The organism is Sphingomonas sp. PEI4 (assembly GCF_056679955.1).
On sequence record NZ_CM155258.1, the window covers coordinates 2,245,168 to 2,302,838 of the forward strand.

Below are 57,671 nucleotides of genomic sequence, written 5' to 3' on the forward strand. Positions count from 1 at the left end.
CAGAACTACGACAACTTCTGCATTTCCAAGCGCAATACCTCTTGCACGATCCCAATCTTCACCTGCAATCAGATCGTCCTTATCGAACCAACACTCGATGCCGACTGAGCGAACAAAGTTTTTTACCGCACGCGCCGTCTCCACGTGTTCCGAAGGATAGCTGAGGAAGACTTTCATTAAGCGGCGTCCAAATCGTTCGGCAACACGGTAGCGCCCGATGCCCGCCTTGTGAATTCAGCCCGCGGCAACGCTCTTGCCACCGGGTTTGCCAACTTCCAAAAATAGCAAACGTACGAGCCATAGGCCGTGCGGCATACTCCAACGCAGGACGATCGAGAATATGACCGAAACCGAACCTCCAGATTTGCAGGCAGTGATTGATGCTGGCGATTGGGGCTCCGAGCCAACGGAGCAGTACGTCGAGTCGCTTGACCTTCTCGACAACGTTGTTCGTGAATGTATCTGGGTATCGAGACGCTACGCCGGCATACCCTCACCTGAAGGGCGCCACTTTTATGCCTCTGTACTCTTCGTCGCGATGATCACGCGCGGAGTCAGCCTGCTTAATCTGGCCCCACACTCCTCTTGGACAGAGAAAAAGATCGAGCATTGGGATTATGCGTCGATGACGGGCATCGCGCGAACGATACTGGAGTTACGTGCAGCGTTCCATTACTTGTGCACGGACCCCTGCTCAAAGGGTGAATGGGACTGCCGCTGGAACCTGTTTAACCTGCACGATTGCGTCTCCCGGATACGACTTTTTGACGCCCAGGGAAATCAGGACGAGGTCGTGGGATTACAGGTTCAAGCCGAAGAACTACGAGAAAGGCTTAGACAAAACCCTTTCTTCCTTTCGCTCGATCTGAAGCGCCACAAAAAGCTACTACACGGCCAAACCGCGTACCTTTTCCCGCTGGAGACACTTCTAGAGCGTGCGGGTTTGCCAGCGGAGACGTTCCGATGGCTCTACATACTTTTTTCGACTCACGTTCACGCGCTTCCGATGTCGTTCTATCGCCTCGGCGGCGGGCATCCCGAACGCGGACGCGGACTGCCTAGCAGTGCGGAAGAAGGGTACTCCGCGCTGTGCCTCTCGCTCGCAGCTAGCTTGATCGTAGTGACCCGTGACGAGGTCCACGCGCTGTTTCAGGGACTGACGCCCGATGCTGCCGCCACCGTCCCGGATGATGAACAAGTTTCGCCGGACGAAGAAGCGAGAGACGCAGAACTCGAAGTGGGCGAGACGGCGAGCTCAAATCTGAATGAGGAGATTCGCCTATTGCGGAAGCGCATAGATGAGGACGAGATTGAGCTGTCCTATCTTCACCGTGCTACCGGCGAAACGATTTTCAGCGGCACTGTGTCGGCGGCGAAAGGGTTGCAGTTTGAGTATATTGATCCTTACTACTGGCAGATTAGTATCGACGGAGCGACTACCTCTCGGAGCGCCGTTGAGCGCATGGTCGAGAACGAGTTTCTTATGAGGGTAGACGTTGAAGAACGGTGCATCTTCTTCAAAACGCGAGAACCGCTCGCTGAACCTAACGAAGGACAACCTTGATCTTTCTGCGAGCGCCGGCAGCCAGTTCTCCACGGACAGTCTGACCGGCAGCGACGCCAGCGCCATGTTCCGCAGGTATAGCGCGGGTTGCGCCCGTTTCCTGCCCAAAGCGCCCCAAGCAGGCCCCAAACAGCTACCCACCGGAAAGACAGTTCAGCCTCAACCGCCGCCGCTCCCTTGTGGAAGTGCCAAAGTAGGCGCCGTCGCTTAAGGGTTTCAGTCCCGAACGCGTTGCAGCTTCGCAGACGCACTTCCGAGCTCAACCTCCAGCACATCCGCCTTCGCGTCCAACGCTTTTGCCTGAAAGTCGAACGGCTCAACGTCGCTCGGGTGGTAGGTGAACCGGTAGCTGTTCGGTCCGCCGGCTTTCATGACGAACGTCGCCAGCCCCTTGCTGTCGGCTTCTCGCTCGATGCTCACCTCCCCGGTGACCGGCCCCTCTTCCAGCCTAGTCTCGTTCTTGCCGTCGCTCATGTAGAACAACCCGGCGGCGTTGGGCCACGTCACCGCAAGGCCTTCAGCAGGCGAACCGTCCGGTAACTGCGCAACGACTCGCAAGGCGACACTTGGGTCACGCGTGGGCGCCCCCGCCAGCGCCAGCTTGACCGGTCCAGGCTTGTTGAAAATGTGAATCCTGTCGCCCCGCACGTCCCAGGTGCCCTCCGCGCGAATGCCCACGCTGCCTCCGACGCTGTAGACGGCGGTGCTGTCCGCGTTCAGGCTGACGTCGACCGCGATGCCTTCCTCTTCGAAGTGGTACTTGCCCACGAGAAGCTGCCGATCGGGCACGAGCACGGTTTGGGACGATGCGGGGGTCACAGCCAATAGTCCAGCCAACGCAGAGGCACAGATCAAGCGAAGCATAGCCACGACTTCCTACCCAAAGCGCCCCACGTAGGACCCAAACGAATAGCCTAGCTAGACCGCCTCCCGTAGGAAACATACTGCTGACCAACGTTATGTAACTTAAAGAAGGGTGGTGCCGCTTACAGGACTCGAACCTGTGACCCCCGCATTACGAATGCGATGCTCTACCAACTGAGCTAAAGCGGCTCGACGTTGGATGTATCCGGTCGAGGGGGCGGCGCTTAACAGGGCTTTTTTGCGCTGACAAGCGGTTTGCGTGTTTACCGGTCGTTCACCAAGGGGGTGTAGCGTATAACGGTGACTTTGGGGGCCAGTCGGCATGGATCGAGTTTGTGAGCTGGGCGACGGGCCGATGGGGCTCCGTAGTGATGGGCAGCACGGGGGAGTAGGCGCCAAGACGGCGTTCCTGCGTGATATGGCCGATGCCGGCGTCAATGACGTGATGTTCGATCTAGGTGGCGACGAGCGGCGGATGCACGTCCGCGCCTACAACCACTGGGTGTCGCTGTTGAACGGTCGCCCCTACCCGTCGATCGCGAACCTCGAACCCGAGACGATCACCGATTTCGGACCGCATAGCGTGCTGCTCGATTTCAGCCGCGGCATGGGCGACCCGAAGATCGCGTATCTCGGCCGCGCGCTGCGCGAGGAATGCGGGCTGGAAGGGCCGATCGCGACCATCGCCGACGTGCCAAGCCGCTCGCTTCTCTCTCGCCTCACCGACCATTACCTCCAGATCATCGCCAACCGCGCGCCAATCGGCTTCGAGGCGGAGTTCGTCAGCAGCCGCGGCCGAACGACGCTGTACCGCGGTATCCTGATGCCGTTCTCGTCGAGCGGCGACTCGATCGACTTCATCTACGGCGTCATCAACTGGAAAGAACTCGCGGACGCAGACATGCTGGAGGCGCTGTCGGCCGAACTCCATGCCTCCTTCAACGCGACCCCACCCGCGCCGTCCGACGTGGCGCAGATATGGGCCGATGGCCCGAGCGGCGGGTTCGACACCGAACCGTCCGCGCCGCCGGTGCAGACACCGTTCGTGCAGGCAATCCTATCGGACGAGCCGCTGCCCGCGAACGTCATCACCGGACCGCTCGGCGATCAGCTGGCGATGGCCCGCGAGAGCGCTGTGCAGGCCCGCGACGCCGAGACGCGAAGCCGCGCTGCGCTTCACCAGGCGCTGGGGCGGGCGCACGACCTTGCCGTGTCAGCCGAACACGAAGGCGACGCATATGCGGCCCTGTGGTCCGCGGCATGCCTTCCCGATGAGGCGGGCATGATGACACAGATCGTCACGCTCGTGTTCGGCCCGGCGTTCGGCGCGGTGCGACTGGCTGAGTTCGCCGCGGTCCTGCTGCATGCGCGGCGCCACCATGTGCCGACTGGAGGACTGCCGAGCTTTCTCGACGGGTTCGGCGGTGACCTTACCGTAATCGCGGACGCTGAACGTAGCGCGGTTTAGGTGCGTCGCAGCATATCCCTTCGCACCTGCCACAAGGGTTGAGATAGCCGAATAGCGGGCGCATAGGCCCTGACCTATGGCGAACCAATCGTTGAAGACGCTCACCGAGACCCTTGCGGGCCGGTTGACCGAACGGGCCCTTCCGGGCGAACTCAGGAACTTCGGTGAGAGCGAGGTCGCGCAGGCCGCGGCGTTCGTCGCCGCGACCGCCGCGCACCGCGACGACGGTGCGCCGGCGATCGCGATCGAGCCGATCAGCGCCGACGACACGCGACGGCGGATGCGCCTCGCGATCGTCAACGACGACATGCCGTTCCTGGTCGATTCGATCGCTGCGGCGATCGGCGCGCAGGACATCGCGGTCGATCGGATCATCCACCCCGTCGTCCGCACGACGCGCGCGCCCGACGGCACGCTGCACGCGATCGACGCCGATGGGCAAAGCGCGGGCCGCCCCGAATCGATGATCTATCTCGAGATGGAGCGCGCCGATGCGCGCGACCGTCGCGGACTGATCGAGGATCTGACCGCGGTGCTGGCTGATGTCCGCGCGGCGGTGACCGACTGGCGCGCCATGCAGGCCGCGCTCGACGACGATATCGCGACGCTGCCCGAGGGCGAGGGCGCGGCCCTGTTGCAGTGGTTCCTCAACGGGCATCTGACATTGCTCGGGCACCAGATCTGGCACCGCGACGGGAGCGGCCACGCCGCGCTCGGCATCGCGCGCAACGAACACCGCGTGCCTATCCTCGCCGCCGCCTCGCGTGCGCTGGCGATCGAGTGGTTCGAGGCGGGTAACGACGCGCCGCTGTTGCTGAAGTCGAATCTGATCTCGACCGTGCACCGCGCCGTGCCGCTCGACCTCGTCGTCGTGCCGGTGATGGAAGGCGCCACGGTCGCCGGGCTGTCGATCTACAGCGGCCTGTGGACCAGCGCCGCGCTGGCCGCGATGCCGCGCGACGTGCCGGTATTGCGTACGCGCCTGGCCGCGATGAAGGCGAAGTTCGGGTTCGATCCGCGCGGTCATGCGGGCAAGGCGCTGACGCATGCGTTCACCGCGCTTCCGCACGATCTGGTGATCGCGTTCGCGCCCGATGCGCTGGAGGACCTCGCGCTGACCGCGATGAGTCTCGCGGATCGGCCGCGGCCCGCGCTCGTACTGGTTCAATCGGCGCTGGGTCGTCACCTGTTCGGGTTCGTCTGGCTGCCGCGCGACGACGTCACCAACACCCGCCGGGTCGCGATCGGCGACATGCTGGCGGAGGCGGCGAACGCGAGCGTCCTCAACTGGTCGATCGCGCTGGAGGACGGCGAAGTCGCGATGATCCGCTACACGCTAGACCTGCGCGGCGAGGGGCGGATGCCCGACGTCGCGCCGCTTGCGCTGCGGTTGCAGCGGATGGTGCGCGGCTGGGTATCGGACGTCGAGGCGGCCTTGATCGAGACGTTGCCGCCAGCGCGCGCCGCACGGCTTGCGCTGAAATGGGCGGCCGCGTTCCCGCAGAATTACCGCAACCTGAGCACGCCTGCCGAGGCCGCCGAAGATATCCAGCGGATCGCAGCGCTGACCGACCCGGACGCGCGTGGTGTGCGTCTCGTGCCCAGCGAAGCCGGCGCCGATCCGCAGCTGAAGATCTACAAGCTCGGCGGCGCGTTGCCGCTGTCCGACGCCGTACCGGTGCTGGAGAATTTCGGTTTCCGCGTGATCGGCGAACTGCCGACGCGGTTGCGTGACGACAGCGTGCCGTTCGTGCATGACTTCGTGCTGGAGGCGAACGCCGCCGCGCAACAGAGCGACGCGAGCATCCTGGAAGGCGCGATCGCGGCGGTGCTGGAGGGCGCAGCCGAGAACGATGCATTCAACCGGCTGATCGTCGAACTCGGCATGCGTCCCGAGGCCATCGTGCTGTTCCGCGCGTGGTTCCGGTATCTCCGCCAGGCGGGGCTTCCGTACGGGCTGACCACCGTGGTCGATGCGTTGCGACGTGCACCGAAGGTCGCCGCGGCGTTGATCGCGCGCTTCACCGCGGTCCACCATCCGGAGCACCCGGGTAATGCGATCGAAGCGGATCAGGCGATCGAAGCCGGGCTCGACGCGGTCACCGCGATCGACGACGACCGTATCCTGCGCGCGTATCGCAACCTGATCGCGGCGACGCTGCGCACCAACGCGTTCACGCCGGCCGCGTCGGAAGCGCTCGCGTTCAAGCTCGACAGCCATCTGATACCGGGGCTTCCCGCACCGGTGCCGTGGCGCGAAGTGTGGGTTTACTCACCTCGCGTCGAAGGTATCCACCTTCGCGCCGGCCCGGTCGCACGCGGCGGCCTGCGCTGGTCTGACCGTCGCGACGATTTCCGCACCGAGATCCTCGGGCTGATGAAGGCGCAGCGCGTCAAGAACGCGGTCATCGTGCCGACCGGCGCGAAGGGCGGCTTCTATCCGAAGCAGCTCCCTACCCCGTCCAATCGCGATGCTTGGCTGGCCGAGGGCACCGAGAGCTACCGGATATTCATCCGCACCTTGCTGTCGATCACCGACAACATCGTCGAGGGCAAGGTCGTCCACCCGGACGGCGTGACGATCCTCGACGGAGAGGATCCGTATTTCGTCGTCGCGGCGGACAAGGGCACCGCGACGTTCAGCGACGTGGCGAACGCGCTGGCGCTCGAACGCGGATACTGGCTGGGCGACGCGTTCGCCTCCGGTGGCTCGGTCGGGTACGACCACAAGGCGATGGGGATCACCGCCAAGGGCGCGTGGCTGAGCGTCCAGAGACACTTCGCCGAGCGTGGCCTCGACGTGCAGAGCGAGAGCATCACCGTCGTCGGCTGCGGCGACATGTCGGGCGACGTGTTCGGCAACGGCATGTTGTTGTCGAAGACGCTGAAGGTCATCGCCGCATTCGATCACCGCCACATCTTCCTCGATCCCGATCCCGATCCGGCGGCCAGCTGGGACGAACGCAACCGCATGTTCGCGCTGCCGCGGTCGAGCTGGGCCGACTACGACGCCAGCCTGATCTCCAAGGGCGGCGGCGTGTTCGCGCGCACCGACAAGGTCGTGAAACTGTCGCCGCAGGTGCAGGCCGCGCTCGGCGTGACCGCGAGCGAGATGGAGCCCGGCGCGTTGATCTCGGCGATCCTCAAGGCGCCGGCCGACCTGCTCTGGTTCGGCGGCATCGGCACCTATGTGAAGGCCGCGTCCGAGGCGAACGTCACGGTCGGTGATCCTGCCAACGACCGGCTGCGCGTCAATGCCGAGGATCTGCGCGTGATTGCGATCGGCGAGGGTGCGAACCTGGGCGTCACGCAGGCGGCGCGTATCGCGTTCTCCGCGCGGGGCGGGCGGATCAATACCGACTTCATCGACAATTCGGCGGGCGTCGATTGCTCGGATAACGAGGTCAACATCAAGATCGCGCTCAACCGCGAGATGATCGAGGGGCGGCTGGAGTACGAGGACCGCAATACGCTGCTCGCGAGCATGACCGACGACGTTGCGCATCTGGTGCTGGAGGATAACCGCCTTCAAACGCTGGCGCTGTCGATCGCCGAGGCCGACGGGGCCGTGGCGATGCCGAGCTATGTCCGCGTGATCGAGATATTCGAGGGCGCAGGCCGGCTCGATCGTGCGGTCGAGGGGCTGGCGTCGAACGACATCCTGCTCCGTCGCGGACAGGATGGGCTGGGCCTCACGCGTCCTGAACTGGCGGTGCTGCTGGCGACTGCCAAGCTCGGGTTGCAGGATGCGATCGAGCAGGGCGACATAGCCAAGGACGACGCGCTGAAGCCCGACCTGCATGCCGCCTTCCCTGCGGCGATGCGCGAGCGTTTCGCGACGGCGATCGACGAGCACCGGCTGCGGCCTGAGATCGTCGCGACCAAGCTCGCCAACCGGATCGTCAACCGATTGGGCATCCTCTACCCGTTCGAACTGGCGGAAGAGGAAGGCGCGGCGATGGGTGATATCGCGGCGATGTTTGTCGTCGCCGAGCGCCTGTTCGACCTGCCGGACTTGTGGGCGGAGATCGAGACGGCGGTGATGCCCGAGGCGGCGCGGATCGCGTTGTTCGACGAGGTGGCGGTCGCGACGCGCTCGCAGATCGCCGATCTGTTGCGGGTTTCGGCACCGGGGACTGCACCGGGCGACGTGCTCGCGCGGCTGGCGAAGGGCATCACGCAGCTCGACAGCCAGACCGCGGCGTTGCTGCTCGAGGAAGCGAGTGCGCAGAGCAGCCGCATCGCGGGGCAGCTCGAAGCGGTCGGCGCGCCCGGCGATCTGGTGCGGAAGGTGGTTCGGCTGTTCGAGATGGACGGCGCGGTCGGGCTTGCCGATCTCGGCGAACGGATGGCGCTCGACGAGGCGGTCCTCACGCGCGCGTTCACGCATCTCGGGCAGGCGCTCGGGCTCGATTGGGCGCAGGCGAACGCGGCACGGATCAGCCCGACCGATCCGTGGGAGCGTTTGCTAATCGCCGGCCTCGCGCGCGACTTCCAGCAGTTGCGGCTGGAGTTCCTGGCGCGACGCGGTGCGCAGGATCCGCAGGGCGCGGTGGAGGCTTGGCTGACGGCGAACGCAACGCGGGTGGCGCAGTTCAAGGCGGTCATCGACCGCGCGCGTCATGCGGCTGTGCCGAATGCGGCGATGCTGGCGCAGATCGCCGGCCAAGCGCGCGTGTTACTGGGGCGGTAACTGCTGCCCCTCTCCCTTCGGGGAGAGGGAGGGGCCCGCGCGCATTTGCGTGTGGGAGGGTGAGGGGAATGATGCTCGGGCCGTTAACCCCAACCGCCCCTCACCCTTCCGTCGCGAGTGCTCCTCCTTCCCTCTCTTCGAAGGGGCGAGGGAAGCTTATGCCGCCCGCCGCGCCGCCAGGTCCGCCTTCCACCTCCGCGCGCGCCACCACATGATCACGCCGGTCACCGCCAGCGCGGCCGGCAGGATCCCGCCCATGAAAATGATCCCCTGCCACAGCGCACCCATGTCGCTACCATCGTGGATCCGCCGCATCCACCGCGCCACGCCACCCTGAGCCCGCGCGGGTGCCGCGGTCGCGCCGCCGGTATCGTCCGCGACCTTCACCCCGATCGGCGTGCCCCTGCCCTGAAACGTCACCGTCCAGTCCGCACTGAGGTCGGTCGGCCACGCAACACTCAGCAACGGTGCGTTGTCGACGATGCCCCGCCCCTTGCCGATCGCCACAGCCAGCGGTTGCGCGGGCGCCGCCAGCGGCCGTGCGCGCATCATCGCCCCGCGATCGGGACCGCCCCTCGGCCGCGAGGCCTCCCCCGTGAGCTTCCCGAAGAACTGCGGGAACGAGATCCAAGTGCCAGTCAACGACAATACGAACAACGGCAGCGCGATCCAGAAGCCGAACAGGTGGTGCAGGTTGGTCTCGACATCGCGGTGCCGCCGGAACCGCAACCCGCGCGTCCACTTGCCGATCGTCGGCCACCACAGCCACAGCCCGGTGAAACACGACACCATCATCGCCACGCCGATCCAGCCGACGATCGAGCGCCCGATGCCGGGCAGCTGCAGGCTCCCGTGCAGCACGTGAAGGAACCGCACGAGCCCACCGTTCGACGGCGACACCTCCAGCACGCGCGCGGTCGGTGGGTCGAGATAGACCATCGTTCGCTGCGGCGGACCGGGCCGGGTCGGCGCGCTGGCCGGGCTCGCCGCGACGACCACCGGGCCGCCGTCGTCGGGCATCGTCAGCGTCGCGATCCGCTCGCCATGCTTCAGCACCGCCCGCGCCGCCGCGACATAGCTGTCGGGCCCAACCACCGTCTTGCCGGTCACCGCGTAGCGCGCCGGATCGACGATCCGGTCGAGCGCGTCATGCCACACCAGCGCCGCGCCGCTCAGCGACAGCGGGATGATCAAGATCGCCAGGATCAGCCCGATCCACTTGTGGACCTGGAACCACGCCCTTCGCATCGCCAGCTTGCTCATTCGCCCATCACTCCGCCCTGTTGGCACGGGCGTCGCAGGCAGATCGCCGCGCGTCAATCGTGGGTCAGGCGTCCGCCCAGCGCCGCAGCAGGTTGTGATACACGCCGGTCAGCCGCACGGTTGCCGGATCGCCCTGCCCTTGCGCGGCTGCCACCGCCTGCACGCCCTGATCGAGATCGAACAAAATCCGTCGCGCGCCATCGTCACGCACCATCGACTGCAACCAGAAGAACGACGCGGTGCGTACCCCCCGCGTGACCGGCGTCACCCGGTGCAGGCTCGACGCCGGATACACCACCATGTGCCCCGCGGGCAGCTTGACGCTTTGCGGCCCGAACTGATCCTCGATCACCAGTTCGCCGCCGTCGTACGTCGCGGGATCGTCGAGGAAGAGCGTTGCGGAGAGATCGCTGCGGATACGAAAATCGGTACCGCGCTTCATTCGGATCGCATTGTCGACGTGCAGTCCGAAATCCTGGCCTCCGGCGTAGCGGTTGAACAGCGGCGGGAACACTTTCAGAGGGAGCGCCGCGGCGACGAACAAGGCCGATCGCCCGAGCGCGTCGAGCACGATCCCGCCCGCCTCGCGCGCGGCCGCCGAATCCTCGGGCAATTGTTCGTTGCGCTTGGCGAGCGCGCTTTGCGGCCCTGAGGTGGCATTACCGTCGATCCACTCGGCCTGGTCGATCAGCCTGCGGACATGCGCGACACCGGCCGCATCGAGGACATCGGGGATCGCGATCAACATGGCATCACTCTAGAATGCGGCGGCGATACCGGCAAACGCCCTGTACCGCCGCCGAGCCTCACAGGCTGTAGAACAGCGTGAACCGTACCGAGCGCGCCTCGCCCGGCGTCGCCCAGCCATTGTTGCGGATGCCGGTGTAGTATTTCTCGTTGGTGAAGTTCTGCACGTTGAGCTGCGCGGTCAGCCCGTTGCCCACCGTGTAGGACAGGAACGCGCGATGCGTCAGATAGTCCGCCGAGCGGAACACCGGCGTCACGACCGTCGTCGGTGCGAGAGGGGTGGCCAAGGCGCTCTGGTTCAACGGGAACGCGCCCTGATAGGTCAGGCCGTACCCGAGCTGCAGGCCAAACGGGAGCGTGTAGGTCGCGAACAGGCTGCCCGAATGCTTAGGCGTATTAGCGAGCGCCTGCCCCGCCTGCGTATCGAGGATCGCGGCCGAGTTGCCGCACGCGTTGGTCGTCGTCGTGACCGTACCGACGGTCGTACGGACCGGCCCTGGATTGGCGAGACAGAAGTTCGATACGCTCTGGATGATCTTTGCCTTCAGATACGTGTAGTTGGCGAAGATCGAGAAGGCGTGCGAGATGCTGCCGCTCGCGCCCAGCGCGATGCCGTCGACGCGCGAACGGCCGTCGTTGACGCCTAGCGTCGTGACGATCGGGTCGTTCGTGGCGACGCGGTAGTTGGTTCGCTCGTTACGGAACACGGCCGCGGTAAGTTGCAGCTTGCGCGAGAACAGGTCCGCCTTCGCGCCAAGTTCGTAGTTCACCGCCTTTTCCGGATTTACATCGCACGGGTCCACCTGGCCCGCGGGGGCATTGATTAGCGTCCCACAGCCGAGACGAACGGTCGCAGACGTCGGCGTGGTCGAATTGCCGTACGAGGCATAGAGGCTGACCGTCTCGATCGGCTTGAAGTTGATGCCGCCGCGGTATGAGAACAGCGTCTCGTCGCTCGTCTGATTCAGCCCGCGCGTGTAGGTGCCGAGCGTCGCGTCGGGCACGACCGAGAAGGTATCAGCGCGGAAGCGGCCCTTGGCATGTTCGTAGCGCAGGCCGAAATTGACCTCGATCTGCGGGATCACCTTGATCGTGTCGAACGCGTAGACGGCGGCGTTGCTGGTGGTGCCTTGCGAACGGCCGGCCTGGATGAAGTTGAATGCGCCGGTGTAGTCCGTGTTCGGGTTGGCGAGGTTGATCGGTGGCTGGGCGACCGTCGCACCGGTCGTGGTACGCAGCGTGTTGCCCGTGACGATGGTGTAATCCTCCTGCGACACCGACGCACCGAGCACCAGCGTGTGCTCAAGCCCGGCGGTATCGAAGACCGAGCGGAGATCGGTCTGGTTATAGAGGATCTGGTTTTCCTGGTTTCGGACGAAACCGCGCGGGCCGCTCGGATAATAGGAACCGGGTGTGGCCTGGCCAGCCGCACATGTGAGTGGCGTGGTCGCGACGTTGGTCAGCGGTAACGGCTGGAACCCGGTCGACAGGCAGAACACACCCTGCGGGGCGCTGGTCAACGAATCCTGCTGGACGCGCTGCCACCGGCTCAAATTGCGGATCGAGACCTTGTCGGAAAAGCTGTGGCTGACCGTCGCGGTTGCCTGATCGACGGTGATGTCCTGCTTGTCGAGGTTCCGGATGCCGTAATAGCCAGAATTGTCGGCGCCCGGCAGCGGGCCGTTGTTCACCGCGTTACGGAAATACGGCACGCCGTAGACCGGGACATTCTCGTCCTCCTGATGCAGATATTGCAGCGTCAGGCTGGTCGGCCCTTCGACGCCGACGATCAGCGAGGGTGCGACGGCCCAGCGCTTGTTATATTCGACATCGCGACCGGGAATGTCGTTCTTGTGCGCGACCGCATTGAGGCGGACCGCGACCAGATCGCTGACGCGGACGTTCGAGTCGAGCGTGGTGCGGTAATAATCGTCGGTGCCGACGCCGCCCGACACGACCGTAAGCGTCTCCGCCTGCGGGCGCTTCGTCACGAGGTTGATCGTGCCGCCGACCGATCCGCCGCCGCCGAACACGCTGTTCGCGCCGTTATAGACCTCGACCTGCTGCAGGTTGAACGTCTCGCTGCGGCTGTACTGCGCACTGTCGCGGACGCCGTCGATCGTGATGTCGTTGTTAGCGGAATAGCCGCGCAGGTTGATGCTGTCGCCGTAACCGCCGCCGCCTTCGCCCGCGCCAAAGGTGATACCGGGAATAGTCTGGAGCACGTCGCGCAAGGTGAGCAGGTTCTGCTTGCGGATCGTCTGGTCGCCGATGATCGTGACGGTCTGGGTCGTGTCGAGCAGGCTGCGGGTAGCCTTCGGGCTTTCCAGCGTCGTTGCTGGAACGCTCTTGCCGTTGACGACGATCTCGTCCCGCTCGAGCTGCTTATCCTGATCGTCCGTAGCGTGAACCGTGGCCGCCTCTGCCGGGCGATCGGCGGCATAGGCTGGCGCGCTGGCGATAAATCCTACGCACGAAAGCGCCAGAAATGCAGGCGCAGCGGATGAGCGCGACGAGAAACCGGACATGCGAAACCCCTTATTGTTTGGGGCTCGCTATTGAGAGTCGTTCGCACTGTCAACGCTAATGCGAGTAGTTCTCAATGATTGCCACTGAAGAGCCATGTTCTCAATGCGCTAGCAAGGTTGGGCGGATCGTCTGCGCCGATGCGGATCGCGTCGATCTCCGCAACGAGCGCGGACAGCGGTAGAGTAAGACGCGTCGCCGCCGCTTCGAGCGCTTGCCAGAAGACGGGCTCGAGACTGATCGAAGTCTGGTGACCAGCGATCGTGATCGAGCGCTTGACCGGCCCGTGAAAGCCGCCCGCAGGCGCCGTAATGCCGCCGCCCGCAGTCATGAGTAGATCACTCGGTGTCGAACAGCGAGGCCAGCTGTTCGATGATCGTGCCGCCGAGCTGTTCGACGTCCATGATCGTCACGGCGCGCGCGTAATAGCGGGTGACGTCGTGGCCGATGCCGATCGCAACGAGCTCAACCGGCGACTTGCTCTCGATCCAGCCGATCACCTGGCGCAGATGACGTTCCAGATACGAGCCCGAGTTCACGCTGAGCGTCGAATCGTCGACCGGCGCGCCGTCGCTGATCACCATCAGGATGCGGCGTTCCTCGGGCCGCGCGACCAGCCGCGCGTGTGCCCACATCAGCGCCTCGCCGTCGATATTCTCCTTCAGCAGCCCCTCGCGCATCATCAGTCCGAGTGAGTTGCGTGCGCGGCGCCACGGCTCGTCGGCGCGCTTGTAGACGATGTGGCGGATGTCGTTGAGCCGACCCGGCTGCGGCGGACGCCCGGCGGCCAGCCACGTCTCGCGGCTCTGCCCGCCCTTCCACGCACGGGTCGTGAAGCCGAGGATTTCGGTCTTCACGCCACACCGCTCCAGCGTGCGTGCGAGGATATCCGCGCTGATCGCCGCGATCGAAATCGGTCGCCCGCGCATCGATCCCGAATTGTCGATCAGCAACGTCACCACGGTGTCGCGAAAATCCGTCTCGCGCTCGGACTTGTAGCTGAGCGACAGCGTCGGGTTGACGATCACGCGCGCGAGCCGCGCTGCGTCGAGGATGCCCTCCTCCTGGTCGAAATCCCAAGACCGCGACTGCTGCGCCATCAACCGCCGCTGCAGCCGGTTGGCGAGCTTCGACACGGTCGATTGCAGGTGCACGAGTTGCTGGTCGAGATAGCCGCGCAGACGCGCCAGTTCGTCGGCGTCGCACAGTTCGGTGGCGGCGATGACCTCGTCGAACTGCGTGGTCCAAGGCTTGTAGTCGAACGCGCCGTTCATGTCCGCGAATTGACGGTTTGGGCGGACCGGCTGCATGCCTTCCTCGCCATCGTCGCCGGGCTCGCCGTCGATGTCGTCCATCGACTCGTCGCTCTGTTCGGAGCCGTCGCTTTCCTCGTTCTGCTGCTCGGACTGTTCGCCGCGCGCCTCGACTTCGCCTTGGCCATCCTCGCCCTGGTCGTCGCCTTCGTCGCCCTCGTCCTGCTGCTGCTCGTCGGTGCCCTCGTCCTCCGAGCCGCCCTCGTCGCTTTCCTCGGGGACCTGATCGCCCTCGACCAGTTCCAGCTCCTGCAGCATCTTCCGCGCAAGACCCTGGAACGCCTTCTGGTCGTCGAGCGCGTAGGCCAGCGCGTCGAGATCGGTCTTGCTCTCGATCCACTCGCGGACCAGCGCGAGGCCGGGCGCGGCGATGGCGGGGGATTCCTGCCCGGTCAGCCGCTCGCGCACCATCAGGGCGAGCGCGGTAGACAGGGGCACTTCCTCGCGGTTGCGCGCTCGGGTGATCGGGTCCGCCCGCAGGCGCACGTCGAGCGCGCGTTCGAGGTTTTCGGTGATGCCCGCATAGCCACGCGACCCGAGCGCCTCGACCCGCGCGGTCTCGACGGAATCGAACACCGCGCGCGCCACCGCCTCGGCTGGCGCCGCACGGTTATGCAGCGCGATATCGTGCAGCTTCAATCGCAGCGCGAAACCGTCCGCGAACCCGCGCGCCTCCGCGACCTGCTCGGCCGGCAGCGCGCGCGCAGGCATCGGCACCTTGATGTGCTTGCCGCTCTGCGTCGGCGCATCGGCGGTGAACGCGAGTTCGACCTCCGGCTCTTCCGCGATCGCGCGCGCCGTGCCGGCAAGAACCGCCTTGAAACGATCGAGGGGTGTTTCGTTGGCCAAAGGCTTACGCCTTACCCACCACGCTTTCGGGCAGGTCCTTGCCGAACACGCGCTGGTAATATTCCGCCACCAGCGAACGCTCCGCCTCGTCGCACTTGTTGAGGAAGCTCAACCGGAACGCGAAACCGACATCGCCGAAGATCAGCGCGTTCTGCGCCCAGGTGATCACCGTGCGCGGGCTCATCACGGTCGAGATGTCGCCGTTGACGAAGCCCTTGCGGGTCATGTCGGCGACGCGGACCATGTTCTCGACGACCTTCTTGCCGTCGGGCTTGTCGTATTCGCCGGACTTGGCGAGCACGATCTGCGCCTCGACCTTGGCAGGCAAATAGTTGAGCGTGACGACGATGTTCCAGCGGTCCATCTGGCCCTGGTTGATCTGCTGCGTGCCGTGATACAGACCGCTCGTATCGCCCAAGCCGACCGTGTTGGCGGTCGCGAACAAGCGGAACCACGGGTTCGGGCGGATCACGCGGTTCTGGTCGAGCAGCGTCAGCTTACCCTCCGTCTCCAGCACGCGCTGGATCACGAACATCACGTCCGGGCGCCCTGCGTCATATTCGTCGAACACGAGCGCGGTCGGCGTCTGCAATGCCCAGGGCAGCAGGCCTTCGCGGAACTCGGTGATCTGCTGGCCGTCCTTCAGCACGATCGCATCGCGACCGATCAGGTCGATACGGCTGATGTGCGCGTCGAGGTTGATCCGGATGCACGGCCATTTCAGCCGAGCCGCAACCTGCTCGATATGCGTCGACTTGCCGGTGCCGTGATAGCCCTGCACCATCACGCGGCGATTATGCGCAAAGCCCGCAAGGATGGCGATCGTGGTGTCCGCATCGAAGACGTATGCCGGATCGAGATCGGGCACGCGCTCGTCGGCTTCGGAGAAGGCCGGCACTTCCATGTCGGAATCGATCCCGAACATCTCGCGCACCTTCACCATCCGGTCGGGTGCGTCGAGGATCGTGGTCTCGCGGCTGTCAGGCTGGGTATTCGGGATATCGGTCATGTTGGCCTCGTGTTCCCGGTAGCTTTAGGCCAAGCGCGGGCTGTTACTCAACCGCCTGCGTGGATTGATCGGGCGATTGACCGGAAGAGTTAGACGAACTGCCGGGATAGCCGCGAGTTCCGGGACGCGCGTCGTGAAATATCGATCAGAGTAAGCATGCATCATATCACCCGACCGTCATCCCCGCGAAGGTTGGCATCCAGAGCCACGATCGATACCCTCCTTCGCCCTGATCCTGCGTCGAGCCCAGGATGACGGAGTGATGTCGGGCGACGGCGTGGTCAAGCGAACGCGGTGGCGCCCTTCAAATGCTGGTACGCCGCAATGACCTTCTGCAACTCCGCCTCATGCGCCCGATCGCCGCCGTTACGGTCGGGGTGATAACGGCGGACGAGTTCGCTGTAGCGCTTGCGTAGCGCCGCCCGGTCGGTATCCGTGCCGAGCCCTAGTACGCGCAACGATCGCCGTTCGCCATCCGAGAGCACCGGGCCATCCTTGCGCGCCGCCGCCGCCCGCTCGCCGAAGCGCGCGCCGATCGCATCGATCGGATCGGCGAAGTCCGCCCATTTCGGCGGTGTGTCGCCGCCGCCATGCGCGAACGCGCGCGTTTCGCGCTCCCAGCCTGCCATCGGTCGCTGCGCATGATGGATTTCGTCCGCAGTCATCCCGTCGAAAAAATTATACCCAGAGTTGAACGCACGGACATGCTCCAGGCAAAACCAGCGGAACTGCGGCGGTCCGCCGTCGCTAGGCCCTTCCAGCGGCGGCGCGCGGAATTCGCCGGGCTCCTCGCAGTCGCGCCACATGCAGACGCGTCCGGTCCCTTCCACGCGGCCGTGAAACCGTGGGCTGGGGCGTTCCTTGCGCTCTTTTCGATCCTCGTCCGCCACCGGCTCCCCGCGCTTTTCAAAACGGGCTATATAGGGTCGATGACAGACCTCGCCACCGGCTCCGTACAGGACCAGATCACCGCGCGCCTCACCACCGCGCTCGCCCCGACGCAGCTTACCGTCGTCAACGAGAGCGGGCTCCACGCCGGCCACATGGGCGACGACGGCACCGGCGAGACGCATTTTCGCGTCGACGTGGAAACGCCTGCATTCGAAGGACTTAATCGCGTCGCTCGCCAGCGGCTCGTGAACCAGGCGCTCGCCGAACTGTTGAGCACGAAGATTCACGCGCTCGCCATCAAGGCCCGGGCACCTGGGGAGATCTGATGGCGTACAAGCTCTGGTACTGGCCCTCGCTGCAGGGGCGCGGTGAGTTCGTCCGGCTCGCGCTCGAAGGCGCCGAGATCGCGTATGAGGATTGCGCGCGGACGGTCGGCGAGGAGGGCCTGATGGCCGATCTCAACGACCGCACCGGCCGTACGCCCTTCGCGCCGCCGTATCTGGAGTTCAACGGCCTGGTCATCGCGCAGGTCGCCAACATCCTGATGTACCTCGGCGAGCGCCACGGCCTCGCGCCGTCCAACATGGCGGACCGGCTGTGGCTCAACCAGTTGCAGCTGACGATCGCCGACCTCGTTGCGGAGGTTCACAACGTTCATCATCCGGTCGCGATGATGGACTATTACGACGACCAGAAGCCCGAAGCCGCGCGCGCCGCGAAGCAGTTTCGCGAGGACCGTATCCCCAAGTTCCTCGGCCATTTCGAGGATGCGGCGCAGGCAAATCCCGGCGACTGGCTGATCGATCACAAATGGACCTATTCCGATATCTCGCTGTTCCAGATCGTCGAGGGGCTGCGGTATATGTTTCCCAAGCGGATGAAGACGCTCGAGCCTGAGTATCCGAACCTTGTCCGCATCCATGACCAGGTCGCCGACCTGCCGGGGATCAAGGCTTATCTGAAAAGCGACCGCCGCCTCGCCTTTAATACCGACGGTATTTTCCGCCACTATCCCGAGCTGGATGCCGAATGAGCCGCTCTCGATCCTCTCCCGCCAGGGGGAGGGGGATCCCGCAGCGAGACGGAGGGGGCAGTAAGCGATGACCGCTGCTCCGTGTCCTCCCCCTCTGTTGCCTACCGCGCCACCCCTCCCTGGCGGGGAGGATCGATGAGCGACCGCACCCCTCGCCCAGCCGCGCGCATCCTGCTCGTCGACGGCGAAGGCCGCGTGCTGATGTTCCGCTTCACCCCCTCCGACCGCCCCCCGCTCTGGTGCACGCCGGGCGGCGCGGTCGACCCGGGCGAGAGCTACGCCGCCGCCGCCCGCCGCGAGCTCTGGGAGGAAGTCGGGCTCGACGTCGATTGTGGACCCGAGGTCGCGCAACGCACCATCGATTTCGTGACCTTCGATGGCGTCGAGGTCACCGCAGACGAACGCTATTTCCGGATCGACGTCGATACCTGCGAGGTGAAGGCGGGCAACCTCACCGAACAGGAGAAACAACTGCTCGTCGGTCACCGCTGGTTTTCCCGAAACGACATCGCGGGCCATGACGAAACGCTCTATCCAGCAGACCTGGTCGAGCTCCTCGACGCCTCGGAACCTGCCAAGGGATAACGCCATGCTCGACGATTTCGTCCTCCAGACCATCCTGCCGTCGACGCACGATCTCGGCGGGTTCAAGGTCCACCGCACGCTGCCGAACAAGGAGCGGACGATGGTCGGCCCGTTCCTGTTCTTCGATCAGATGGGCCCGGCACATCTCGAAATCGGGCAAGGCATCGACGTGCGCCCGCATCCGCATATCAACCTGTCGACCGTCACATACCTGTTCGACGGCGCGATCGATCACCGCGACTCGCTCGGCACGCAGGCGCGGATCGAGCCCGGCGCGGTCAATCTGATGACCGCGGGCCACGGCATCGTCCATTCCGAACGCTCGCCCGGCGACGAGCGGGCCGAGGGCCCGAACCTGTCGGGCATCCAGACCTGGCTGGCGATGCCCGAGGCGGTCGAGGAGATCGATCCGGCGTTCGAGCACGTCACCAAGGCGCAGCTGCCGACGATCGAGGCGCACGGCGCACGTTCGCGGATCATCATGGGGAGCCTCTGGGGCCAGACCGCACCGACGACGACCTATTCGGGGACGATCTACGCCGACATCGCGCTCGATCCCGGCGCGAGCGTGCCGATCGATGCGGCTGCCGAAGAGCGCGCGATCTACCTCGCGATGGGTGAGGCGACGCTGGAAGGCGTGAAGCTGGAGCCGCAGGTCCTGTACGTGCTGCGCCCCGGCATCTCGGCGACGCTGCGGTCCGCGCATGGTGGCCGCGCAATGTTGTGCGGCGGCGATGCGTTCACGACGCCGCGCCACGTCTGGTGGAACTTCGTCAGCTCGAACCGCGACCGTATCGAGCAGGCCAAGCGCGACTGGAATGCCGGCAACTTCCCCAAAGTGCCCGGCGACGAGAAGGAATGGATCGAAATTCCCGCGATTCCGAAAACGGTAAGCTATCCGTGATCTCTCCCCTCCCGCATGCGGGAGGGGGTAGGGGGTGGGCACGCGCTATCCACCAGCGATCCGTTTGAACTGGCGGCGAGCCCACCCCCTGCCCCTCCCGCATACGGGAGGGGAGAACCAGCGTCGGCTCCCTTGGCTTAGTTCGCTTGCGGGAGGGGTCGGGGGAGGGCATGATCCAAGCGCAGCGCGAACGGGCAGGCCCTCCCCTAACCCCTCCCGCAAGCGGGAGAGGAACAATGTCGGACCTGCAACGCATCGCGCTTTCCACCGGCGTCGAACTCGACGTCGCGATCAGCGGAGACCCGGCGAACCCGCCCGTCATCCTGCTGCACGGCTTCCCCGAATCGCACCGCACCTGGCGCGCCATCGCCCCCGACCTCGCCCGCGATCACTATGTCGTCGCCCCCGACCAGCGCGGCTTCGCGCGCTCCTCCAAACCCGAGGGAATCGACAACTACACCCCCGACAAGATCGTCGCAGACCTCATCGCGCTCGCCGATCACCTCGACATCGAGCGCTTCACGCTGGTCGGCCACGACTGGGGCGGCGCGGTCGCGTGGATGGCCGCGCTGCGCCACCCCGAGCGCGTCGCAAATCTCGTCATCATCAACGCCCCCCACCCGCTCGTCTTCCAGCGCACGATGTTCGACGATCTCGATCAGCGCGCCGCCAGCCAGTACATCCGCGCCTTCCGCAATCCCGATCTCGAACAGCACATTGAGGCGATCGGGCTCGAAACCTTCTTCGACACAAGTTTCTCGAAGCACGCAGATCTCGCCGCGATGGCCGAGGACAAGGCCGCCTATCTCGACGAATGGGGCCAGCCCGGCGCGATCACCGGCATGCTCAACTGGTACCGCGCGAGTGCGATCGTCGTCCCTGCAATGGACGAAACGCCCCCCCGCCCCGCCTTTCTCGACGCGCCGTTCCCGCCGACCGCCATGCCGGTACTGGTGATCTGGGGTATGCAGGACAGCGCGCTGTTGCCGAGCCAGCTCGACCTCGCCGCCTATGTCCCCGACCTCACGCTCGAAAAGATCGATGCGGGGCATTTCGTACCGTGGCAAAAGCCCGCCGCGGTAATCGCCGCGATGCGCCGCTGGGGAATCTGAGCGCCCTCTCGATCCTCCCCCGCCGGGGAGGTGGCGCCGAAGGCGTCGGAGGGAGATTTGAGCGCCATACACAGCCTATGCTCGGGCCACCAGCCGCCTCCCCCCGCAAGTCATCCCGGCGAAAGCTGGGATCTCCCCATTCGGGTCGCAGCACCCGCACCATGAGATCCCAGCTTTCGCTTGGATGACGGGTGGAGCTGGCGGGCCTGGCGGAGCGAGCGGCGCGGACGGCCAACGGCAGCGAACCACGAGCGAACCTTATTCACCTGTCTAGATCCTGACGACCCCATTCTGCGATCGTTCAGCGGCCCGGGGGCAAAACCCGCGTCATGCCGTTTGATCCGGCGTCGAAAAAGGAGAGCAGTCATGCGTAAGATCATCCTCGCGGCGGTTGCCGCCGCCACCCTCGTCCCGAGCTTCGCCACCGCGCAGAGCTATGGCGAAGTCCGCCGCGACCAGCGCGAAATCCGCGAGAGCCAGCGCGACCTCCAGCGCGCACGCCGTTACGGCGACCGCGGCGACGTCCGCGAAGCTCGCCGGGAACTGCGCGAAGACCGCCGCGAAGCGCGCGAGGACTGGCGCGATTATCGTCGCACGCACGCCAACGTGTATCGCCGCCCCGCCTATGTCGGCCCGCGCGGCTATCGCTATCGCCCGGTGACCGTCGGCTACCGCTTCGCGCCGAACTATTACGGCCGCCAATACTGGATCAACGATTACCAGACGTATCGCCTGTCGCGCCCGGCGTACGGCTATCAGCGCTGGGTCCGCTACGGTCGCGACGTCGTCCTCGTCGACACGCGCAACGGCCGCGTCGCGCAGGTCAACAACGGCTTCTTCTACTGAGTTTGGCGGGCCCTCCGTCACCCCGGACCAGTTCCGGGGTCCACCGTTCCGCCAACTCGGCGCTATCGGTGCGCGGAACGGTGGATGCCGGAACGGGTCCGGCATGACGGGGACCCTCAATCCTTCTCGTACGCGCCGCGCCGCATGACGTAATCGCGCGTCTCGTACGGGGGGGCGAGGCCCTCGACCCAGGCGCCATGTGCATGCGTCAGCGCGAGCAGTTCCATCGCCCGTTCGCCCGGCCAGCCGCGTACGCGCACCTCGTGGCGGTGCAGGTCGCGGTTGGGCTCCATCATCACCCAGCGAGCGGCCGCTCCGGCGTCGCCTGCGCGCCTGCCGCGTCCATCGCTTCCCGAATCCGCTCGCGCGTCGCCGGCGACAGATACTGCCACACGACCGAATGCATCAGCACGCGCGTGACGCCCTCCGGCTGCGGCTCGGCCAACCGCGCTTCGACCCAGTTGGCCGCATCGCCTTCGACTAGGTCGACGCCGCCCTGACGCACCATCGCGATCGCCGCCGCGAGCCGCGCCTGCCGCTCCACCGCATCGACCCAGACATACGCCTCAAGCCGAGTCCCCGCCGCCGGATCGAACAGGTCGAGCGGGCGGATATCGACACCGCGTGCCGACTCGATCTCGACCGCCACATCCGGCGGCGTCTCGCCCCGCCATTCGGGGCGGATCGTCACCGGCGAGTCGGCCAGCCCGACCTTCACGCCGCCGAGATCGAAGCGATAGCGGTCGATCAGCAGGTTCAGCCCGGCGCTCGATCCGATCTCCAGCACTTCGAACTTGGGGCCGTAGTGCCTTGCCAGATGGAGCAGCCCGGTCATCAGCCCCGCGGATCGCGCGGCTTCGTTCGTCTGCGGCGGACCGTCGAGCCACGGCAGCAACGCTGCGTCATGGGCGACCAGCGTCGCCTTCAACGTCGCGACGACGCGCGTCGGGTCGGTCTCCGCGCCGGCGAACACCGCGGAAAGCGCCGGATCCGTCCCGGCCCGGTGTAGCGCGTGCAAACCACCGACCAATCGCAACGCCAGCGCATCGGCGACCGGCTCGCCAGGCCAATCGAGGGTCCGCCGCCCCGTCTCGCTGTCACGATCGAGCGACGCCGCCAGCGCGGTGCAGACCCGCGCCGTGATCGGCGCATCCATCGCGCCGCAATAGCCCGCCTGGATGTCGAAGCATGCGCGGTTGCCCGGTTCATTTGTCATATGCAGGTTGTTGCACCCGCCCAGCCCCACCCGTAAAGCCCGGCGCGTGCCAGACTCCCAGATCATCATCGCCGTCCCCAAGGGACGTATCCTCGCCGAGGCCCTGCCGTTGCTCGCGCGCGCCGGGGTACATCCGGAGGCCGCGTTTTCGGACGAAAACAGCCGTGCGCTCCGGTTCGCGACCAACGATCCGGCAATCTCGCTGATCCGCGTACGCGCGTTCGACGTCGCCACCTTCGTCGCGCACGGTGCTGCGCAATTGGGGATCGTCGGGTCGGACGTGATCGCGGAGTTCGGCTATTCCGAACTGTACGCGCCGGTCGATCTGGGCATCGGTCACTGCCGGCTATCGGTCGCCGAGCCTGCCGAGATGGCGGCACAGGACGACCCACGCGGCTGGAGCCATGTTCGCGTCGCGACCAAATATCCGCACGTAACCGCGGCGCATTTCGCTGCACGGGGCGTGCAGGCGGAGTGCGTGAAACTCAACGGCGCGATGGAACTGGCGCCGACGCTGGGGTTGGCTCCACGGATCGTCGACCTCGTGTCGTCGGGGCGCACGCTGCTGGAGAATGGCCTCGTGGAAGTCGAGACGATCATGGAAGTCACCAGCCGCCTGGTAGTCAACCGCGCCGCGATGAAAACGCGCAGCCGGGTGGTCCCGCTGGTCGAGTCGTTCCGCCGCGCCGTCGAAGCGCAGGAGATCGCAGCATGATCGCGCTCTTCTGCGCCCCTTCCCGCATGCGGGAGGGGGGCAAGTGATCCGCCTCAACATTACCGACGCGGACTTCTCAACCCGCTTCACCGCGCTCGTCGAGGACCGTCGCGAAGCCGATGCGGGCGTCACGCAGGACGTTGCCGCGATCATCGCCTCGGTCCGTCGCGACGGCGAGACCGCGCTTCGCGACCTCACGCAGAAGCACGACCGCCACGACCTCGACACCACCGGCTGGCGGATCGACGCAGCCGCCTGCAAGGTCGCGTTCGACGCGCTCGATCCGGACCTGCGCACCGCGCTCGAACTCGCCGCCACCCGCATCCGCGCGTATCACGAGAAACAGCGCCCACTCGACAGCGACTCGGTCGACTCCGCGGGCGTGAGACTCGGCGCACGCTGGCTGCCCGTCGACGCCGCCGGCATCTATGTACCCGGCGGGCGCGCAGCCTACCCCTCGTCGCTGCTGATGAACGCGATCCCGGCCAAGGTCGCGGGCGTCGGCCGTCTCGCGATGGTCACGCCGACCCCGGATGGCCAGATCAACCCGCTGGTCCTCGCCGCCGCGCATCTCGCTGGCGTCGACGAAGTGTGGCGCGTCGGTGGCGCACAGGCCGTGGCCGCGCTGGCCTACGGCGCGGGTCGGATCGAGCCGGTCGATGTCATCACAGGCCCCGGCAACGCCTGGGTCGCCGAAGCCAAACGCCAAGTCTACGGCGTGGTCGGCATCGACATGGTCGCCGGGCCCTCCGAAATCGTCGTCGTGGCGGATGCGCTCAACGATCCCGAATGGACCGCCGCCGACCTGCTCAGCCAAGCGGAGCATGATACGACTACCCAATCTATCCTGTTCACGGACGACGCAGCCTTCGCCGACAAGGTCGCAGACGCGGTCGACCGCCAGCTACGCGACCTCGCCACAGAAGCCGTCGCCCGCGTCGCATGGGAGACCAACGGCGCCATCATCGTCGTCGACGCGCTGGCCGACGCGATCCCGTTGGTCGACCGCCTCGCTGCCGAACATCTCCAGCTGGCGATCCCCGATCCGCAAGGATTCTTCGACCGCATCCGCCATGCCGGCTCGGTGTTCCTCGGCCGCTACACGCCCGAGGCGATCGGCGATTACGTCGCCGGCCCGAACCACGTCCTCCCTACCGGCCGCCGGGCGCGTTTCGCCAGCGGGCTGTCGGTGCTCGACTTCATGAAGCGCACCAGCTTCCTGGCGTTGGACGAAGCGGCGTTGCGCGAACTCGGGCCGGCGACGGTTGCGCTCGCCAACGCCGAGGGACTGCCTGCACATGCGAAATCGGTGGCGCTGCGGTTGCGGCTCAACAGCTAGATTGTTCACGCGGAGGCGCGGAGACGCTGAGGTGTCGACCTTGCCGCGTAGCGGCCCTTCAATCACTAGCGGATGAAGAGATCGAAGCGGCTACGCCTCACGCAACATCTCCGCGTCTCCGCGTGAACCGACCTTCTTCCCGTCCCGCGTGAAACGCAAAGGGCTGACACACCGCCGCCCCGCGCCTACAGGCAACCGCTTATGACTCGAACCGCCCCCCGCACCAAGGCGCGTGCCGCCGCTCGCCTCGCCGCCGTCCAGGCCACCTACCAGCACGAGATGGAGGGCACCGCGATGCCCGTCCTGCTCAACGAATTCCACCAGCACCGGCTCGGCGCGACGATCGAAGACGTCGAATATGCCGAGGCGGACGTCGATTTCTTCGACGACCTGGTCACCGGCGCGAACGCGCGTGCCGGCGAGATAGACGTGTTGATCGAGGGCAAGCTCGCCAAGGGCTGGACGCTCGCCCGGCTCGACAAGCCGATGAAGGCGATCATCCGCGTCGGCACCTACGAGTTGCTCGCGCGCAAGGACGTGCCGGTCGCTGCGGTGATCAGCGAATATGTCGATGTCGCGCATGCGTTCTACGACAAGCGCGAGTCGGGGTTCGTGAACGGCCTGCTCGACGGTATCGCGAAAGAGGTGCGGGCCTGACTAATCCCCTCTCCCCATCGGGGAGAGGGTCGGGGTGAGGGGCTGCCAAGCAGTGCACCGCCTGGAACAGCCCCTCACCCCAGCCCTCTCCCCGGAGGGGAGAGGGAGCAGAGAATGACCGAAGCCGAGTTTATCGCCGCCCTTCGCAAACTCCCGCTCCACCCCGCAGCGCGCGGCCTCAACGACGACACCGCGCTGCTCGACGCAGGCCCGCTCGTCGTCACCACAGACACGTTGGTCGAAGGCGTGCACTTCCTCCCGAACGATCCTCCGCAGGACGTCGCGTGGAAGCTGGTCGCCACTAACCTCTCCGACCTCGCTGCCAAGGGCGCGAAGCCCGAAGGCGTCCTCCTCAACTACCCGCTCGGCGATGACGCGTGGGACCGCGCGTTCCTCGAAGGGCTTGGCGAAGTCCTGACTGCCTTGAACACACGCATCATCGGCGGCGATACCGTCACGCTCCCCGCGAGTGCGCCGCGCATCCTGACGGTGACCGCGTTCGGCAGCGCCGCCGCCGCCCCTCCCCGCAGCGGCGCGAAGGCTGGCGACGCGCTGTACGTGACCGGGACGATCGGCGACGCTGGCGCGGGTCTTGCAATCGCGCTCGGTGCGAACGGCCCCGCCGAACTGCTCGCCACCTATCGCCGTCCGCAGCCCCGATTGGCCGACGGCCGCATCCTGGCGCCGCACGTCCACGCGATGATGGACGTGTCCGATGGCCTGCTCATCGATGCGTCCCGAATGGCCTTCGCCAGTGGTCTCGCGGTAACGATCGACCTCGCCCGCGTCCCCCTCTCGGCCGCCTACCGCGCGTTCTCCGGCGACCGCCTCGCCGCAGCCACGGCAGGCGACGACTACCAACTCCTTTTCGCTGCACCGCAAGATTTCGTCACCGACGCCACCCGCATCGGCACGTTCTCGACCGGCTCAGGCCTTACCCTCCACGACTCCGGCACGCCCGTCCCGTTGCCGCCGAGTCTAGGCTATGAACACCGCCCAATCGAATAACTTGCGCAACACCCCCGCACTGATAGGCTCCCAACATCGGGACTCGGCAAAGCCGGGACCGGAGAGGACCTGACAAGAGGGACAGTGCCGTATGACGACCGTCTATTTGGCCATGATCTGCGGCGTCATCGCCGTCCTATATGGTTTCGTCACCAGTCGACAGGTGCTCGCCGCCTCCCCCGGCAACGAGAAGATGCAGGACATCGCCGCCGCCATCCAGGAGGGCGCGAAGGCCTATCTCGGGCGCCAATACACCACGATCGCGATCGTCGGAATCATCGTCGCGGCGATCCTTCTCTTCGCGCTCGGTATGATATCTACGATCGGCTTCGTCATCGGCGCGGTGCTGTCGGGCGTCGCGGGCTATGTCGGCATGAACATCTCGGTGCGCGCCAACGTCCGCACCGCGGAGGCTGCGCGCACGTCGTTGCAGGCCGGACTGACGATGGCGTTTCGATCGGGCGCGGTCACGGGCATGCTCGTGGCGGGTCTCGGCCTACTCGCGATCAGCGCGTTCTTCTGGTACCTCACCGGTCCCGCCGGCCATGCCCCGAACGACCGGATCATCGTCGAGGCGCTCACCGCGCTCGCGTTCGGCGCATCGCTGATCTCGATCTTCGCGCGATTGGGCGGCGGCATCTTCACCAAGGCGGCTGACGTCGGCGCGGATCTGGTCGGCAAGGTCGAGGCCGGCATCCCCGAGGACGACCCCCGCAACCCTGCCGTGATCGCGGATAACGTCGGCGATAACGTCGGCGACTGCGCGGGCATGGCCGCTGACTTGTTCGAGACGTATGTCGTCACCTTGGGCGTCACGATGATCTCGATCGCGCTGCTGATCCAGGCGAGCGGCGCCGAGCTGATGCGGCTGATGACGCTCCCGCTGCTCGTCGGCGGGGTGTGCATCGTCACCTCGATCATCGGCACCTACATGGTGCGGCTCGGCGGCGGCAGCATCATGGGGGCGCTCTACAAGGGCTTCTTCACCTCGACGATCCTGTCGATCCCCGCGATCTACCTCGCTACCCAATACGTGCTCGGTGACCTCCACCGCGTGATCGGCGGCGCCGGGTTCCTCGATCCTGCCACCGACGACCTGACAACGCAGGCCGCACCGTCGCTGACGCAGAGCTTCACCGGGATGGACCTGTTCTGGTCGATGATGATCGGGCTCGTCGTGACCGGGCTGATCGTGTGGATCACCGAATATTACACCGGCACCAACCACCGCCCGGTCAAGAGCATCGCCAAGGCGTCGGAGACCGGCCACGGCACCAACGTCATCCAGGGCCTGGCGATCAGCCTCGAATCCACCGCGCTACCGACATTGGTGATCGTCGTCGCGGTAATCGTCGCGTACCAGTTGGCGGGCATCATCGGCATCGCGTTTGCCGCGACCGCGATGCTCGCACAGGCCGGCATGGTCGTCGCGCTCGACGCCTATGGCCCGGTCACCGACAATGCCGGCGGCATCGCCGAGATGGCCGGCCTGCCCGACGACGTCCGCCAGAGAACGGACGCACTCGACGCGGTCGGCAACACCACAAAGGCGGTGACGAAGGGCTACGCGATCGGCTCGGCCGGCCTTGCCGCGCTGGTGCTGTTCGGGGCGTACACCACCGACCTCGCGACCTACTTCCCCGATGTCACGGTCGATTTCAGCCTCAGCAACCCGTACGTCATCGTCGGGCTCCTGCTCGGCGCATTGCTCCCTTACTTGTTCGGCGCGTTCGGGATGACCGCCGTCGGTCGCGCGGCAGGCGCAGTCGTCGAGGAAGTCCGCGAGCAGTTCCGCAACAACCCCGGCATCATGCTCGGCACCAGCCGCCCCGACTATGCGCGGACGGTGGACCTCGTCACGAAGGCGGCGATCCGCGAGATGATCGTCCCCTCGCTGCTGCCGGTGCTGTCGCCGCTCGCCGTATATTTCATCATCACCGCGGTCGCCGGACAGGCCGCCGGCTTCGCGTCGCTTGGCGCGATGTTGCTGGGCGTGATCGTCTCCGGGCTGTTCGTCGCGATCTCCATGACGAGCGGTGGCGGCGCATGGGACAACGCCAAGAAATATATCGAGGACGGCAACCACGGCGGCAAGGGGTCCGAGGCGCACAAGGCCGCGATCACCGGCGACACGGTGGGCGATCCCTACAAGGACACCGCCGGCCCCGCGGTGAACCCGATGATCAAGATCACCAACATCGTCGCGCTGCTGTTGCTGGCAGCCCTAGCTGGCAGCGGAGGCTGAGCAACAGCTCAGCAAGCGCGACTAACCAGCGGCGGAGCCAGCTGATCCGTTTCGGAGCAGACCCTGGCGGAACATTCGCGGATTGGCACAGAATCGCACCTACCTCCGCATGACGGCCGACTGATGGCACTTACTCTGCGACCGGATGAACACCCCGGTCGCAGCGTCTTCCGACGTCCCCTCTTCGACGGATATCGACACCTTCATCGCCCGCTGGCGGGCCAATGAAGGCGGCGCCGAGCGCGCCAACTTCCCGTTGTTCCTCACCGAACTCTGCCGGCTGATCGACGTGCCGGTGCCCGATCCCGCCGACGCGACGCACGACCGCAACGACTATGTCTTCGAACGCGCGGTCCGGCTGCAGGATCTGGGCGGTCTCCAGCGCAACGGCCGGATCGACCTGTATCGCCGAGGCAGCTTCGTGCTCGAAGCCAAGCAGAGTCGCGAACGCGGCGGCCCCAAGGAAGTCGCCGATTTCGATCAGGCGTCCCTGCCCGGCATCGCGCGCGCCGACGATGCCGACCGCCGCGGCCGGCGCAGCGCGCATCGGAGCTGGGATGTGCTCATGCGCAACGCTCGCGAACAGGCCGAGCAATATGCGCGCGCCCTCCCCACCGACCACGGCTGGCCGCCGTTCATCCTGGTCTGCGACGTCGGTCACGCGATCGAGCTGTTCGCCGACTTCTCCGGGCAGGGCAAGGCGTACCGGCAATTCCCCGATCGCGCCGGCTTCCGCCTGTATCTCGACGATTTGCACGACCCTGCGATCCGCGATCGTCTGCGAAAAATCTGGCTCGACCCACACGCGCTCGATCCTGCGCGTCACGCCGCGATCGTCACCCGCGACATCGCCCGCCGCCTCGCCGACGTCAGCAAGCGGCTCGAGGATCGCGGCCATGCCCCCGAACCGGTCGCGCATTTCCTGATGCGCTGCCTGTTCACGATGTTCGCGCAGCGCGCTGATCTGCTCGATCGCGGCAGTTTCACGCAGATGCTGACAGGCGCGCGCGACGATCCATCGAGCTTCGCACCGATGCTGGAGGATTTGTGGCAGGCGATGGACACCGGCGGCTATTCACTCGCGATGCGGTGCAAGGTCCGCCGCTTCAACGGCGGACTGTTCGCCGAGCGCACCGCGATCCCGCTGCGCCGCGAGGAGATCGGCGAACTGCTCGAGGCCTCGCGCCACGACTGGACCGAAGTCGAACCGGCGATCTTCGGCACGCTGCTCGAACAGGCGCTCGATCCGACCGAGCGGCGCAGGCTCGGCGCGCACTACACCCCGCGCGCCTATGTCGAGCGGCTCGTGATCGCGACGATCATCGAGCCGCTCCAGCGCGAATGGGAAACGCAGGTACTCGGCACGGTCGAGCGCGAGCGGCTGTCGCGTCCCACCGTCGCGATCCGCGCGGTGCATGATTTCCACGAACGCCTCGCCGCGACGACGGTACTCGATCCCGCGTGTGGGACAGGCAATTTCCTCTACGTCGCGCTCGAACTGATGAAGCGGCTGGAGGGCGACGTGCTCGAAGTGCTCGCCGATCTTGGTGGCCAGGAAGCACTCGCGCTGGAAACCGCGACCGTCCACCCACGCCACTTTCTCGGGCTCGAGCTGAACCCGCGTGCAGCAGCGATCGCCGAACTCGTGCTGTGGCTCGGCTATCTCCAATGGCAGTTGCGCAATCGCCGGACGATCGCCGACCCGGTGCTGGAGAAGCTGGATAATATCGCGACGATGGACGCGGTCCTGGCGCATGACGGTATCGCGGAAGATGGCACGCTGACGAAGCCGAGACAGCCCGTCTGGCCGGATGCGGATTATATCGTCGGCAACCCACCCTTCATCGGCAAGGGCTCGGCAATGCGCAACGCGCTGGGCGAACGCTATCTCACGGCGCTCTGGAAGGCACATCCGCAGATCAACAGGTCGGCCGATTTCGTGATGTACTGGTGGGATCGCGCCGCCGCCCGCCTGACCGAGACGGATACCCGGCTGAAGCGGTTCGGCTTCGTCACGACGAACTCGATCACGCAAGAGTTCAGCCGCCGCGTCATAACCCGACGGATCGTTGCCGCCTCGCCCGTCGGCATCGTCCTCGCGATCCCCGACCACCCCTGGACCAAGGCTACGACCGACGCCGCGGCGGTGCGGATCGCGATGACGGTGGTCGAATGTGGTACGCCGGTTGGGCAGCGCCTCCATATCGTCGCGGAACACGGGCTCGACGGCGACACGCCAATGCTCGGCTTCGTGACGACCAGCGGACGGATCAATGCAGACCTCTCGATCGGCGCCAATCCGGCGGCGGCTTTCGCGCTCACCGCCAACGACGGGCTGTCGTGCAACGGCATGATGCTCGCCGCGCGCGGGTTCGTGCTGACGGCGGCCGAAGCACGCCACCTGCTCGAAATCTCGCCTGCGGCGGCGACTGGCATCGTCAAACGCTATGTCGGCGGCGCAGATCTGGTCCGTCATCCGACTGATCGCTGGGTGATCGATGCGTACGGTCATGACGAAACGGCGCTGCGCACGACATTCCCGGCGATATACCAGCATCTGCTGATGACCGTGAAACCGGTGCGCAATGCCAATCGCCGCGCGGCGTTCAGGGATCGCTGGTGGCTTTTCGGCGAGCCGCGCCGCACGTTTCGCCCGGCATTGCACGGCCTGTCGCGCTATATCGGGACGACGGAGACCGCCAAGCACCGCATCCTGCAATTCCTGCCTGTAACGACGACGCCCGACCATATGGTCGTCTGCTTTGCGCTCGACGACGGGTTCTCGCTGGGCGTGCTGTCGTCGCGCGTGCATCTGCAATGGACCTATGCCAATTGCGGGCTGATCGGCGTCGCGCGGTTCGAGCAGGGGCATCGCTACACCAAGTCACGCATCATCGATCCGTTTCCGTTTCCCGATACGACGCCCGGTCAGCGCGATGCGATTCGCGTACTTGCAGAGGAACTCGATGCCGCGCGCAAGGACGTACTCGCCGAGCATCCCGACCTGACGATGACCGGCCTGTACAATCTGCTCTCGCGGCTTCGGTCGGGCGCTGCGTTCGACTCCGTCGCGCAGGACCAGCGGCAACGCGGCCGCGTCGATATCCTCGCGCAACTCCACGACCGGATCGATGCCGCCGTGACCGCAGCGTACGGATGGCCCGCCCAGATCGACGACACTGCGATCGTCACACGCCTCGTCGCGCTCAACGCCGAACGCCGTGTAGAGGAAAAAGCGGGCCGCGTCCGCTGGCTGCGCCCCGAATACCAGATCGCGCGCGTCGGGCTGGCCGCGCTGCCATTGCCGACACGCCCTGAGCAGATCGAGGCCGATCTGCCCCTTGCACCTGTTGGAAAACCGCAGTTCCCGCGTGACGCGATCGGCCAGACCGCCGCGGTGCTCGCCGATCTGCGCAGCGGCGCGGGCCTCACCAGCGACGAGATCGCACGCCGCTATGCGCAAGGGCAGAAAGTCCGCCCCCGGATTGCCGCGACGCTCGCCGCGCTTACCCGGCTTGGCCATGTCGCCGCCGACGGCGATCGCCACACGCTTCGCCGCGCAGCCTGAGCGCTCAAGCTGTTGTCCTGCCTATTGCCGAATCGTCTTTTTGCCGCATATCGGAGTGGCAGGCATAAGACGGCGTTCGTGAGTAACTTCGCGAGCGTTGCCCATTGCGCGTCCAGCTTTCCTTTTTCGCGAACCTGCGGTAAGGGCGCTCGTCCCGAAATTCCCCCAATTCAGAGATTATATTTGGCCAAGGAAGAACTGCTCGAGATGCGCGGCCGCGTGGTGGAACTCCTCCCCAACGCGATGTTCCGGGTTCAGCTCGAAAACGACCACGAGATTCTCGGTCATACCGCCGGCAAGATGCGCAAGAATCGCATCCGCGTGCTGGTCGGCGACGAGGTGCTGTGCGAACTCACGCCGTACGATCTGACCAAGGGTCGTATCACCTACCGCTTCAAATAAGCCCGTGGGCGCTCCGGCGCCCGCCGCTTGCTGTTACGAGGCACCAATGGTGGTCCCAGCACTGGTATTAGCCTCTTCCTCGCCCCGCCGCCGCGACCTGCTCGCACGGCTCGGCGTCGTGCCGTCGCGCGTGGAATCTCCCGACATCGACGAAAGCCCGCGCAAGGCCGAGCCGCCCCGCGCCTACGCGCTGCGGTTGGCCGTTGAGAAGGCCAGCGCCGTCGCGCGCGCGGAGGGCGAGATCGTGCTCGCCGGCGACACGACGATCGCGCTCGGCAGCCGTATCCTGCCCCCCGCCGACACTTTGGAAATCCAGCGCGATCTGCTCGGCAAGCTGTCGGGCCGGCGCCACCATTGCCTGTCCGCGGTCTGCGTGATCGACGCGACCGGCAAGGTCCGCACCCGGATCGCCGACACGATCGTCGCGTTCAAGCCGCTCTCGCCTGCCGAGATCGACGATTATCTCGCGTGCGGCGAAGGACTCGGCAAGGCGGGCGGATATGCGATTCAGGGCCGCGCGGAGGCGTTCGTGCGCTTCCTGTCGGGCAGCCATTCGGGCGTCGTCGGCTTGCCGCTGTTCGAAACGCGCGCGCTGTTGAAGACCGCAGGCGTCGCGCTTGCCTGAGTGGCTTTACGAAGCTGGTATCGGCGAAGCGCGCGCCGCGCTGGTGGACAACGACCATATTCTCGAAGCCGCGATCGAACTCGACACCGACGGACTGAGGGTCGGACTCATCGGCCGCGGGCGGCTGGTTGAACTCTTACCCGGTCGTCGTGGCCGCGTGGCGCTCGATGGCGGCGAGGCGTTGATCAACCATCTCCCCGCCGGCGTTACGCAGGGCGCCAGCCTCACCGCCGAGATCGTCCGCGAAGCGCTCCCCGAAGCGGGCCGTGCGAAGCTCGCCAAGGCGGTTCCTACAGACCAGCCCCCCTGCCCCGCTCCGACGCTGTACGAGCGCCTCGTCGCGGCCGGCCTGCCCGTCCGCAGCCCCCGCTCGCACGAGCCTGATGCATTGGAAGCGGCAGGCTGGTCCGAACTGCTCGACGAGGCTGTGAGCGGCGAGATAGTCTTCCCACTCGGCGTGTTGCGGCTGTCTCCGACCCCGGCGATGACGCTGTTCGACGTCGACGGGGCGCCGCCACTCGACGCACTCGCAATCGCCGCCGCACATGCCGTGGCGCGGGCAATTCGGCGACACGGCATCGGTGGCTCGATCGGCATCGATTTCCCGACCATCGCCGGCAAGGCGCAGCGCAACGCCGTTGCCGCCGCGATCGACGAATCGCTGCCGCAACCGTTCGAACGCACGGCGATGAACGGCTTCGGCTTCCTCCAGATCGTCCGCGCGCGTCCGCGTGCATCGATCCCCGAGATCCTTCGCGCAGATTCGGTCGGCGCAATGGCTCGCGCGGCGCTCCGCACGCTCGAACGCACGCCGCCGACCGCCTCGCGCCGTCACACCCTGCCTGCAGCCGTCCATGCACGTCTCGTGGCGCGCCCAGACTGGCTCGCGGAACTCGCGCGCCGCACGGGCGTCGTCCACGAACTGGAGAGCGCCCGATGACCCCCACAGCCCCGACCGTCAAATGCCCGATCTGCGACCAGCCTGCGGTGCCCGAATACAAGCCGTTCTGCTCGAGCCGCCACCGCGACCGCGACCTGTTGCAGTGGCTTGGCGAAGGCTATCGCATTCCCGGCCGGGCAATCTCGCAAACGGGGCTGGACAGCGCCGAAGACCCCGACTAAACGCGCCCTTCCGATCGCAAGGTCGGACGCTTCTCCGGTCCCAGACCGGACGTGCCCGGATAGCTCAGTTGGTAGAGCATGCGACTGAAAATCGCAGTGTCGGCGGTTCGACCCCGTCTCCGGGCACCATTTTTTCCCACTCCCGTTCGTGCTGAGTAGAGGCCGAGTAGCTGCGCCAGCAGCGTATCGAGGGCGCGTATCGAAGCATGGGTTCTGCGCGCCAACCTGTCCTTCGATACGCCGTCTCGATACGCCGCCTACGGCGACTACTCGACGGCTACTCAGGACGAACAGGGGGAGCCACTTGAGACGAGTGGTGCGGAGTCCAAACCGCGATCAAGTTCGGTTAGCGAACTATCCGCGTGACGTGACCCATCTTCCGGCCGGGTCGAGCAGTACCCTTGCCGTAGAGGTGGAGATGCGCACCTGACTCGGCCAGCAGCTCCGCCCAACGGTCCGCATCGTCACCGATCAAATTCTCCATCGTCGTTTCACGTCCGGTCAGCGTCGTCGCGCCGAGCGGCAGGCCGCAGATCGCGCGGATGTGGTTTTCGAATTGCGAGCATTCGGCGCCTTCGATCGTCCAATGGCCGGAATTGTGCACGCGGGGGGCCATCTCGTTGAAGACCGGGCCGTCGGCACCGACGAAGAATTCGCACGCCAGCACGCCGACATAGTCGAGCTCGGTAGCGATCCGTTCGGCGAGCGCTGCGGCTTCGTCTGCTTGTGCCAGCACTGCCGCCGGTGCGGGGACGGTCGAGTGGCGGAGGATCGCGTCGCGGTGGACGTTGAGCGGCGAATCGTAGCGCGCGATGCTGCCGTCGAGGCCGCGGGCGATCAGGATCGAGAACTCGTGCTCGAACGGCACGAACGCTTCGAGCACCGCGGGGCCGCCGATGGTGTCCCAGGCAGCCTGCGCGCCGTCGGGCGTGTCGATCTTGACCTGCCCCTTGCCGTCATAGCCGAAGCGCGCGGTCTTCAGGATGGCGGGGGTGCCGACTGCCTTCAGGCCCGCTTGCAGGCTTTCGAGGCTGTCGACCGCCGCCCAAGGTGCCGGACGCCCACCGACGCTCTCTACGAAGCGTTTCTCGCCGATCCGCTCCTGCGCCACGCGGAGGGCGCGCGGGCTGGGATGGACGGGAACGCGGTCCGCGAGCCATTCGACCGGCTCGACGTCGATGTTCTCGAACTCGTAGGTCACGACGTCGCAGGCGTCGGCGAAGTCGGCGAGGACGATGCGGTTGTGATAGTCGGCGCGAGTCATGGTCGAGGCGGACTGTGCGGCGACGCTCTCCTGGTCGGGCGCGAGGACGTGGGTGTGATAGCCGAGCTGGGCCGCAGCGGTCGCGAGCATGCGGCCGAGCTGACCTCCACCGAGGATGCCGATGGTCGATCCGGGGGGAAGCGGCGTCATGTCTCGGCGTCCTTCAGGCTATTAGGTCAGGTGGGGTCGGTGGCGACGGCGTCGGTCTGTGCGGCACGCCAGGCCTTCAGGCGCTCGGCGAGCGCATCGTCTGAGGTAGCGAGGATCGCGGCCGCCAGAAGCCCGGCGTTGATCGCGCCGGGCTTGCCGATCGCCAGCGTGCCGACCGGGATGCCGCCGGGCATCTGGACGATCGAGAGCAGGCTATCCATGCCCTTGAGCGCCTTCGATTCGACGGGGACGCCGAGCACCGGGAGATGCGTCATCGACGCCGCCATGCCGGGCAGGTGCGCCGCGCCGCCTGCGCCCGCGATCACGACTTTAAGGCCGCGATCGGCGGCCGTGGTCGCGTAGTCGTAGAGGCGTTGGGGGGTGCGGTGCGCGGAGACGACCTTGGTCTCGTAGGCGACGTCGAGCGCGTCGAGCGTCTCGGCGGCGTGGCGCATCGTCTCCCAATCGGAGGTGCTGCCCATGATGATGCCGACTAGAGCCACGATCGCCCCCTGGTTCAAGGAGCGCCGTGCCTAGCGACGTGGGGGGGCTAGGGCAATGTTTTGGTGTACCCGTACGGTTCGCCTGGGCTGCGGCCCCATACTGTTCCCCCGCGGAGGCGGGGGTCCAGGGTCACGAACGGTATCGTCCGTAATCCTAGGCTCCCGCTTTCGCGGGAGAACAAGAGGGGCAGTGTCAGCGTTCGCTGAGGTAATAGCGGTCGGTCGCGTTCAGGTCCGCATCCAGTTCATAGACGATCGGCTGGCCGGTCGGGATCTCGAGGCTGGTGATCTCGTCATCGGGAATGTTCGACAGGTGCTTGACCAACGCGCGGAGCGAGTTGCCGTGCGCGGAGATCAGGATGCGCTGGCCGTCCTTCAGCGCGGGGGCGATGCGCTCGTCCCAATAGGGGAGGACGCGGGCGATCGTGTCCTTGAGACTCTCGGTCTTCGGGATCGCAATACCGTCGTAGCGTCGGTCCTTCGACAGGTCGAACGCGCTGTCATCGTCCAACACGGGGGGCGGGACGTCGAAGCTGCGGCGCCAGATATGGACCTGCGCGTCGCCGTGCTTGGCCGCGGTCTCGGCCTTGTCGAGGCCGGTGAGGCCGCCGTAATGCCGCTCGTTTAGGCGCCAGTCCTTCTCGACCGGGAGCCAGAGGCGACCCATCGCCTCCAGCGCGATGTTGAGGGTCTTGATCGCGCGGGTCTGGAGACTGACGAAGGTCTGGTCGAAGTCGAGGCCCTTGGCGGCCATCAGCTCGCCCGCGGCCTTGGCCTCCGCCTCGCCCTTCGCAGTCATGTCGACGTCCCACCAGCCGGTGAAGCGGTTCTCTAGGTTCCAGGTGGACTGGCCGTGGCGGATCAGGACTAGGGTCGGCATTCGGGCTCCTGGGATGGCGGGGCTGAACAGGGTTCAAAGGTTATGATAAGGTTAGGCCTACGCACGATCCGCAAGGCTTGAACCCAAGCCCTTAAACCATGCCAAGCTCTTGTAATCAGGCTATATATCGTCGATCATGTCGGCGAGCGTTTCCAGCATCGCATGCGCGAGCTGCTTCGAACGCTCGGGCGACCAGCCGAACTCGGCGTCGGGGTTCGCGTCGTGATCCTTGAACGGCATCTCCAGCGTCATCGACACCGCGCCGAACCGCTCCGCGACCTGGTTGGTCGACATCGACAGGTTCGCCGAGCCCGGTGCGGACTTGGGATAGCCCTTCTCGGTCTGGAAATCGGGCGTATGCGCCGCCAGTCGCCGGCCGTATTCGTAGAATTTTTCCCCCTGCGCGTCGGTCCAGGAGGCGATGCCTTCGAAGCCTGCGATGAAGTTCGCGGGGATCGCCTCGTCGCCGTGGATGTCCATCGCGACGTGGACGCCGGTCTGGTCCATGGCGTTGCGGACACACAGGACTTCGGGGCTCTTCTCAAGCGTCGGCGTGTTCCATTCGCGGTTGAGGTTCACGCCGGCCGCATTGGTGCGCAGATGACCGCGCCGCGTCCCGTCCGGGTTCATGTTGGGGACGACGTTGAAGGTCGCCTTCGCCAGCAGGTCCGCCGTGATCGGATCGGCCGAATCGGTGAGACGCTCCAGCGCGCCTTCCATCCACCATTCGGTCATCGATTCGCCGGGATGCTGGCGACCGTAGATCCAGACCTGCTTCGGCCCGGATCCGATCGTGAAGCAATCGATCGCCTGCCCGTCGAGCGACTGGCCGAGTTCGCGGTGCGCGACACCCGGCAGCAACGCGGTTCGCGCCACCAGCGCCTCGTGCATTTCCATTGTGTAGGGTGCGAAATACGCGAACCAGGCGAGATCGGTGTCGGCGGTGAACTCGAATTCGAGCATACCACCATCATAGCGAGTCTCGATCATCCGCCACGCCTGGCGATCGGTGCTGGCGCGCGTCTTGTAGCCCGGCCAGCCGAAGGGATAGGCCGACTTTCCCGCATTCAGGATGCGGTAAGTCAGCGTGCGGCCAGCCGCCCCCGCCACGCGGAAGTAGAACCACTGGAAGAAGTCGGACTGGAAATCGGTGACGATCTCCAGGTCGATTCGATCTCCTTCGATGGCGACAACACGGATGTTGCCGCCATCGAAGGCTGCGTTGATGGTGACGGGGGTCATGGTGTTTGCGTTCGCTTCTCTTGGGGCGTTCATTTCACCTGGATAGTGCGACCGGACTCGCCGGGGAACCCCATGAACAGCGCGCGGGCGAGCTTGCCGGCCTGGATATCGGTCGTCGCATCCTCCTTGCGAGCGTCGGCGAAGGTCTGCGCGCGGCCTTCCCAGACGGGCGACTGGTCGGCGTTGCGCTTGATCGTCACCGACAGTTCAGAGACGAGGATCGCGGTGCTCCCGCCGCCCCCGATCGGGAAGCCGACCCCGCCGCCGAGCCCGACGCCGCCGCCACCACCGCGACGACCGCCGCCGCCGCTGAAGCCGCCGCCACCAATGCCGATGCTGATCGGCGACCGCTTGGGCGGGCCGGCCTGCGTGGTGCGGGTAAAGCCTACGGTCGCGACCAGAAGCGGCTTCGCGCCGGGTGCGGGGACGCTGTAGCCAGCCTGGAGTAGCTGGCCCTGCACGGCCGCTGCATAGGTCTTGAACTCAATGCTGGCCGGACCGCCGCCGGTCATCGGCTGGACGGCGATGGTGCCGCGGTCGATCGGCTCGCCGAGATGATAGCGCAGCACCTCGGTCGGCGGCAGCGACGGGCCGGTCGCGCACGCGGTGAGGGATGCGCCTGCCAGCGCCAGGACGAGAATCGAACGAACCGCCATCGGGGACTTCCTTAGAATGTTGCGCTATAGTAACGCTCTGACCAGCCGAGTGGGTTCCCGGATGGCGCGAGCGTGTCCGTTGCTTGACTTGGACACACCCCGCCATTAGGCGATCCCGTCTTTCCGCACACCTAGATTTGAAAAGAAGCGAATCGATCATGAAGATCCGCAATTCCCTGAAGTCGCTCAAGGATCGTCACCGCGATAACCGCGTGATCCGTCGTCGTGGCCGTACCTACGTCATCAACAAGACCAACCGTCGCTTCAAGGCACGCCAGGGCTAACCCCCTGAAGACCGCCGTCATTTTCGACGTCGGTCGTGTCCTGTACGACTGGGATCCGCGGATCCTGTACGAGCGCCTGATCGACGACGATCGGGCGCTCGACGCGTTCCTGCGTGACGTCGTCACTATCGACTGGCACTACCAGCACGACGCTGGCCGCGACTTCGCCGACACATCGGCGGAGCTGGTGGCGTTGCATCCGCATCATGCCGACTTGATCGCTGCCTGGGGGCCGCGTTTCAACGAGAGCATTGGCGCGCGAATCGCTGGGATGCAGGAGATCGTCGAAGAACTGGACGCGGCCGGCGTGCCGCTGTTCGCGATCACGAACTTCAGCCACGAGTTCTGGCCACCCTTCCGCATGCGTGAAGCGCATCTGTTCGACCGGTTCCGCGACGTGGTCGTTTCGGGCGAGGAGAAGATGGTGAAGCCGAATGCGGCGATCTATCGGCTGGCACTGGAGCGATTCGGGTTGGCGGCGGCGGATGCTGTGTTCGTCGATGATAATGCGGCGAACGTGGCGGCGGCGCGGGCGTTGGGGATCGAATCGGTGCTGTTTACGGATGCCGCGGGTTTTCGCGCGCGGTTGGTCGAGCTTGGGCTCCTGATCGCGGCTTAGCGCGCGTCACCCCGAGCTTCAGCCGCGGGCCGCCTGCAAACAATACCGTCGTCATTCCCGCGCAGGCGGGAACCCATACTGGCAGGCTTAGCGGCATGCTCGCGACCGTTTGAGGTTATGGGTCCCCGCCTCCGCGGGGATGACGGTCGGGTAGCCGATCAGGCGAGATAGCCGCCTATCGCTGGGTCACTGCTCCAGCGAGATCGACTGCCGCAGGTTCGCCACCGCGGTCTCCTGATCCGCAACTGGCGCCTCCGGGACCGCTCCACCCTCGAAATCATCGGTCACCGTCACGGTCGTCCCCAGCGTAGTCACGCCAAACAACTGTTTCGCAAAGCCGAGCGGCACGCGGATGCAGCCGTGCGACGCGGGGAAGCCCGGGTTCCGCCCCGCATGGATCGCGATGCCGTCCCAGGTCAGCCGCTGCATGAACGGCATCGACGCATCATCGTACAGGCTGGACTTGTGGACCGCATTCTTCTGAAGGATCGGATAGGTGCCGACCGGCGTATCCTTGCCATCCTTGCCGCTGGATATCGTAGTGGCCGCGATCATCGTCGACCCACGATAGACGAACGCACGCTGTTCCAGCAGGCTGATGACGATGCTCACCGACTCGGTGGAGCCATTGTCCTTCCAGACGAACTGGTTGGGCGAGAGTTCGGTCGCGGCCTGCTCGATGGGCATCGCGGCAATAGCAGCGGCCGACGCAGCCTGCGCGGGATCTGCGCCCGCCAACACGGCGAAGGTCAGCCCCATTGCCGTAACAGACCGCACCATCCTGCTTGCCATCTTGCTCATCGTCCCGTCCGCCTTCGAGTCTCGGTATTTTCGCCCAACGCGCGATTCTCCGAAACGTGCCGTCGAACGACTGAGTCGACGAACCGACCCCAAGCCGGGGTAGTTGGAGGGAACGGACCCACAACCAGTGGAAATGGTTGCAGAATATTTACGGAAAATCGGCTATACGATGTTCCAAGAAACGGGGCAATTTTCGGGAAAATCGATGCACGACGAGCAAGGTCCTGTGCGCGAACGACGCGCGCTTCTGAAGAATGGTCTGGTATTGGCGGGGGCTTTGGTGGTGCCGGGGGCAGTGTCGGCGACGACGCGTCTCGGACGTCCGCTGACCGCACGAGATTTGAAGCCGATGACGCAGCCGCCGCTGCCAAGGACGACGGTCGCAGTGACGTCGCCGAAGGTGGTTCGGCCCGACCTGCTGCGCCAGGCGATGGCATCGCTCAGCCGCCACGGCAGCCGCATCCAGCATCACGACCGGATCGCGATCGCCGACTTCGCAGCACCATCGGGCAAGCCGCGCTTCCACTTCGTCGATCTCGCCAGCGGCCGCAGCACGTCGTTGCTGGTCGCCCATGGCAGCGGTTCCGATCCTGCGCATACCGGCTATCTGGAGCGCTTCTCGAACCGCTTCGGCTCGAACGCCTCGTCCGAAGGCGCGTTCGTCACCGACGATTATTACGTCGGCAAGCATGGCCGCTCGCAGCGCCTGATCGGGCTCGATCCGACCAACAACAACGCGCTCGATCGTGCGATCGTCGTGCATTCGGCATGGTACGCCAACAAGGACATGATCGAGAGCCACGGCATGCTCGGTCGCAGCCAGGGCTGCTTTGCGGTCGGCGAGCGCGATCTCGACCAGGTGTTCGCACGGCTCGGTGCCGGCCGGATGATCTACGCCGCGAAGGTCTGAACGGACGAGGCGGGCAGGTCGTAGAAGTCAGGCCGCAGCCGTCGCTCGGGTTTCCAGGACCTGGTCGACGATCATCGCCCCTACGGCGTTCTGCCAGAGCCACAATCCGTTGGCCTGCCCGGTGAAGCTGCACTCCCCGCCGAGTGGCCCCCAGGGTACGAAACCGGCCGCGAGCCCCAAGCCATAGAGCCCGGCAATCGGTGTATCGGCGGCGTCCATGATCCGGCAGTGACGATCGACCATCGGGCGGCCGTCATGCGCCGCCAGAGCGATCGGGCTGCCGTCACGGTCCGCGATCGGGATCGCGATCGGGCGGTAGCCGAGCGCGGCGATGACGATGTCCGCCTGCTCGACATACGCGCGGGCGGCGGCATCGTCGTCGCCTGCGATCCGGTGAACCGCGACGCGCGGATCGGGTACGCGGCCATCGATCCCGAGCATCCGAACGACCAGCTCGCGCGCCTCGAGGCGGAATCCGGCGAGGCGATAGACGAAGCCCGACACCGGGCAAATGTCGTCGGGGCCGAAATCGGTGAACCCCTCGGCGTGCGCGGCCTCTGCCGAATGGTAGAAGGGGCGTAGCGGTCGCCGGTGCAGCAGAGTGATGGCACCGGCGCCGAGCGGCAACGCGGGCTGGCTCTTCAACAGCAGCGCAATCGTCGTCAGCGCGCTGGTCGAGCCGCCGATCACCGCGACCCGCGGATTGCGCTTGCCCGCGAGCAGGTCGACGACCTTGTCGAAACCACCGAGCGTCAGGACATCGTCCGATTGCAGCAACTTGCCCGATGCAAGGTCGATCAGGCGCGCGCCGGCGACACGTTGCGTCGCGAGTCGATCGAGCGGCTGATGGCCGCCGGTCGCGACGACGACGCTCGATGCGACCTGTTCGAAGACATGGCCATCGGCCACGCGTCGGAGCTGCACGCTCCACAGCGCGTCGCCGACCCGCTTCACGCCGAGCGCCTCGTGCCCGACCAGCACGGTTCCGCCGTTTTCGCGAACGATATCGGTCAGCCGGTCGCCGGTGGCGCGCAGCAACGGGCCGACCTCGGCAAGCGGCACGCCGAGCGCGTCCTGATGGGCAGCAACGGCACGCCCGGCGGGATGATCCACCAGCAGCGCGAGTTCGGGATGAATATTGTCGCGTACACCGCTCAGGAAGGTATCCGCGGTCGAATCGGAGGTGATCGCGTAACGGCCGAGTTGCCCGCCACCGATCGCGCCGCCGCGCTCGATCACCATCAGCCCCGACGCGGCGAGATCGGGCAGAAGGCCGCGCTTGGTCGCGGAGGTCAGCATCGCCGTCCCCGCCGGACCGCCGCCGATCACGATCACCGACGCGACCGTGCCGGCAGCACCGCGCACCGAGGCACGCCGATCGCGCGGCCGGACTATCGCCGCGCAGGCATTCACGACTGCTCCGGCCGCGCGCTGCACATCCGCGACCGTCATCGCATCGGTGATCGGCAACGACAGCATGCGCCCGGCGATCCTGTCCGCGACGGGCGTCGACTCGATCACCGCCGTTGCCTGGAACCAGGGCTGCTCGCCGAGATGCGGGCTGAAATATCGGCCGCAGCCGATGCCCTGCGCCTCGATGTCCTCGACGATCGCATCGCGGTGATGCGCGAGACGCTCGGGCAACAGCACGGGCATGAACTGCATCGCGCGGCGCTGACCCGAAACCGCCTGGAGCTGGAAGGTCGGGAGCGCCTCGCGGTAGGTCGCTTCGAGGAGAGCGCGATGCGCGGTGACGGCGTCGATCTCGGCGAGCTTGGCCTGTGCCATGATCGCTAGGATCTCCGGCAGCTTGGCGTTGATGCCGGGCAGGGTCGCGTTTCGGCTGCCTTCGAACCCGAAATTGCCCATCGCGCGCAATGTCGCGATCAGGTCGACGTCGCCGCTGTGGACCAGCCCGCCCTCCCCGACCGCGAACGTCTTGGTCGCGTGCATCGAGTGGACCACCGCGAACGGTGCACGCGCGCCGAACCCCTCGCCGGCATCGTCGCGCGTGCCGAGCGACGATGCCGCGTCGATCACGATGCCAACGCCGTAGCGCTTCTGGTAATGGGCGTACCGATCAAGGTCGATCGCGTTGCCGAAGGTGGCATAGGGCACGACCACACCGATCCGGTCGCCGTGGCGGTGCAGCAGCCGCTCCTCATCGCGCGCGCACGCCCCCCAATCGTCGGGATCGATATCGCAGATCAGCGGCGTCAGCCCTGCCCACGCCGCCGCCTGTGCAGTCGCGGCAAACGTCATCGCGGGCATGAGCGCCAGCGTGCCGGGCTTTGGATCAAGGTTGCCAGTCCGCATGCCCGATGCGTGACGGATGGCGAGCATCAGGCCGAGCGTCGCGTTGCCGACAGCGAGGCTGGCGCCGTGACCACCGAACAGCGTCTCGGTCACGCCCGCCTCGAACGCACGTACTTCCGGGCCGTTGTTGCTGAACACCCCGGACTCCTCGACCCGCCGCAGCGCGTCGAGATGCTCGCTCAGGCGCGGCGGGTTCGGGGCAATCAGGGGAAGACGTTTCATGGGCAGTTCCGGCGGCTGTTCGCGCAGACCTTGGCCTACAGCCTCCTAAGAACCAGTTACATCGCTGTGATAGGAAGATTCTTACAGTCTAATCCCGGATCGACTGCAGGCGCCCGCCAACAACTATCGCACGACTTGGACCATCAGGTTGCCGCGCGCGCCATGGTCAACTCTATCGCCGGCACGGGAAGGCCGCACTTACTCGACGACCATGAAAAAGCCCGCCCTTCCCGACAGGAAAGACGGGCTCTTCACCGCGCGAATGGCGATCAGGCCGTGCGCGTTCCGGTCAGCGGGAAGCTGCCGAATGCACCGGCCGCGACGCTGCCCTTGAGCACGTCATCCTCGACGGTCGCCTTGCAGTCGAGCGTCATCGGCATCGGCACGGTCATGCTCTGCTTCCAGGTGATCGTGTCGCCATCGACGTCACCGGTGACGTCCATGCCGCCCATCGCGCCCGACACCGCACCGGTGAAGGTGTTGCCGGCGCTGTTCACTGTCAACGTCATCTTCTGATCGCCCAACGGCGATTTGACCACGCAATCCCAGCTGCCATCGACGTTTGCCATTGCTCTCTCTCCTGAATTACTTGGCGCCGGCAACCGACGCCGCGGGAATGACCTCGACCGGCAGGCCGATGCTGTCAAGCTGCGGTCGCACCGTCTTCGCATCGCCGACCACGACCCAGATCGTCTTCTTCGGATCGATCGCCTGCTGGATCGCCGTGTTGAGCTGCGGCAAGGTAAGCCCTTGGTAACGCTGCGTGATCGTCGCGTAGTAATTGTCGGGCCGCTTCAGAAGGTCGTTCTGCTGCATCGCGCTCAACACGGCATCGGACGTTTCGAAATTGCCCGACAGCGAGCGGATCGCGCCGTTGATCGCGCGATCGAACTCGGCCTTGGTCATCGGCTCCTTGCCGAGGAACGCACCGATATCGCTGCGCAGGGCCGCGATCGACGGACCGGTCTGGTCCGCCTGCACCGGCGCCGACAGGATGTAGGGCGCGGCGTTCTCGACCTGCTGGAACCGCCCCGACACGCCGTAGGACCAATGCCTGGTCTCGCGCAGGTCCATGTTGACGCGCCCGAGGAAGCTGCCGCCGAGCGCATCGTTCGCAGTCGCGATCGGCAACAGGTCCTGCGTGCCCTTCAGACCGGTCGGGATACCGGCGAAGATCGCCGATTGCGGGCTGTCCGGCCGATCGACCAGCACGATCTTCGGCCCCGATGGCGTGACCGTCGCCGGGAACACCTTGGCACCAGCCGCGCCGGTCGGCGTCCACGTGCCGAACCGGCCGTCGAGCGCCGCCTTCACCTCCGCAAGCGGACGATCGCTGACGACGAAGATCTTGGCCTTGTCGGGCCGCAGCCACGCATGCTGGAACGCCACAAGGTCTGCGCGAGTCAGCGCCGCGACCGCCTTCGGATCGCCGCTGCCGATCGCCTTGGCATAGGGCGAGGTCGGCCCCTGAAGCAGCGGCGGCATCACGCGGGCGTAGATCCCGCTTGGACTGGTCAGCTCCTGGGCGATCTGTGCAAGTTGCTGGTTCTTGACGCGCGCGACCTCGGCGTCGGCAAAGGCCGGGTTCTGCGCGATGTCGGCGAACAGGTCGATCGCGGGCGCGAGGTTGGCACTCGGCACCTGCAACGACAGGAAGGTCCGGTCGCTCGATGCCCCCGAACCGATATCCGCACCGAGCCGCTCCTTGGCCTCGGCCAGCGCGACCGAATCGCGGGTCGGCGTGCCCTCGTCCATCATCGCGAGCGTCAGTTGCTGCGTGCCGAGCTTGCCGGCGACGTCCGCCGCAGTGCCCGCATCGAAGCTCAACACCGCCTGCGTCACCGGCACCGCCGTACGCTGCGCGTAGACCAGCTCGATACCGTTCGCGAGGCGCGTGCGTTCGACGTTCGGGAAGCTCAGTCCCGCAACCTGGCCGACCGCCGGCAACGCTCCACGCGTGCCCTTCGGTGGCGCTTCGGGTGCCGGCACGACGTCGACCTTGGGCGGCACGACGGCATTGGCGTAGGCGTCGCGCGGCCCCGGTACGACCGTCAGCGAATAGGCGGGGCGCGACAGCCACTTCACCGCCGCGGCCTTCACGCTCGCGGGCGTCTCGGCTGCCAGCTGCAAGAGCTGTTTCTTGTAATAGCCGGGATCGTTCGAATACAGCGCGCCCTCGGCCAGCGTCACGGCCTTGCCGCCAAAGCCGCCGACGGACTCAAGCCCCTGCATCGTGCGCGACGCCGTCGTCGTGGCGACGCGGCCGACCTCGTCGGCGGTCGGGCCGTTCTTCAGAAAGTCGGCGAGGATTTCGTCGATCCGCTTGGTCACGAGCGCCGGATCGACGCCCTCGCGGACGATCGCCTCGATCTGGAACATGCCGAGCTGGCTGAAGCTGTTGTTCGAGGCGGAGATGCGCGTGACCAGCTTCTCCTTCTTGACCAGCGCTGTGTCGAACCGGCTGCTCGCCAAACCGCCGAGCACGCCGGCTGCGACGCTGAGCGCGGTGCCGTCCTTGTCGTTGAGTCCTGGGACCACCCAGTTGCGGCTGATCATCACCGCGGCGACACGGTCCTTGATCGTCTCGCTGACGGGGGCGGGGAGCGTCGGGATCGGTGCCGGTGGGACGATGCTCTCGGCGCCCTTGGGGATGCCGCCGAAATACTTCTCCGCGAGCGCCTTGCCGGTGGTGGCATCAACATCGCCGGCGAGCACCAGCACCGCGTTGTTCGGACCATAATGATCCTTGAACCAGTCCTTCACGGTCTGCAGCGAGGCGGCGTCGAGATCCGCCATCGAACCGATCGTGGTGTGGCCGTACGGATGCGTCGCGGGGAAAAGCCCCTCGGTGATCTTGTATTCGGTCAGGCCGTAGGGCTGGTTGTCGCCCTGGCGCTTTTCGTTCTGGACGACGCCGCGCTGCTCGTCGAGCACGCCTTGCGTGATCGCGCCGGTGAGGTAGCCCATGCGGTCGGATTCGAGGAACAGCGCGCGGTCGAGTGCGGCGGTCGGCACCGTCTCGAAATAATTTGTGCGATCATAATAGGTGGTGCCGTTGAAGTCGGTCGCGCCGACCTGTTTCAGCGGCTCGAAGAAATCGCCGGGCGCGTTCTCGGAGCCGTTGAACATCAGATGCTCGAACAGATGCGCGAAGCCGGTCTTGCCCTTCGGCTCGAACTTCGACCCGACGTTATACCAGACGCTGACTGCCACGACGGGCGCCTTGCGATCGGTATGCACGACGACGCGCAGCCCGTTCTTCAACGTGAACTGCTGGTAGGGAATGTCGACCGACTTCACGAGATCCGCGACCGGCGCAGGCTTTGCCGCGGGGGTGGCGGGTCGCTGGGCCTCGCCCATTGCGGGCGAGACGAGGGCGATTGCAGCGACGCCGGCAAGCGCGGTCATTTTCAAAGCCATATGCGAACACTATCCTAGGTTTCGAACGATCTCGTCGCATCATAAGCGCGCTTCGTCGTCGGGCAACAGGATAGATACACCGAGTTTCGAGGCGAGATAGCGCTCAGAAGAACAGCTTACGGACGCTGATGCGGACAGCGCGGCCGAACGGGTCGAGATAGTCCGGCTGGTAGTTGTTCGGCGTCGCGCCGGTCGCATCGGTGACGCGCTGGCGGGTGTTGAGGACGTTGTCGACCGACAGGCTGACGCGCATGCCGCGCAGCCACGGATGCGCCTTTACCCATTCGAGGCGCTGACCGAGATCGGCGAACAGGCGGACATTGGCGGTGGCGAGGCCGCCGAAATTGAGCGTCGAGGGCGCGACTGCGGTGCCGCCATTGACCGTCGTGCCGGTCGCGTAGTTCGCGGAAATCCGCGCGCCGAGCCCGTTGTTGGTATAGCCCGCCTGCGCCTCCAGTTCATGACGCGCCTGGCCGCCGCTGTTGCCGATCGCATCGCCGTCGAGCAGGTTCAGGCGTGGGCCGCCATCGGCGACGAGCACGCGGTCGGTGAAGTGCCAGGTGTGGTAGACCGCGAACTGGATACGCCCGCCGGCCTGTCCGCCACGACCGCCGAAGCCGCGCCCGCCGCCACCGCCGCCGGGTCCACCGCCCCCAGGCGCGCCACCACCAGTACCGCCCTGCCCGCGCGGGCCGCCGCTCGCGCCGTCGGGTCGCCGGAAGCCGCCGGGGGGTTGGAGCCCTTCGAACGGATTGGGGCCGGTGCCGGCGCGATAGGCCTCGAGTTCCTTCTGGATCTTCGACTTCAACGGGGCGGAGAAGTTGATTCCCCAGCGCAGTTCGGAGCGTTCGCTGCGCGCGAAATTGATCGGGCGGCGATCGACCTGCAGCAGGTTGCCGCCGGCATCGCGCGTGAAACGGTTGGGGAACGCCGCCTCGATCGCCGCAGTCGCCGAGGGAAATGCGGCGATCGGATCGTCGACCCGGCTCTCGACATAATTCGCCGTGATCGACAGGTCCTTCGCGGTCCACGGCTTCAGCGTCAGGCCGACCTTCTTCACATGGTTGTTGTCGGCAACCAACCCGGGATTGCCGCCGCTGATCGTCGTGACGGTCGCGGTGGTGCCGCGCACGTAATCGAAGATGCGGACGTTGGGCGTGGCGATCGACGGGTTGCCAAGCTGCTGCGCGGTCGGCGCCTGGTCGGTGTCGGTGACCGAAGCGATGACTCGCACGCCGTCGATCGGCGACCAGTTCGCGCCGTAGCCGAGCGTGGTCAGCGTGCCGAAGTCCGACAGGTGATCCTCGGCGAGGTTGAAGTTCGCCGACAGCGTGCCGAGAAACGGCAGGACGCCCTTCGACCGGCTGGTGAGCGGCAGGTCGACATTGACCTGGCCGTTGACCGTATCGCGCGAGACTTGCCCGGTCTGTTCGCGCAGTGCGCGGTACGAGCGGCTGCTGAAATCGGCGGTTTCCGCGCCGAGCTTGATCGTCGTCGAGATCGCGCCCGCCGGCAGGTTGAACAGATTGCCGTTGATGACCGCATCGACGCCACCGGTGCTCTGCGAGGCATAGGCACGGTTGCCGGGTGCCGCGCCGATGTCACCGGCGGTGAGGCGACCGAACGGGTTGGCGGTCGGATCGCCGGCCGCGAGCCGGGCATTGAAGGCGGTCGCATCGACGCCCGTCTCGGTGAAGGTCTGCGTATCGCTGCGGTCGTAATTCCCCGTCACGTTCCAGCGCCACGTACCGAGATCGCCGTTGAGCGTGGTGCCGAGATGCGTGGCGATCGACGAAGTGCGTTGGGCGAGCGGGAGGAAGCCGTCGTCGTCGAGCGCGCGGTTGATGACGGTAGTCCCATCGGCGAGCGTCAGGGCGGCGACGGGCAGGCCGTTGAGGCTGCGGCTGTCGGTCGATTCGATGCGTCCGTTGATCGTCGCGCCGATGTTGCCGAAGATGTTGCGGGCATAGACGCCGTTCGCGGTGAACGTGCTGTTCTCGGGCTCTAGCGTACGGAACGGCGTGGGATCGATGATCGCGCCGTTCGCGCCAAGCACCCTGCTCGCGAGCGAGGTGCTGGCGATCGGGCTTATGTCGCGTTCGGCCTCGGTCAGTGCCGAGGTCGAGGTGTATTCGACGTGCAGGTTTAGGCGGCGGTCGCGCGCGATGGTGAGCATGTCGAGCTCGCCCAGCGGCGTGTTGCTGCCGCCCTCGGTCGGCATCCTGTCAGTCACCTCCGCGGTGACCGCGCGGAAGCGACGGCGCAGGACGAAGTTCACGACCTTCTGGTCGGCGCGGTAGCCATATTTGAGCGCGACCTCCTCGGGCAGGATCTCGACGCGCTGGATCGCCTCGGTCGGGATGTCGCGGATCTCGCTGAAGCTGGAGATGCGGCGACCGTTGAGCAGCACCACCGGCGCACCGCCGCTGCCACGGCCGCTCGTGGTCTGCGGGCTGAGTTCGTTGAGCAGGTCGGAGATCGAACTCACGCCGTAGGAGCGGATCTCGGCTTGGCCCAGAGTCTGGTCGGGCGGGATGTCGCCGATCACGGAGCCCGGCAGCTTGCGCGATCCGGTGACGACGATCTCCTCTGCGTCGGCCGCCTCGTCCTGTTCCTGCGTCTGTGCCGCGGAGGCGCCCGCCGATGGCGACGGTGCCTGTTGCGCAGCCGCCATCGCAGGCATGCTCACCGCCAGAACCAGACCCAGTTTACGCATACCCGTTCCACCCCAATGATCGACCGCCGATCAGGGGTTTGAACTAGCGTCCAATTGTCGCAGGATTGTGCCGGTTCGGCAGTGCTTTCGTCGCATCTGCGGTTATCGCGACATATGCGCGTCCATATCCTCCAGCGGCACGCCCTTGGTCTCCGGGAAATACAGGAACACGGTGACGAACTGCACCGCCATCATCGCGGCGAAGAACAGGAACGGCGCGCCCGCCGACCATGCCGCGGCGACGGGGAAGACCTGCGCGATCACCGCGTTCCAGCCCCAATGGCTCGACGAGCCGATGCTCGACCCGCGCGCACGGACGTTCTGCGGGAACACCTCCGAGATATACACCCAGATCACCGCGCCCGAACCGGGGGCGAAGAACATGATGAAGACGATCAGCGACGGCAGCAGCAGCCAGCTGGGCAGCACGCCGAGCAGCGCCAGCCCGCCGACCGACAGCGCCGCGGTCATGCCCGCAGAGCCCCACAGCAACAGCGTGCGTCGGCCGATCCGGTCGATCAACAGCATGCCGAGCAGCGTGAAGACCATGTTGGCGACACCGATCATCACCGCCTGGAGATCGGGCGAGAGGCCGCCGCCCGACGCCTTGAAGATGTCGTTGAGGTAATAGAGGAACGCGTTGATGCCGCTGAACTGGTTGAACATCGCGACCAGGAAGGCGAGCGTGATCGGCTTGCGGTGGCGCGTCCAGGAGAGCGACGCATCGCCCTTGGGAGCAGCGAGTTCGGCCCGCGCGACGTCAGGGCTCATGCCGACCAGTGCCAACACCTGCTTCGCCTCGACGTCGCGTCCCTTGGTGAGCAGCCAGCGCGGCGAATTGGGGATGCGGAACAGCAGCGCGAAGAACACCAGCGACGGTGCTGCGACGATCCCGAGCTTCCACCGCCACTCGATATCGCCCAGATCGAGCGCGCCGATGATCGCGTTCGAGACATAGGCGAGCAGGATGCCGAGGATGACCGCGAACTGGAACCCGCCGACCATTTTCCCGCGCTGTGCCGGTGGCGCGAGTTCGGCGATGTACGCGGGTGCGAGCACCGACGAACCGCCGATCGCGATGCCGTTGATGAAGCGGAAGCCGATGAAGCTGTGCCAGTTCCACGCCAATGCGCAGCCGAGCGCGGTGACGACGTAGAGGAAGGCGAGCACGCGCAGCACGTTGCGACTGCCATAGCGATCGCCGAGCGAGCCGATGAACAGCGCACCGATCAGCGTGCCCCATAGCGCCGACGACACGGTGAAACCGAGCCACGCTTCACTGAGCGCGAATTTGGCTTTGAGCGCGCCGGTCACGCCGGCGATGACCGCCGTATCGAAACCGAACAACAGGCCCGAGAGCGCGGCCGTCGCGACGCTCGCGATCAATATGGTGCGCGGCTGCGCCGAGAGGGGCGATGCGGTGGGAGCGATCGTCATGCCGGCCACGTTTGAACAGTTTGACGGTCGCCGCAAGCCTCCCAAAAGCCGGAGCCGAGCGCACGGCGCACCGGTCCAACGAAAACACCCATTTCAGGTCTTTGAAAGCGCCTTAACCAATCGCCGATTAGCGGATGGCGCACGAGCAGGACGCGGAGGGATGAAGCGTTGACGACCGGACTTATGAAGACGCTGATCGCCATCGTGGCGTTCGCGGTGCCGTCCTCGGCCTGGGCGGCCTGTGCCGTGACCAATACCGGACCGACCACGCTCGGCTCCTATTTGTCGGCTGCTTTGGTCGACGGCGCGCCGCCTTATGTCGACGTTCCCGGCGGGTTCGATTGTCCGAGCACCGTGATCGCCCTGCTCGGCGGCAATTATCTGCGCGCGACCGTGACCAGCCCCGACGGCTTCAAACTGACCTCGACCAACCCCGCGAACACCGTCACCGCCAATTACGCGGTCGCCGCGGACGGCGCGGGCGCCTATCCCTTCACCCCCGGCACGCCGTTCGTCTACATGAACGGCGGCCTCATCAATCTGCTCGGGTTACTCGGCGGCACCGCGCGCGACGTCCAGGTTCACGTCCGTCCGTCGTCGACCGCCGCACTTCCGCCCGGCACCTATACGGGCAGCTTCAGGATCGCGTGGGAGTGGCGCTTCTGCGACCTGCTCGGCGTATTGGGCCTGTGTGTCGGCACACTCGATCGGAACCCGACCCCGATTCCCGTCGCGACCGTGTCGGTGACGATGATCGTTTTACCCAAGCCGGTCGGCGTCGTCATCGTCACACGGACGACATGGGATCCGCTGTCCGCGACCAGCAACCCGCGCGCGATCCCAGGCAGCAAACAGCGGACGACGATCACGCTGACCAATACCGATATCGTCCCGGTCGACGCCAACTCGCTCAACGTCGTACTCCCGACCCCTGCGCGGGGGGCAGTGGCACTCGACGGCGACGGAACCGCCTCGACGGCGTACGTGATGACCGCCGAAGGTTCGCCCGCTTCGTCGCTGGCGGTGACCTACACCGCGCCCGCCAGCACCACCGACGACGTCGATTTCTCGGCGAACGGCGGCACCAGTTGGACCTATGACCCCGCCGTCACGCCGAAAGCGGTCACCAACGTCCGCATCCGCCCACGGGGGACGATGGCGGCGGGGTCGAGCTTCAGCGTGTCGTTGCCTTACGCGCTATTCTGATCGGGGTTCTGGTCGGGCATGAACGGGGCAGGCGTGCCACCCACGATCTCCATCTTGGTCGCGGTCGCGCCGACTTCGATCCCCGCCTCGCGGAACTGGCGGAGCAGCGTGAACAGCAGTTCGCTGCGGATCGGATAGGCATCGCGCGGACTGGCCACATAGGCGAAGCAGTTGAACTTGGCGCGACCGGCATCGATCGAGTCGATGAACACTTTGGACTCGGGGTGATCGAGCACCTCGTGCTTCTCCGCAAACGCCGCCAACACCATCGTCCGCACCGCATCGAGATCCTCCTCGAGCGGCACCGAGAATTGCAGCTGGATCCGGCCGATCGGCGCGGCCAGCGTCATGTTCTGGATCGTCTTGGTAATCAGTTCCGAGTTCGGCACGATCAGCGTCGAGCGGTCCGCCACCTCGATCTCGGTCGAGCGCACGTTGATCCGTTTGACGTCGCCCTCCATGTTGCCGATCCGGACGAGATCGCCGATCTTCACCGGGCGCTCGGCGAGCAGGATCAGCCCCGAGACGAAGTTCTGCGTGATCGCCTGGAGGCCGAAGCCGATACCGACCGACAGCGCACCGAGCACCACGGCAAGCTTCTCCATGCCGATCCCGAGCGCGCCGAGCGACCACAGCACCGCGGCGATGATCCCGGCATAGCGCGCGACCATGGTCACCGAATTCTGCGCGCCGGCATCCATCGCAGTGGTCGGGAGGTAGCTGTTCACCAGCCAATGCTGCAGCCCGCGCATGATCGCCAGCGCGACGAACAGCACCGCGATCGAGCGCAGCACCGCGCCCGGCGAGATCGTGACCTGGCCGATGGTCACGCCGTTCGCGACCGTGCCGAACAGCTCGAACGCCGAGCCGACGCCCGCACCGAACGGCGCCATCACCGCGCCGACCGCGAGCATGATCAGCAACAGCCGCAGCACCGCGGACAGCAGCACGCCGATCTGGTCGACGGTCTTGTTGTCGACGCCGAAGCCGCTGTTCGCCGACCGGCCGAGGCGGTTGCCGCTCGACAGCAGCGTCCGGCACGCATCGTCGGTGAAGGTCATCATCAGATACAGCGTCGCACCGACGATCGCGCCCCACAGCAGCCACGTCGCGACCTTCAGCGCGAAGTTCACATAGCCGATCAGCCCGGCGATCAGCGTGACGAGCAACACCAGCCAGACGAGCGTCGCGACGATCGCGAGCAGCGTGTTGCGCGCGGGCTTGGTCGGATCGGGCAGCGCGGCGGCGCGCAACCGGCCGAGCGTCACCAGGATCGCGCCGAGCAGGACGATGTGCAGCAGCGCGACGACCGCGTTGGCGGCGCTCGACGCCGGCGCGCTGATGCCGATCAACGCGTTCGTTGCAATCAACAACTGGCCGAAGAAGATCAGCCCGGCCGCCATCCAGGTGTAGGGCCGCAACGCCTGCGAGGCGGGATCGCCGATCGGCAACAGCCGCCAGGTGGACTGGCCGCGCAACAGCAGCGCGCCACCGAGCGACGACACGAACGCGGAAAACCACGAGATGCCGACGAAGATCGCGCCGAACCGGCTCCAGGCGGGCGATACAAGCCCGGCCCAGCGCAGCGACGCGACGATCGCCAGCGCTGCAAGCCCCGGCAGCGCAGTGCCAATCACCACCAACCACAATGCATAGGCCGAGCGCCGCAAGCGACCGCCGGGTGCGTGATCGGTCGCGTAGCGCCGGCCGACGCCGTGCAGCCAGCGGCGCAACGGCACGATCAGCACCAGCGCGGCAAGTATCCCGACCAGCAGGCCGGTCCCGGCGCGGATGTCGAACCGCGCGCCGAACTGGCGGGTCTCGACATTGACGAACCGCATCAGCCGCGCGGTGTCGCGTGGCAGGTGATCGACGATCCCCGCCCACAATGTCGGCGACAGCGGCGAGCCGGTGTTCTCGGACAATTGCTGGCCGAGTTCCTCCGCTTCGGCCGCGCCGATGTCGTCGATCTGCTGCTTGGCCTCGATCCCGATCAGCCGCGCGCGCTTGATCGCTGAATCGATCGCGGACTGGCTCTGTGCGAGGAGCTTGCGTTGCGTGCGGATCTCGGGCGCCTCGACCACGCCGGGCGTGGCGGCACCGAGTTCCGCGACGCGCGCCTGGACCAGCGCCATCTCCGGCGTGAGCGTGCGGACGGCGTCGGCGGCGGTGGTCTGCACGGCCTGCGCGCGATCCCGCAACGCCTGCCGCGCCTTGTCGTCGCGCGCGGCGAGGGTGGCGTCGTCGATCGCCTGGAGCTCGGCCGAGGCCTGGGTGAGGCTGGCGGCGACGGTCGCGACCTTGGGCTCGTCCTGCGCGATCGCTGGGAGCGCGGTGGCTAGGAGGAGGAGCGCGGCGAGGTAGCGGAAGAGGGTCATCCGGGATGCTTTACAGCGATGGGGCCGGAAACGGGAGGGGGGCAGTCTAGAGGCAATCACCACGGGTATGGGAGGCAGTATGGGAAAGCCTCCGCCCCTCATGTGCTCCACCCCGGCGCCCTAATGTGCACCACCCCGGCGGAGGCCGGGGCCCATTGGGGGCCGGTGGTGATTGAGGTCGGTCTTCCGCTACGACGACCCTTCCAATTGGGCCCCGGCCTTCGCCGGGGTGGATTCAGTGGAGCGCGATCCCGCACACACCACCGTCGCCCGCGCTTCCTTGTTCTCCCACGAAGGCGGGAGCCCAGACTGGGTCCCCGCCTTCGCGGGGAAACAGAAGTGTGGTTCGTTTCCGCACGGTTGCTACGAGGAACGCGCGCCCCCACCCTCTCCGTCACCCCGGCGGAGGCCGGGGCCCACCGTTCCGCATACTCGGTTCTATCGGATGTGAGGAACGGTGGATGCCGGAACGAGTCCGGCATGACGGGGCGGGGACAGGAGTTGGAGCTGGACGGAGCCCGCTCAATCCAGTTCGAGGATCACCTGATCGACCGCCAGGCTATCTCCGGTCTTCGCCGCAACCGACTTCACCGTGCCCGTCTTCTCGGCGCGCAGGATGTTCTCCATCTTCATCGCCTCGACCACGGCCAGCGGCTGCCCCGCCTCCACCTTGTCGCCCGCCGCGACATCGAGCCGCACCAGCAGCCCCGGCATCGGGCAGATCAGGAACTTCGACAGATCGGGCGCGATCTTCTCGATCATGTGCGCCGTGTAGGGCGCGACGCGAGCCGGCAGCACGCGCGCGACATGGCTCGCGCCGCGTGTCGTGAGCTTGAAGCCGGCGCGGACCTTGGCGATGCGGATCGTGAGGTGTTCATCGCCGTCTGCGCCGTGGCCGTCCGCTACCACCATCCGGTCGCCTGGCGTGTATTCGAGCGCCAGGTCGAGGTCCTCGCCATCGACCATGATGCCATCGGTCGAGACCGTCACGGCGTGGTCGGTCTTGTCGATCGTCACCACCCAACCGGCGGGCGGGCGCAGGCGCTTGCCGAGCTGGCCGTCGATGCGGCGGGCGCGGTCGGCCTCCGCAGTGGCGGCGAAGGCGGCGACGGCGGCGAGCGTCTTCAGCAGTTCGGCGTCGGCGGGGGCGCCGTGGAAGCCGTCGGGATATTCCTCGGCGATGAACCCGGTCGTGAGTGCGCCCGACTGGAAGCGTGGGTGCTGCATGATCGCCGAAAGGAAATCGATGTTGTTGCCGGGGCCTTCGAGCTCGAACGCGTCGAGTGCGGCGATCTGTGCGGCGATCGCGCCGTCGCGGGTGGGGGCCCAGGTGATGAGCTTGGCGATCATCGGGTCGTAGAACATGCTGACCTCGCCGCCCTCGCGGACGCCGTCGTCGACGCGGACTCTTGCTTCTCCCCCGCCCGCTTGCGGGAGGGGGTTGGGGGGTGGGCTCGCGCTATCCTCGAATGCCGCCGTTTCGGTGGAGGAGAGCGCGTGCCCACCCCCGGCCCCTCCCGCTTGCGGGAGGGGGGAAGTTTCGGGCGGATTGTACCGGACGAGCCGACCTATGCTCGGCAGGAACCCGCGATACGGGTCTTCGGCGTACACCCGGTTCTCGATCGACCAGCCGTTCAACTTCACCTCGTCCTGCCCGAACCCGAGCGGCTCGCCGGCCGCGACGCGGATCATCAGCTCGACCAGATCGAGCCCGGTGATCTCCTCGGTCACCGGATGCTCGACCTGGAGCCGGGTGTTCATTTCGAGGAAGTAGAACCCCTCCCCCGTCGTGTCCGCGCCCGACACGATCAGCTCGACCGTACCCGCCGAATAATACCCAACCGCCTGCGCCAGCGCGACCGCCTGCTCGCCCATGGCCTTGCGCATCTTCGGCGTCACGAACGGCGACGGCGCCTCCTCGACGACCTTCTGGTGGCGGCGCTGGATCGAGCATTCGCGCTCGTTGAGATAGACGATGTTGCCATGCTGGTCGCCGATCAGCTGGATCTCGATGTGGCGGGGCGATTCGATGAACTTCTCGATGAACACGCGGTCGTCGCCGAAGCTCGCCAGCCCCTCGCGCTTGGTCGCCTCGAAGCCTTC

Annotated in this window: 47 protein-coding genes and 2 tRNA genes (2 of these 49 only partly in view); 24 read left to right on the plus strand and 25 right to left on the minus strand. The window is 66.2% G+C overall.

Annotated elements, in window-relative coordinates; all coding sequences use genetic code 11:
- Window positions 1-177, minus strand: partial view of a toll/interleukin-1 receptor domain-containing protein gene (locus AC1MLZ_RS10300; protein ID WP_480958369.1) — the 5' end (the start) only. 915 nt of this gene lie to the left of the window's left edge; 177 of the gene's 1,092 nt are visible here — the first part of the coding sequence; it begins with the start codon at window positions 175-177; its stop codon lies beyond the left edge, outside the window.
- 163 nt (window positions 178-340) lie between these two features.
- Between AC1MLZ_RS10300 and AC1MLZ_RS10305 the strand changes: the two genes are divergently transcribed.
- The gene (locus AC1MLZ_RS10305; protein ID WP_480958370.1) at window positions 341-1,564 is read left to right on the plus strand and encodes a DUF5677 domain-containing protein; all 1,224 of its coding nucleotides are present in this window, start codon (window positions 341-343) and stop codon (window positions 1,562-1,564) included.
- Between the two features lie 216 nt (window positions 1,565-1,780).
- Here the strand turns inward: AC1MLZ_RS10305 and AC1MLZ_RS10310 are convergent, their stop codons facing one another.
- The gene (locus AC1MLZ_RS10310) at window positions 1,781-2,383 is read right to left on the minus strand and encodes a hypothetical protein (RefSeq protein WP_480958371.1); all 603 of its coding nucleotides are present in this window, start codon (window positions 2,381-2,383) and stop codon (window positions 1,781-1,783) included.
- Between the two features lie 158 nt (window positions 2,384-2,541).
- A tRNA-Thr gene (locus AC1MLZ_RS10315) sits at window positions 2,542-2,617 on the minus strand.
- Window positions 2,618-2,783: 166 nt separating this feature from the next.
- On the opposite strand from AC1MLZ_RS10315, the gene AC1MLZ_RS10320 reads away from it, so the two are divergent.
- Window positions 2,784-3,896 (plus strand): PAS domain-containing protein, encoded by a 1,113-nt coding sequence (locus AC1MLZ_RS10320; protein ID WP_480958372.1) that lies wholly within the window; start codon window positions 2,784-2,786, stop codon window positions 3,894-3,896.
- Window positions 3,897-3,972: 76 nt separating this feature from the next.
- Window positions 3,973-8,589: an NAD-glutamate dehydrogenase gene (locus AC1MLZ_RS10325; protein WP_480958373.1), complete on the plus strand. Its 4,617-nt coding sequence runs from the start codon at window positions 3,973-3,975 to the stop codon at window positions 8,587-8,589.
- A gap of 156 nt (window positions 8,590-8,745) precedes the next feature.
- Here the strand turns inward: AC1MLZ_RS10325 and AC1MLZ_RS10330 are convergent, their stop codons facing one another.
- The 7 genes from AC1MLZ_RS10330 to AC1MLZ_RS10360 form a co-directional block, all read right to left on the minus strand.
- Window positions 8,746-9,852: a PepSY-associated TM helix domain-containing protein gene (locus AC1MLZ_RS10330; protein ID WP_480958374.1), complete on the minus strand. Its 1,107-nt coding sequence runs from the start codon at window positions 9,850-9,852 to the stop codon at window positions 8,746-8,748.
- 64 nt (window positions 9,853-9,916) lie between these two features.
- Window positions 9,917-10,600 carry a Fe2+-dependent dioxygenase gene (locus tag AC1MLZ_RS10335; protein WP_480958375.1) on the minus strand — a complete coding sequence of 228 codons (684 nt, stop codon included), beginning with the start codon at window positions 10,598-10,600 and terminating at the stop codon, window positions 9,917-9,919.
- A gap of 58 nt (window positions 10,601-10,658) precedes the next feature.
- Complete coding sequence (locus AC1MLZ_RS10340; RefSeq protein WP_480958376.1) at window positions 10,659-13,127, minus strand: TonB-dependent receptor; 2,469 nt, start codon at window positions 13,125-13,127, stop codon at window positions 10,659-10,661.
- Between the two features lie 71 nt (window positions 13,128-13,198).
- Window positions 13,199-13,456 (minus strand): ribbon-helix-helix domain-containing protein, encoded by a 258-nt coding sequence (locus AC1MLZ_RS10345; protein WP_480958377.1) that lies wholly within the window; start codon window positions 13,454-13,456, stop codon window positions 13,199-13,201.
- 7 nt (window positions 13,457-13,463) lie between these two features.
- A complete protein-coding gene (gene cobT / locus AC1MLZ_RS10350; RefSeq protein ID WP_480958378.1) occupies window positions 13,464-15,287 on the minus strand; it encodes a cobaltochelatase subunit CobT in 1,824 nt (607 codons plus the stop codon).
- Window positions 15,288-15,291: 4 nt separating this feature from the next.
- Window positions 15,292-16,296 carry a cobaltochelatase subunit CobS gene (gene cobS / locus AC1MLZ_RS10355; RefSeq protein WP_480958379.1) on the minus strand — a complete coding sequence of 335 codons (1,005 nt, stop codon included), beginning with the start codon at window positions 16,294-16,296 and terminating at the stop codon, window positions 15,292-15,294.
- A 281-nt stretch (window positions 16,297-16,577) separates the two neighbouring features.
- Window positions 16,578-17,102 carry a J domain-containing protein gene (locus tag AC1MLZ_RS10360; RefSeq protein ID WP_480958380.1) on the minus strand — a complete coding sequence of 175 codons (525 nt, stop codon included), beginning with the start codon at window positions 17,100-17,102 and terminating at the stop codon, window positions 16,578-16,580.
- Between the two features lie 123 nt (window positions 17,103-17,225).
- Between AC1MLZ_RS10360 and AC1MLZ_RS10365 the strand changes: the two genes are divergently transcribed.
- The 6 genes from AC1MLZ_RS10365 to AC1MLZ_RS10390 all read left to right on the plus strand — a co-directional run bounded on the left by AC1MLZ_RS10365 (window position 17,226) and on the right by AC1MLZ_RS10390 (window position 21,667).
- Window positions 17,226-17,513, plus strand: a complete 288-nt coding sequence (locus AC1MLZ_RS10365; protein ID WP_480958381.1) for a BolA family protein — start codon at window positions 17,226-17,228, stop codon at window positions 17,511-17,513.
- The gene (locus tag AC1MLZ_RS10370) at window positions 17,513-18,220 is read left to right on the plus strand and encodes a glutathione S-transferase (protein WP_480958382.1); all 708 of its coding nucleotides are present in this window, start codon (window positions 17,513-17,515) and stop codon (window positions 18,218-18,220) included. The genes AC1MLZ_RS10365 and AC1MLZ_RS10370 overlap by 1 nt, the downstream gene beginning before the upstream one ends.
- 135 nt (window positions 18,221-18,355) lie before the next feature.
- Window positions 18,356-18,805: an NUDIX hydrolase gene (locus AC1MLZ_RS10375; protein WP_480958383.1), complete on the plus strand. Its 450-nt coding sequence runs from the start codon at window positions 18,356-18,358 to the stop codon at window positions 18,803-18,805.
- A gap of 4 nt (window positions 18,806-18,809) precedes the next feature.
- Window positions 18,810-19,709 (plus strand): pirin family protein, encoded by a 900-nt coding sequence (locus AC1MLZ_RS10380; RefSeq protein WP_307087359.1) that lies wholly within the window; start codon window positions 18,810-18,812, stop codon window positions 19,707-19,709.
- Window positions 19,710-19,945: 236 nt separating this feature from the next.
- A complete protein-coding gene (locus AC1MLZ_RS10385) occupies window positions 19,946-20,821 on the plus strand; it encodes an alpha/beta fold hydrolase (protein WP_480958384.1) in 876 nt (291 codons plus the stop codon).
- 366 nt (window positions 20,822-21,187) lie between these two features.
- Window positions 21,188-21,667: an RcnB family protein gene (locus AC1MLZ_RS10390; RefSeq protein WP_480958385.1), complete on the plus strand. Its 480-nt coding sequence runs from the start codon at window positions 21,188-21,190 to the stop codon at window positions 21,665-21,667.
- A 116-nt stretch (window positions 21,668-21,783) separates the two neighbouring features.
- On the opposite strand, the gene AC1MLZ_RS10395 is transcribed toward AC1MLZ_RS10390, so the two are convergent.
- Both AC1MLZ_RS10395 and AC1MLZ_RS10400 read right to left on the minus strand, forming a co-directional pair.
- A complete protein-coding gene (locus tag AC1MLZ_RS10395) occupies window positions 21,784-21,963 on the minus strand; it encodes a hypothetical protein (protein ID WP_480958386.1) in 180 nt (59 codons plus the stop codon).
- Window positions 21,963-22,883 (minus strand): DUF2332 domain-containing protein, encoded by a 921-nt coding sequence (locus AC1MLZ_RS10400; RefSeq protein ID WP_480958387.1) that lies wholly within the window; start codon window positions 22,881-22,883, stop codon window positions 21,963-21,965. The genes AC1MLZ_RS10395 and AC1MLZ_RS10400 overlap by 1 nt, the downstream gene beginning before the upstream one ends.
- A gap of 46 nt (window positions 22,884-22,929) precedes the next feature.
- On the opposite strand from AC1MLZ_RS10400, the gene hisG reads away from it, so the two are divergent.
- From hisG to AC1MLZ_RS10455, 11 genes are all read left to right on the plus strand, one after another.
- Window positions 22,930-23,598 (plus strand): ATP phosphoribosyltransferase, encoded by a 669-nt coding sequence (hisG, locus tag AC1MLZ_RS10405; protein WP_480958388.1) that lies wholly within the window; start codon window positions 22,930-22,932, stop codon window positions 23,596-23,598.
- A gap of 43 nt (window positions 23,599-23,641) precedes the next feature.
- Window positions 23,642-24,937, plus strand: a complete 1,296-nt coding sequence (hisD, locus tag AC1MLZ_RS10410; RefSeq protein ID WP_480958389.1) for a histidinol dehydrogenase — start codon at window positions 23,642-23,644, stop codon at window positions 24,935-24,937.
- Window positions 24,938-25,138: 201 nt separating this feature from the next.
- Entirely contained in the window at window positions 25,139-25,594 is a 456-nt protein-coding gene (gene nusB, locus AC1MLZ_RS10415) for a transcription antitermination factor NusB (RefSeq protein ID WP_056488135.1), read from the plus strand.
- Between the two features lie 114 nt (window positions 25,595-25,708).
- Window positions 25,709-26,602 carry a thiamine-phosphate kinase gene (thiL, locus tag AC1MLZ_RS10420; RefSeq protein ID WP_480958390.1) on the plus strand — a complete coding sequence of 298 codons (894 nt, stop codon included), beginning with the start codon at window positions 25,709-25,711 and terminating at the stop codon, window positions 26,600-26,602.
- Window positions 26,603-26,693: 91 nt separating this feature from the next.
- The gene (locus AC1MLZ_RS10425; RefSeq protein ID WP_480958391.1) at window positions 26,694-28,847 is read left to right on the plus strand and encodes a sodium-translocating pyrophosphatase; all 2,154 of its coding nucleotides are present in this window, start codon (window positions 26,694-26,696) and stop codon (window positions 28,845-28,847) included.
- A gap of 145 nt (window positions 28,848-28,992) precedes the next feature.
- A complete protein-coding gene (locus tag AC1MLZ_RS10430; RefSeq protein WP_480958392.1) occupies window positions 28,993-32,415 on the plus strand; it encodes a class I SAM-dependent DNA methyltransferase in 3,423 nt (1,140 codons plus the stop codon).
- 183 nt (window positions 32,416-32,598) lie between these two features.
- Complete coding sequence (infA, locus tag AC1MLZ_RS10435; RefSeq protein WP_031441079.1) at window positions 32,599-32,817, plus strand: translation initiation factor IF-1; 219 nt, start codon at window positions 32,599-32,601, stop codon at window positions 32,815-32,817.
- Window positions 32,818-32,863: 46 nt separating this feature from the next.
- Window positions 32,864-33,442 carry a Maf family protein gene (locus AC1MLZ_RS10440; protein ID WP_192238236.1) on the plus strand — a complete coding sequence of 193 codons (579 nt, stop codon included), beginning with the start codon at window positions 32,864-32,866 and terminating at the stop codon, window positions 33,440-33,442.
- The gene (locus AC1MLZ_RS10445; RefSeq protein ID WP_480958393.1) at window positions 33,435-34,382 is read left to right on the plus strand and encodes a ribonuclease; all 948 of its coding nucleotides are present in this window, start codon (window positions 33,435-33,437) and stop codon (window positions 34,380-34,382) included. Before AC1MLZ_RS10440 ends, AC1MLZ_RS10445 begins: the two co-directional genes overlap by 8 nt.
- Window positions 34,379-34,564 (plus strand): DNA gyrase inhibitor YacG, encoded by a 186-nt coding sequence (locus AC1MLZ_RS10450; protein ID WP_480958394.1) that lies wholly within the window; start codon window positions 34,379-34,381, stop codon window positions 34,562-34,564. Before AC1MLZ_RS10445 ends, AC1MLZ_RS10450 begins: the two co-directional genes overlap by 4 nt.
- 53 nt (window positions 34,565-34,617) lie before the next feature.
- Window positions 34,618-34,693: transfer RNA gene (locus AC1MLZ_RS10455), tRNA-Phe, on the plus strand.
- A 217-nt stretch (window positions 34,694-34,910) separates the two neighbouring features.
- On the opposite strand, the gene AC1MLZ_RS10460 is transcribed toward AC1MLZ_RS10455, so the two are convergent.
- The 5 genes from AC1MLZ_RS10460 to AC1MLZ_RS10480 all read right to left on the minus strand — a co-directional run bounded on the left by AC1MLZ_RS10460 (window position 34,911) and on the right by AC1MLZ_RS10480 (window position 39,259).
- Window positions 34,911-35,978, minus strand: coding sequence for a 5-(carboxyamino)imidazole ribonucleotide synthase (locus AC1MLZ_RS10460; RefSeq protein WP_480958395.1), 1,068 nt, complete (start codon window positions 35,976-35,978; stop codon window positions 34,911-34,913).
- 26 nt (window positions 35,979-36,004) lie between these two features.
- Window positions 36,005-36,460: a 5-(carboxyamino)imidazole ribonucleotide mutase gene (gene purE, locus AC1MLZ_RS10465; protein ID WP_480961523.1), complete on the minus strand. Its 456-nt coding sequence runs from the start codon at window positions 36,458-36,460 to the stop codon at window positions 36,005-36,007.
- A gap of 214 nt (window positions 36,461-36,674) precedes the next feature.
- Window positions 36,675-37,361, minus strand: a complete 687-nt coding sequence (gene gpmA, locus AC1MLZ_RS10470; RefSeq protein ID WP_480958396.1) for a 2,3-diphosphoglycerate-dependent phosphoglycerate mutase — start codon at window positions 37,359-37,361, stop codon at window positions 36,675-36,677.
- A gap of 120 nt (window positions 37,362-37,481) precedes the next feature.
- Entirely contained in the window at window positions 37,482-38,603 is a 1,122-nt protein-coding gene (locus AC1MLZ_RS10475; protein ID WP_480958397.1) for a M14 family metallopeptidase, read from the minus strand.
- A 29-nt stretch (window positions 38,604-38,632) separates the two neighbouring features.
- A complete protein-coding gene (locus tag AC1MLZ_RS10480) occupies window positions 38,633-39,259 on the minus strand; it encodes a DUF4136 domain-containing protein (protein WP_480958398.1) in 627 nt (208 codons plus the stop codon).
- A 158-nt stretch (window positions 39,260-39,417) separates the two neighbouring features.
- Between AC1MLZ_RS10480 and ykgO the strand changes: the two genes are divergently transcribed.
- Together ykgO and AC1MLZ_RS10490 are read left to right on the plus strand one after the other, a co-directional pair.
- Window positions 39,418-39,543, plus strand: coding sequence for a type B 50S ribosomal protein L36 (ykgO, locus tag AC1MLZ_RS10485; protein ID WP_003046794.1), 126 nt, complete (start codon window positions 39,418-39,420; stop codon window positions 39,541-39,543).
- A gap of 4 nt (window positions 39,544-39,547) precedes the next feature.
- Window positions 39,548-40,162 (plus strand): HAD-IA family hydrolase, encoded by a 615-nt coding sequence (locus AC1MLZ_RS10490; protein WP_480961524.1) that lies wholly within the window; start codon window positions 39,548-39,550, stop codon window positions 40,160-40,162.
- A gap of 186 nt (window positions 40,163-40,348) precedes the next feature.
- Here AC1MLZ_RS10490 and AC1MLZ_RS10495 read toward each other — a convergent pair whose 3' ends face one another.
- Window positions 40,349-40,963, minus strand: coding sequence for a L,D-transpeptidase family protein (locus AC1MLZ_RS10495; RefSeq protein WP_480958399.1), 615 nt, complete (start codon window positions 40,961-40,963; stop codon window positions 40,349-40,351).
- A gap of 205 nt (window positions 40,964-41,168) precedes the next feature.
- Here AC1MLZ_RS10495 and AC1MLZ_RS10500 point away from each other — a divergent pair, with 205 nt between their 5' ends.
- The gene (locus AC1MLZ_RS10500) at window positions 41,169-41,873 is read left to right on the plus strand and encodes a murein L,D-transpeptidase catalytic domain family protein (protein ID WP_480958400.1); all 705 of its coding nucleotides are present in this window, start codon (window positions 41,169-41,171) and stop codon (window positions 41,871-41,873) included.
- 27 nt (window positions 41,874-41,900) lie between these two features.
- Here AC1MLZ_RS10500 and AC1MLZ_RS10505 read toward each other — a convergent pair whose 3' ends face one another.
- From AC1MLZ_RS10505 to AC1MLZ_RS10525, 5 genes are all read right to left on the minus strand, one after another.
- The gene (locus AC1MLZ_RS10505) at window positions 41,901-44,411 is read right to left on the minus strand and encodes a DegT/DnrJ/EryC1/StrS family aminotransferase (RefSeq protein WP_480958401.1); all 2,511 of its coding nucleotides are present in this window, start codon (window positions 44,409-44,411) and stop codon (window positions 41,901-41,903) included.
- A gap of 269 nt (window positions 44,412-44,680) precedes the next feature.
- A complete protein-coding gene (locus AC1MLZ_RS10510) occupies window positions 44,681-44,980 on the minus strand; it encodes a hypothetical protein (protein WP_056063904.1) in 300 nt (99 codons plus the stop codon).
- Between the two features lie 16 nt (window positions 44,981-44,996).
- The gene (locus AC1MLZ_RS10515; protein WP_480958402.1) at window positions 44,997-47,831 is read right to left on the minus strand and encodes a M16 family metallopeptidase; all 2,835 of its coding nucleotides are present in this window, start codon (window positions 47,829-47,831) and stop codon (window positions 44,997-44,999) included.
- Window positions 47,832-47,934: 103 nt separating this feature from the next.
- Window positions 47,935-50,547: a TonB-dependent receptor gene (locus AC1MLZ_RS10520; protein ID WP_480958403.1), complete on the minus strand. Its 2,613-nt coding sequence runs from the start codon at window positions 50,545-50,547 to the stop codon at window positions 47,935-47,937.
- Window positions 50,548-50,649: 102 nt separating this feature from the next.
- Window positions 50,650-51,984, minus strand: coding sequence for a sugar porter family MFS transporter (locus tag AC1MLZ_RS10525; protein ID WP_480958404.1), 1,335 nt, complete (start codon window positions 51,982-51,984; stop codon window positions 50,650-50,652).
- Window positions 51,985-52,152: 168 nt separating this feature from the next.
- Here AC1MLZ_RS10525 and AC1MLZ_RS10530 point away from each other — a divergent pair, with 168 nt between their 5' ends.
- Window positions 52,153-53,190 carry a spore coat protein U domain-containing protein gene (locus AC1MLZ_RS10530; RefSeq protein WP_480958405.1) on the plus strand — a complete coding sequence of 346 codons (1,038 nt, stop codon included), beginning with the start codon at window positions 52,153-52,155 and terminating at the stop codon, window positions 53,188-53,190.
- On the opposite strand, the gene AC1MLZ_RS10535 is transcribed toward AC1MLZ_RS10530, so the two are convergent.
- Both AC1MLZ_RS10535 and AC1MLZ_RS10540 read right to left on the minus strand, forming a co-directional pair.
- On the minus strand, window positions 53,175-55,568 hold the full coding sequence (locus AC1MLZ_RS10535; RefSeq protein ID WP_480958406.1) for a DUF3772 domain-containing protein: 2,394 nt from the start codon (window positions 55,566-55,568) through the stop codon (window positions 53,175-53,177). The two genes, AC1MLZ_RS10530 and AC1MLZ_RS10535, sit on opposite strands and share 16 nt — an antisense overlap.
- 522 nt (window positions 55,569-56,090) lie before the next feature.
- Window positions 56,091-57,671 carry the 3' portion of an ATP-binding protein gene (locus AC1MLZ_RS10540; RefSeq protein ID WP_480958407.1) on the minus strand. It continues 534 nt past the right edge of the window, so the window shows 1,581 of its 2,115 coding nt (coding positions 535-2,115); its start codon lies beyond the right edge, outside the window; it ends in the stop codon at window positions 56,091-56,093.

Excerpts from the sequence above, each read along its gene's own strand:
- AC1MLZ_RS10305 (WP_480958370.1), top strand. The coding sequence starts at position 341 with ATGACCGAAACCGAACCTCCAGATTTGCAGGCAGTGATTGATGCTGGC.
- AC1MLZ_RS10320 (WP_480958372.1), top strand. The coding sequence starts at position 2,784 with ATGGGGCTCCGTAGTGATGGGCAGCACGGGGGAGTAGGCGCCAAGACG.
- AC1MLZ_RS10325 (WP_480958373.1), top strand. The coding sequence starts at position 3,973 with ATGGCGAACCAATCGTTGAAGACGCTCACCGAGACCCTTGCGGGCCGG.
- AC1MLZ_RS10330 (WP_480958374.1), bottom strand. The coding sequence starts at position 9,852 with ATGAGCAAGCTGGCGATGCGAAGGGCGTGGTTCCAGGTCCACAAGTGG.
- AC1MLZ_RS10335 (WP_480958375.1), bottom strand. The coding sequence starts at position 10,600 with ATGTTGATCGCGATCCCCGATGTCCTCGATGCGGCCGGTGTCGCGCAT.
- AC1MLZ_RS10340 (WP_480958376.1), bottom strand. The coding sequence starts at position 13,127 with ATGTCCGGTTTCTCGTCGCGCTCATCCGCTGCGCCTGCATTTCTGGCG.
- AC1MLZ_RS10345 (WP_480958377.1), bottom strand. The coding sequence starts at position 13,456 with ATGACTGCGGGCGGCGGCATTACGGCGCCTGCGGGCGGCTTTCACGGG.
- cobS (WP_480958379.1), bottom strand. The coding sequence starts at position 16,296 with ATGACCGATATCCCGAATACCCAGCCTGACAGCCGCGAGACCACGATC.
- AC1MLZ_RS10360 (WP_480958380.1), bottom strand. The coding sequence starts at position 17,102 with ATGTGGCGCGACTGCGAGGAGCCCGGCGAATTCCGCGCGCCGCCGCTG.
- AC1MLZ_RS10365 (WP_480958381.1), top strand. The coding sequence starts at position 17,226 with ATGACAGACCTCGCCACCGGCTCCGTACAGGACCAGATCACCGCGCGC.
- AC1MLZ_RS10370 (WP_480958382.1), top strand. The coding sequence starts at position 17,513 with ATGGCGTACAAGCTCTGGTACTGGCCCTCGCTGCAGGGGCGCGGTGAG.
- AC1MLZ_RS10375 (WP_480958383.1), top strand. The coding sequence starts at position 18,356 with ATGAGCGACCGCACCCCTCGCCCAGCCGCGCGCATCCTGCTCGTCGAC.
- AC1MLZ_RS10380 (WP_307087359.1), top strand. The coding sequence starts at position 18,810 with ATGCTCGACGATTTCGTCCTCCAGACCATCCTGCCGTCGACGCACGAT.
- AC1MLZ_RS10385 (WP_480958384.1), top strand. The coding sequence starts at position 19,946 with ATGTCGGACCTGCAACGCATCGCGCTTTCCACCGGCGTCGAACTCGAC.
- AC1MLZ_RS10390 (WP_480958385.1), top strand. The coding sequence starts at position 21,188 with ATGCGTAAGATCATCCTCGCGGCGGTTGCCGCCGCCACCCTCGTCCCG.
- AC1MLZ_RS10395 (WP_480958386.1), bottom strand. The coding sequence starts at position 21,963 with ATGATGGAGCCCAACCGCGACCTGCACCGCCACGAGGTGCGCGTACGC.
- AC1MLZ_RS10400 (WP_480958387.1), bottom strand. The coding sequence starts at position 22,883 with ATGACAAATGAACCGGGCAACCGCGCATGCTTCGACATCCAGGCGGGC.
- nusB (WP_056488135.1), top strand. The coding sequence starts at position 25,139 with ATGACTCGAACCGCCCCCCGCACCAAGGCGCGTGCCGCCGCTCGCCTC.
- thiL (WP_480958390.1), top strand. The coding sequence starts at position 25,709 with ATGACCGAAGCCGAGTTTATCGCCGCCCTTCGCAAACTCCCGCTCCAC.
- AC1MLZ_RS10425 (WP_480958391.1), top strand. The coding sequence starts at position 26,694 with ATGACGACCGTCTATTTGGCCATGATCTGCGGCGTCATCGCCGTCCTA.
- AC1MLZ_RS10430 (WP_480958392.1), top strand. The coding sequence starts at position 28,993 with ATGAACACCCCGGTCGCAGCGTCTTCCGACGTCCCCTCTTCGACGGAT.
- AC1MLZ_RS10440 (WP_192238236.1), top strand. The coding sequence starts at position 32,864 with ATGGTGGTCCCAGCACTGGTATTAGCCTCTTCCTCGCCCCGCCGCCGC.
- AC1MLZ_RS10450 (WP_480958394.1), top strand. The coding sequence starts at position 34,379 with ATGACCCCCACAGCCCCGACCGTCAAATGCCCGATCTGCGACCAGCCT.
- AC1MLZ_RS10460 (WP_480958395.1), bottom strand. The coding sequence starts at position 35,978 with ATGACGCCGCTTCCCCCCGGATCGACCATCGGCATCCTCGGTGGAGGT.
- purE (WP_480961523.1), bottom strand. The coding sequence starts at position 36,460 with ATGGGCAGCACCTCCGATTGGGAGACGATGCGCCACGCCGCCGAGACG.
- gpmA (WP_480958396.1), bottom strand. The coding sequence starts at position 37,361 with ATGCCGACCCTAGTCCTGATCCGCCACGGCCAGTCCACCTGGAACCTA.
- AC1MLZ_RS10475 (WP_480958397.1), bottom strand. The coding sequence starts at position 38,603 with ATGACCCCCGTCACCATCAACGCAGCCTTCGATGGCGGCAACATCCGT.
- AC1MLZ_RS10480 (WP_480958398.1), bottom strand. The coding sequence starts at position 39,259 with ATGGCGGTTCGTTCGATTCTCGTCCTGGCGCTGGCAGGCGCATCCCTC.
- ykgO (WP_003046794.1), top strand. The coding sequence starts at position 39,418 with ATGAAGATCCGCAATTCCCTGAAGTCGCTCAAGGATCGTCACCGCGAT.
- AC1MLZ_RS10495 (WP_480958399.1), bottom strand. The coding sequence starts at position 40,963 with ATGAGCAAGATGGCAAGCAGGATGGTGCGGTCTGTTACGGCAATGGGG.
- AC1MLZ_RS10500 (WP_480958400.1), top strand. The coding sequence starts at position 41,169 with ATGCACGACGAGCAAGGTCCTGTGCGCGAACGACGCGCGCTTCTGAAG.
- AC1MLZ_RS10505 (WP_480958401.1), bottom strand. The coding sequence starts at position 44,411 with ATGAAACGTCTTCCCCTGATTGCCCCGAACCCGCCGCGCCTGAGCGAG.
- AC1MLZ_RS10510 (WP_056063904.1), bottom strand. The coding sequence starts at position 44,980 with ATGGCAAACGTCGATGGCAGCTGGGATTGCGTGGTCAAATCGCCGTTG.
- AC1MLZ_RS10515 (WP_480958402.1), bottom strand. The coding sequence starts at position 47,831 with ATGGCTTTGAAAATGACCGCGCTTGCCGGCGTCGCTGCAATCGCCCTC.
- AC1MLZ_RS10520 (WP_480958403.1), bottom strand. The coding sequence starts at position 50,547 with ATGCGTAAACTGGGTCTGGTTCTGGCGGTGAGCATGCCTGCGATGGCG.
- AC1MLZ_RS10525 (WP_480958404.1), bottom strand. The coding sequence starts at position 51,984 with ATGACGATCGCTCCCACCGCATCGCCCCTCTCGGCGCAGCCGCGCACC.
- AC1MLZ_RS10535 (WP_480958406.1), bottom strand. The coding sequence starts at position 55,568 with ATGACCCTCTTCCGCTACCTCGCCGCGCTCCTCCTCCTAGCCACCGCG.